The organism is Streptococcus sp. CSL10205-OR2 (assembly GCF_025660655.1).
Classification (GTDB): Bacteria; Bacillota; Bacilli; order Lactobacillales; family Streptococcaceae; genus Streptococcus.
Genome location: NZ_JAOTIN010000008.1, coordinates 1 through 57,671, shown reverse-complemented (window position 1 = coordinate 57,671; position 57,671 = coordinate 1). Strand labels below are relative to the sequence as shown.

Below are 57,671 nucleotides of genomic sequence, written 5' to 3'. Positions count from 1 at the left end.
CTAATGTCGAATTTATTCTGCGTGGTTATTCCAATATTGTTGCAAAATTAAAGTACTTAGGTGCTGATATTGTTCTTGTTGATCATTAATGAGACTATTTTAAAAAGCTATTTAGGATTTCCTAAATAGCTTTTTTTTAATTGAGTTGTATACGTTCTTTTGATTCCATATCAAAGAAATGACCTTTAGCCACGTTAAATGTAAGATTAACATTTTCACCAGGTTGATGGAAATCTCTAGCATCTACACGTGCTGCAAACTCGGTTTGTCCAAGTTTGACATAGAGCATGGTTTCACTACCTAATAATTCTGAGACTAAAACTTCAGCTGTCACATTGGCATTTGGATAAGTTTCATGAACAATTTGATTGCTTGAAATATCTTCAGGACGAATTCCAAAAATAAGTGGTTTATTAAGGTATCCTTTTGCTTCTAGGGCTTTTCTTTGTCCCTCAGGAATGGCTACTCGAACTCCTTCAGAATCAACAAGTTCTTCACCTTCAATTTTAACATTAAAGAAATTCATTGAAGGGCTACCAATAAAGCCAGCAACAAACTGATTGGCAGGGTAGCTGTAGAGTTCTTGAGGTGTACCGATTTGTTCCACACGTCCAATTGTTCCAGTCCCATCAGGATTTTTAGTGGCACTCATAATAACAATGCGATCAGCAAGTGTCATTGCTTCTGTTTGGTCATGGGTGACATAGATAGTTGTTGCGCCAATACGTCTGTGAATTTTTGCAATTTCAGCACGCATAGAAACACGTAATTTAGCATCTAGGTTAGAAAGAGGTTCATCCATTAAGAAAACTTTAGCGTCACGAACAATGGCACGCCCCATAGCAACGCGTTGACGTTGTCCCCCAGAAAGATCTGCTGGTTTACGGTCAAGAAATTCGGTTAAACCGATTGCTTCAGCTGCTTCACGCACACGTTTGTCAATATCATCTTTTTTGTATTTGCGCAGTTTAAGACCAAAAGCCATATTTTCATAGACTGTCATATGGGGGTACAAAGCATAGTTTTGAAAAACCATAGCAATATCACGATCTTTAGGAGCGGCATCATTCATGAGTTCATCATCAATATAAAGCTCGCCCTTTGTAATGTCTTCTAAACCAGCAATCATACGAAGAGTTGTTGATTTTCCACATCCTGAAGGACCGACAAAGACGATAAATTCCTTATCTTTAATATCGAGATTGAAATTCTCAACAGAATAGTGCTTACTATTGGGATATTTTTTGTAGATATTATTTAATTTTACTGTTGTCATAACAATTTTTTCCTCACTATTTTATTTAGCTTCTTACTTAACAGAACCACCAGTTATACCTTCAACATAGTATTTTTGCATAAACATGAAGAGAAGGGTTATTGGAATGGCTATAAGAACAGAACCAGCTGTAAAGGCCATGAACCATTCATTAATGGTATCTGGTTGTAACATTGAAAACAGACCAATAGCAACGGTATATTTACTTGTTGCATCGCCTAAGATAACTTGTGCAAAGATAAAGTCAATCCAAGGCCCCATAAATGCTAGTAGTGCAGTATAAACGATAATTGGTTTTGATAGGGGAAGGGTAATTTTAAAGAAAATATCCATTCTTGTTGCCCCATCAATCATAGCAGACTCATCAAGAGAATATGGGATAGTATCAAAAAATCCTTTGGCAATGTAGAATGTAAGAGCTGCTCCAGCTGAGTAAACCAGAATTAATGATGTTAAGGTTTGTGTTAAACCAAGGGCCTTTAAAATATAGTAGACAGCAATCATACTCATAAAACCTGGGAACATATTAAGAATAAGAGCCAGTTTTAAAAAGTTATTTCTAAATTTGAATTTAATTCGACTAAGTGAGTATGCCATGGCTACTGTGATAAAGGTTGAAAGAACACAGGTTGCAGAAGCAACAAACAAGGTATTTAAGAACCAACGTCCAAATGGGAAGGAACTATTTGTAAATAGTTTGATGTAATTATCTAGAGTAAAAGTTTTTGGAATGAAGTAGGTGACATAGGCAGTCCCTTCACCACGAAAACTAGTGAGAACAACCCAGATAATCGGAAACAACCAAATAATTGATAGAATAATTAGTGTGATATACACCATGGTTAGACGGAGTTGTTTTTTATTTTTCATTATTTAGCCACTCCTTCCTTGTAAGATGCTGTTCTTGTGTAAGCTAATAAGCTAAAAATAGCTGATATTGTAAAGATTAAAATCCCTACAACAGATGCTAAGTTATAATCAGCAGCTGTGACAGTTAATTTATATAGCCAGGTTACCAAGAGATCTGTACTTCCTGCTTGATAGAACTGTGAATTAGTTGGACCACCACCTGTAAGTAGGTAGATAACATTAAAGTTATTAATATTACCAACAAATTGTTGAATGAGCGTTGGTGTCATAATTAACAAAATTTGTGGGAAAGTAATTGATTTAAAGACTTGAAACTTACTTGCGCCATCAATCTCTGCTGCTTCAATTTGTTCACTAGGCAGATTCATGATGATTCCAGTTGCAATTAACATGGTAAAGGGAATCCCTACCCACATATTAACAAAGATAATTGAAAACTTAGCCCAAAGTGGATCTGATAAGAAAGGAAGTCCTTCACGAATCAATCCCAAATTTTTCAATAAAGAATTTAGAGGACCAACATCGTTTAGTAAGTTTCTCATGATTAAAAGAGAGATAAATTGTGGGACAGCAATTGTTATAACAAAAATAGTCCGCCACATCTTCTTTAATTTTAATCCTTTAGTACTGATTAATAATGCTAAAACCACTCCAAAGAAAAAGTTAGTAGCAGTGGCAAAAACAGCCCAAATCAGTGTCCAAGAAAGAACAGGGAAGAAAGTACCAGCCATTCGACCACTAAAGACATTACCGAAGTTGGTAAAACCTACCCAGTCAAAGAGTGATTTTGGTGGTAAATGGTTGTGATCGAAATTGGTAAAAGCAATCGTAATCATATAAATAAGTGGTAAGATTGTAAAAAGTAAAACACCTATTAATGGTACCGCCATCAAAGTCATGTGGAAACGACCATTAGCTAGTGTTGCAAAATCTTCTTTAAAAGAAGGAATCTTTTGACCATTCTTTTTCAAAAGATAGATATTTCTGGCACTTTTTAGATTTGACCAATAAATATAGGCAAAAAAGAGACAAAAGATAAGTGATGCTAAACCAAAAATTAGCATTAACATGGAATTATCACCGTCAACGGCTACTTGCAGAGTAATACCATCGACTTCTTGAGTCGTCATGCCTTGTGTCTGTGTTCCCAGTGTGATTAAACCACTTAAAGCAGGAATAACTTGAACAAAAAAAGCAATGAAAAATAAAATTTCACTCAGTAAAAATAGCAATCCTTTGATAAACTGTTTATTAGCAAGGTTGGCAAATCCCATAATCAAAAAAGAGAGTTTAATGTCAATGCCGCCTTCTTTAAATGCTTGAGGGACAGAAACGTTCTCATATGTGATAGCTTTAGCCATAGAAAGACTCCTTTATAATAATAATCAGAAACTCTGCTAGTTAAACTTGCCTATTGAAAAGCTTAATTAGCAGAGGTTCTTTCTAAACAAAAGAAGTGAGGAGAAGTTTTCTCCTCACTTGTTACGTGTCATGAATTATTCTGTAGCAGCAAGATCTTTATCAAATTGTTGAAGTTTTGATAAGTAGTCACTTTCTGGGATTTTACCATTATATGTATCACTAAGAATAGCAGCACTTTCAGTCCAGAAGGTACCCATTTGGCTCAACTTAGGCATAACAACTGTGTAATCAGTTGATGAGCCCATTGTGATAACAGCTTGTGCTAGATCATGATTTTGAACAACATCAGAAGCTTGAACTTCTTTATTTGCTGGGATAATAGTACGAGTTTCAAATTGATTTGCTTGGCTTTCGGCATTAGTTAAGTATGAAGCTAATTGGTAGCTTGCAGCAATACGTTTAGCATCACCTTTAGCTGGTGCTTGGTTTACAGCATAAAGCTTAACACCCAAGAATGCTTTTTGTTGAACTTCTTGTCCACCAATATTAATTTTTGGATAAACAGCAATACCTAGATTATCAGCACCAATAGCATCTTGTGCTGCTTGGTAGTTCCAAGGACCAGTTTCAATAGCTGCAACAGTACCTTCACCAAATGATGACATGACGTTACTTGCATCTAAGTTTACAAATCCAGAATTATTGTTTTGATCAGCAATCCATTTAAGAACAGAAACACCAGCTTCATTTCCCCAGTTAGTTCCGGCAACATCCTCACCATTTTCACCGAATAAAGTATCACCGACTGACATAAACAATGGAGCGGTTGCATAAGCATTCATTTGTTTAAAGGTTTCACCAAATGTTGCTTTTGAAGTAATGGTTTCATATGACTTAACATCTTCTTCAGATAATTTTTCTTTGTTGTAGAAAAGTACTTGAGATTCAATACCAAATGGGAAGGCATATGTTTTACCATTATATTGTGCACCAGCAATGGCTTGATCAGTTGCAGTAGCTGCAATTTCATCAGCGTACTCTGAAGGAATTTCTTGGATAACACCAGATTCAACTAATTGACCTAGTTGGTCATGAGGAAGTGAGAAGACATCAGCAGCAGTACTTGCATCTTTTTTGATTTTTTCTTGTGCTTTAGGATCTTCTGATTCGATGACTTGAACTTTATAGCCTGAATCTTTTTCAAACTGAGCAACAATATCTTTATAAGAGTCTTTTGAGTCAGTTGGTACCCATAGTTTAATCGTTTTGTCATCTGATGATGAAGCCGCTTCTTCTTTTTTATCATTAGATCCGCAAGCGACTAATAAAGTACTAGCAAGTGTTAAACTTGCACCACTAATTAATAATTTTTGCCATTTTTTCATAGCGTGTTTCCTCCCTGGAACATGAAATAAATTTAATTACAACCTTATTATGCAACCGTTTGCAGAAATTGTCAAGTGTTTTTGCTCATTTTTTTAAAAATTTTTTTCTTATATAATTTTTATTAGAAAAAGTTAATATTATTATTAAAAATTTAATAATCTAAATCTTTTTTCATAACAAGTGTTAGCTTGTTTTAAATAGAAATGTGTTGTAGAATAGAAAATATTATTAATATATTATTTGCAAGGGAGGTGGCAACAGATGGTTACTATAAAAGATGTTGCCAAAAAAGCGGGTGTCAATCCATCGACAGTGAGTCGTGTTTTAAAAAATAGTCAATCGATATCACTAAAAACCAAAGAAAAAGTTAAAAAAGCAATGGATGACTTAGGCTATGTTCCTAATTTTGCTGCCCAAATGTTAGCAAGTGGTCTTACACAGTGTGTTGGTGTTATTTTACCACCTTTAACGAGCTCTGATCGCATTAGTCAACCTTTTTTCATGGAAATTTTAACAACTATCAATGATGAAGCAAAAAAGAAAGATTTTACAGTTTCAATTGCAACAGGTGACTCATTTGAAAGTTTAAGAGATCAAGCCACATTAATGTATCGTCAAAAAAGAGTAGACGGTTTTATTGTTTTGTATTCCGAAAAGAATGATCCGGTCACACTTTATCTCAATCAAAATAATATTCCCTTTGTTATTATTGGCTCACAAGAATCAACAGAAAACGCAGTGACTTATATTGATAATGATAATCAATTAATGGCAAAAACGGCAGTTGATTATCTTTATGAAAAAGGTCATAAAAATATTTTGTTTATTACGGATGATGAAAAAGCAAAGGTTAATTCTGAGCGCTATCTTGGCTATACTTTAAGAACAAAATCTTTAAAAATAAAAAATTATGGCAGTATTTTATTCGATCGCCACAATCCCTTGTCACTAGATAATGTTATTGCCAAAATAAAAGATGAAAATATTACAGCCTTAATTGTTATAGATGATATGTTGTCAGTACGTGTTATTCAATTTTTATCTTTTTACAATATTAAAGTACCAGATCAAATCTCCATTATTTCTTTTAACAATTCTGCTTACTCTAAAATTATCCATCCTTATTTAACCACCTTTGATATCAATATTAAACAACTTGGGAAATCAAGTCTATTAGGACTTTTAGATAAATTGCATCATCATAAAACTAGTTATCAAAAAGAGACAGTTCCTTTTTACTTAAAAGAAAGAGAAAGTGTGCGAAATCTCTATAAATTGTAAGAAAGACTTATTCTTTCTTCTTTTTTTTGAAAATTTTTGAAAAAGCTTGACCTATGCAACCGTTTGCGTTATAATCTCATTAGCAATAAATAAAATCGAGGTAAAAGCTATGGATAAACGAGCAAGTGGTGTTTTAATGCACATTACATCTTTACCAGGTCAATTTGGAATTGGTACTTTTGGCAAAGAAGCGTATGACTTTGTCGATTTTTTAGTTGAAACAAAACAAACCTATTGGCAAATTTTGCCTTTGACTACAACGAGTTTTGGTGATTCTCCTTATCAATCTTTTTCTGCCATGGCTGGTAATACTCATCTTATTGACTTTGCTTTGTTGGAACAAGATGGTATTTTGCAAAAAAAAGATTATGAATCTGTTGTTTTTTCAAATAATGAAGAAGCTGTTGATTATAATCTTTTATTTGCTACAAGACGACCAATTCTTGAAAAGGCAGTTGAACAGTTTTTAACCATTTATGACTTGACACAAGACTATGCTCGTTTTGAGTCAGATAATCATTCTTGGTTAACAAATTTTGCTGAATTTATGGCTCTTAAAGAGCATTTTGATAATAAAGCTCTTCCTTTATGGGATGATCAAAAAGCCATCGAACGCGATGAAGAAACTTTAGCTCACTATCGTCAACTCCTTGCTAAAGAAATTCATTACCACAAGGTATGTCAATACTTTTTCTTTAGTCAATGGCAGAAATTAAAAGCTTATGCTAATCAAAGAAATATTTCTATTATTGGTGATATGCCAATATATGTTTCCGCTGATAGTGTTGAAGTATGGACCATGCCAGAGCTCTTTAAATTAGATGATAATAGAAATCCTCTTTTTGTTGCAGGTGTTCCAGCGGATGATTTCAGCTCAGAAGGTCAACTTTGGGGTAATCCCATTTATGCTTGGGAAAATCATGCTAAAACAGGCTATGCTTGGTGGATTGAGCGGATTAGAGAAAGTTTTAAACTATATGATTTTCTAAGAATTGACCACTTTAAAGGTTTTTCTGATTATTGGGAAATTGATGGTAAAGCAGCTATCGCAAGATATGGTAGTTGGCAACCTGGACCAGGGATTGATTTATTTAAAGCAGTTAAAGAGGCTCTAGGTGAATTACCAATTATCGCAGAAGATTTGGGTAATATAGATGAGAAGGCTAGACAATTATTACAAGAAGCTAATTTTCCAGGAATGAAGGTCTTAGAATTTGGTTTTTATGATATTGAAGGAAAAAGTATTGATAGTCCTCATCGTTGTATTCCAAATAGTGTCGCTTATACAGGAACCCATGATAATGAGGTTATCAATGGTTGGTACGATAATCTTAGCTCTGAGCAAAAAGATTATTTTGATGCCTATAGTAATCGTAAACCAATTGAGCCAGTTAGTCAGGCTATGCTTCGAGTCCTTTTTGCAACTTCAAGCAATACTGTTATAGCTACCATGCAAGATATTTTAGATAAAGATGCAGAATCTCGGATGAATATGCCGTCAACTGTTGGAGGAAATTGGCAATGGCGTATGAAAAAGGAAGATTTAACGCAAGATAAGAAAGACTTTTTAATTAAAATCACAACATTATATCAAAGAGGGAATGAAAAAAATGACTTATTTAACTAACTATGTTTTAGAAAAAACGAAAAAGCCATTAAAAGAGTTAACTAATGAAGAAATCTATGTTCAATTACTCGACTATGTCAAAGAAGAAGCAGCAAAAAAAGAGAAAAATCAATCAAAACGCAAAGTTTATTATATTTCTGCTGAGTTTCTGATTGGAAAATTATTGTCAAATAATTTAATTAACTTAGGAATTTATAAAGATATTAAAGAAGAGTTGGCACTTGCTGGTAAATCCATTAGTCAAATTGAAGATGTTGAACCAGAACCATCACTTGGAAATGGTGGCTTAGGAAGACTTGCCTCATGTTTTGTTGACTCTATGTCAACATTATCTTTAAATGGTGAGGGTGTTGGTCTAAATTACCATTGTGGTCTCTTTAGACAGGTGTTTAGAGATAACCAACAAGAAGCTGAACCTAATTTTTGGATTGAAAATGATAGTTGGTTGCAACCAACGGATATTAGTTATGAAGTTCCATTTAAAAAGTTTACCCTTAAATCAAAACTAGATCGTATTGACGTTTTAGGTTATCAAAAAGAGACCAAAAATTATCTCAATTTATTTGATATTGAATCAGTTGATTATGGTTTAATCAAAGAAGGGATTTCCTTTGATAAAAGTGATATTAAAAAGAACTTAACTCTCTTTCTTTATCCTGATGATTCAGATAAAACAGGTGAATTACTTCGTATTTATCAACAGTATTTCATGGTTTCTAATGCCGCTCAACTTTTAATTGATGAAGCCATTGAAAGAGGAAGTAATCTTCATGATTTGGCGGACTATGCTTATGTTCAAATCAATGACACACATCCATCACTTGTTATTCCTGAATTGATTCGCTTATTAACAGAAAAACATGGTCTTTCATTTGAAGAGTCGGTTGCTATCGTTAAAAACATGATGGGTTATACCAACCACACCATCTTAGCAGAAGCCTTGGAAAAATGGCCGCTTGATTATCTAGAAGAAGTGGTACCACATCTTGTTACTATCATTCGTCAGTTGGATGAGCTTGTTAAAAGAGACTACTCAAACCCTTCTGTTCACATTATTGATGACTCAGGACGTGTTCATATGGCACATATGGATATTCACTACTCAAACAGTGTTAATGGGGTTGCAGCACTCCACACAGAAATCTTGAAAAACAGTGAATTAAAAGATTTCTATGAGTTATATCCTGAGAAATTCAACAATAAAACTAATGGAATTACCTTTAGACGCTGGTTAGAATTTGCTAACCAAGATTTAGCTGATTATCTTAAAGAATTAATTGGCGATGGCTATCTAGAGGATGCTACTCAACTTGAAAAATTATTGGATTTTGCTGATGATATCAACGTTCATCAAAAATTAGCTGAGATTAAATTTAATAATAAATTGGCTTTGAAAAACTATCTTAAAGATAATAAGGGCATTGATTTAGACGAAAACTCCATTATTGATACTCAAATCAAACGATTCCATGAATACAAACGTCAACAAATGAATGCTTTATATGTTATTCATAAATATCTAGATATTAAAAAAGGTAACCTACCAAAACGTAAGATTACAATTATTTTTGGAGGTAAAGCTGCTCCAGCTTACACCATAGCACAAGACATTATTCACTTAATTCTCAGTTTGTCTGAACTAATCAATAATGATCCAGAAGTAAATCTATACCTTAATATTCATTTAGTAGAAAACTATAATGTGACGGTTGCTGAAAAATTAATTCCAGCTTCGGATATTTCTGAACAAATTTCACTAGCTTCTAAGGAGGCTTCAGGTACTGGTAACATGAAATTCATGCTAAACGGTGCCTTAACCCTTGGAACAATGGATGGCGCTAATGTTGAAATTGCTGAATTAGCTGGAATGGATAATATTTATACCTTTGGTAAAGATAGCGACACTATTATCGACCTTTATGCTACTTCTGGCTATCATGCTCATGAGTACTATCAAGATGATGTCATTAAAGAAGCTGTTGATTTTATTGTTAGTGAAGCGTTACTTTCTTTTGGTAATAAAGAGCGCTTAGAAAGACTTCATCATGAACTTATCACTAAAGATTGGTTTATGACCTTAATTGATTTAAAAGAATATATTGCTATCAAAGAAAAAGTTTTCTTAGACTATGAAAATCAAGATAGCTGGCTTAAAAAAGTGATTCACAACATTGCTAAAGCTGGATTCTTCTCTTCAGATAGAACGATTCAACAATATAATGATGAGATTTGGCATAGCTAATCCTAATTAAGTTCATTTCATTTTCTTAATTCCCATCGCTTCTCAGTGGTGGGAATTTTCTATTATGATGTTTTTATTTTGTTGAAAGGTGTCATAAAAACAAGGAATTCCTTACAGTGCCTATATTTCATCGTTGACTAGTATGTAAAAAAACTGTATGATAACCTTATGGATATTTGGACAAATTTGGGACGATATTCTTATATTGACACTAGTCAATTACTGCTTAGACCTTTTCGTTTTAGTGATAGTCAGGCATTTTTTGCTATTGCTAGAGTTAGTGGTAATCTCTCTTTTGATTCACCTAGTATTAAAACGAAAGAGGAAAGCGATTATCTAATGGTTCACTCCTTTATGAAAGCTCCTCTTGGCAACTGGGCAATTGAAGAAAAAAAGAGTCAAACTTTAATTGGTGCTATTCGTTTTGAAAAAATTGATTTTTATAATAAAGAGGTTGAAATTTCTTATTTTATTCATAAAGACTTTTGGTCACAAGGATATGCAACAAACGCCTTAAAATCTATTGTCGCTCTTGCGATTAATGATCTTCGCTTCAAACGTTTAGTGATTATAACACACTTAGAAAACACGGCTAGTCAAAAAGTCGCTCAAAAAGCTGGCTTTAAAAAGGTCAAACAGTATCGAGGAAGTGATCGCTATACACATCAAACTAGAGAGTATCTCCTTTTTGCATTAAGAAAAAGTGGTTATTATTATGAGTAAACATCTAGACATTTTAAAGTATTTAGAGAATTTGCCAGTTGGAAAAAAAGTTAGTGTTAGAAGTATCTCTAACCGGTTAAAAGTCAGTGACGGAACCGCTTATCGGGCTATTAAAGAAGCTGAAAATAGAGGTTTGGTAGAAACTAAACCAAGAAGCGGCACTGTTAGAATTGGCTCTAAGCCCAACCAACTACTAAATAAATTAACCTATGCTGAAATTGCAAGAATCAGTGATTCTGAAATCCTAGCTGGTCATTCTGGCTTGGGTCACGAATTTAGCAAGTTTTCTATTGGGGCAATGACGCGGGAAAATATTACAAAATATCTGGTTAAAGGGGGCCTACTAATTGTTGGTGATCGTAAGGATATCCAATTATTAGCGCTTGAAAACAACAATGCTATTTTGGTTACGGGAGGTTTTCCTGTTGCTGAAGAGGTTATTGACACCTCAAATCAGTTGGGCATCCCAGTTATGGTAACGCCTTTTGATACCTTTAGTGTTGCAACGATGATTAATAAAGCTCTAGCCAATGCTCGCATCAAGACAGATGTAAAAACAGTTGATCAAATCTATCACTTCAAGAGTGATTATGGTTTTTTGAAACTGAGTGACACTATCAAAGACTACATTAATTTAGTCAAAAAGCACAATTATCTACGTTTTCCAGTCATTGATGATAAAGGATTGGTTGTAGGAGTTGTTAGCATGCGTGACATCACTGGTAAAAAAGGCAGTATTGGTGTTGAAAAAGTCATGACTAAAAATCCGGTACTTACAAAACCTAATGTCAGTTTGGCACATATCAGTCAGCAAATGATATTTGAAGATTATGATATGTTACCAGTTGTCTCAGATGATAGGAGCTTACTTGGGGTTGTGACGAGACGAAAGGTAATGGAGAGTATTCAAGATGACAAACAAGGTCAACTCTACACTTATAGTGAACAAATACTTTCCAACCTAAAAAAAGATGGTAATTTTTTTAGTTTCATGGTTGAACCTGTCATGATAGATGTAACAGGCAATTTATCACATGGTGTGTTAGTCGAGATCATTAAAGAGATTACACTACGAATCCTAAAAGAAAGAAAAAGTAGGAATATTATCATTGAACAAATAATGATTTATTTTCTTCAAGCTGTTCAAGTGGAAGACAAATTAAAAATTGTTCCAAGAATTATTACAGAAGGTCGTCGTGGTAGTGTTCTAGATTTTGAAGTTCAACTACAAAATCGGAGTGTTGCCAAAGCTATTGTTAGTACAAAAATGATTTAGAAAAGAGAAAAACAAAGAATGATTACATTAAAATCACAAAGAGAAATAGATGCTATGGATCGTGCTGGTGACTTTTTAGCCAGTATTCACATTGGTTTAAGAGATATTATTAAACCAGGTGTTGATATGTGGGAAGTAGAAGAATATGTGAGAAGACGTTGCAAAGAAAGTAACGTTCTTCCACTTCAAATTGGTGTTGATGGTCAAGTCATGGACTATCCTTATGCCACTTGTTGTGCTTTAAATGATGAAGTAGCCCATTCCTTCCCAAGACACTATATCTTAAAAGAAGGTGACTTATTAAATGTTGATATGGTACTGAGTGAACCACTTGATAAAGCTGTTCTTGATGTGTCTAAGTTAGATTTTGATAATGTTTCTGAAATGAAAAAACACACCGATTCTTATCGTGGTGGTTTGGCTGATTCTTGTTGGGGTTATGCAGTTGGTAAGGTTTCAAAAGAAGTTGAACAACTGATGGCAGTGACTAAAGAAGCTATGTATCGAGGCATTGAAAAAGCTGTTATCGGCAACCGTATCGGTGATATTGGTGCAGCTGTTCAAGAATATGCTGAAAGCTTTGGTTATGGTGTTGTGAGAGATTTGGTGGGTCATGGCGTTGGACCAACTATGCATGAAGAACCTATGGTTCCTAATTATGGTGTTGCTGGTCGTGGGCTTCGTCTCAAAGAAGGGATGGTTCTAACAGTTGAACCTATGATTAATACTGGTACTTGGGAAATTGATACAGATCTCAAAACCGGTTGGGCCCATAAAACGATTGATGGAGGTCTTTCTTGTCAATATGAGCACCAATTTGTCATCACTAAGGATGGTCCACGTATTTTAACTAGTCAAGGAGAAGAGAGAACCTACTAAGCAAATGGGAGAAAAAGTGAAAAAATTAATCAGCAAATGGCAAAATAATGAGATTATTCAATCATTTTTAGTCCATTATAAAAATTCAGATATGGATTTATCAAGTATTGCTGTTGCCTATTATATGATGTTAACAGTTTTTCCATTTCTTGTTTTATTGGCTAATATTTTTCCTTATTTTAATATTGATACCTCATCGTTATTAGAATTTTTAAAGGATTATTTGCCAACACAGTTGTATGATAGTGTTGCAACCATCATAAAAAGTATTTTTGAGCGACCTTCATCAGGTCTTGTTTGGTTATCCTTATTAGCTGCTTTTTGGACGATTTCAAAAAGTTTAGTCTTTCTTCAAAAAGCCATGAACAAAGCTTATGATATGCAAGACCATCGTGATTTTATTGTTAGCCGACTTGTTGGTATATTTTCTAGCCTTGTTTTAATTATCTTTTTAATTATGGCGATCATTATTTCGACTTTTGGCAGTAGTTTATTGGCATTGTTATACCAACAACTACAATTTGGTCAAAATTTATACCAACTGTTAGATAGTTTAATCCAACCAATAACAGGACTTTTGTCTTTTATTACTTTAGCTTTTTTATATTATATTTTGCCTAATGTCAGAATTCAAAAAATTCGCTACGTGATTCCAGGAACAGTCTTTACCAGTCTTGTTTTTGTATTTTTTACTAATCTCATTGGAAATTATATTGGAAATACTATTCAAAACATGGAAAATCTTCGGATTTTAGGTTCAGTGGCTCTTTTTGCTATCATGTTTTGGTTCATCTTTTTTTCCAAAATTCTTATTATTGGTGGCATTATCAATGCTATTTATCAAAAACAGCAGGTCAAAACCTTTGAGGCAAGACGAGGAACCATTCTCTCTTTCATTCAATCACATTTTTCAAAAAATAAAAAATGACTCTAAGGAGTCTTTTTTTTATGACAAATGTCATATCAAGTCATGCTTTTTAGAACTTATTAAAATCATTATCAATTGATAAGATAGACTTATAGAAAGGATGATAATTATGAATAAAAAACCTGTATTAACCGTTAATCATCTGAAAAAACAATTCAAGGAAAAAGTCGTTTTAAATGATCTTTCTTTCGAGATATTTGAAGGTGATTGTCTAGCTTTAATTGGCCCAAATGGTGCTGGAAAAACAGTTTTAATGACTTGTCTTTTAGGGGACTATAAAGCAAGTGCAGGGGACATAGACGTTTTAGGTTACTCACCAAGTGATCATCGTCTTAAAAAGAGAGTTGGCATCTTATTTCAAGACAATCTTATCCAAGATAAGATGACCGTTCAAGAATTAATTGATTTTCAAAGAGCTCTCTATCCTAACCCTTTAAACGAAAAAGAAATAGACGATTTACTGGCTTTTAAACCAAAACAAAAACAGCAGTTTGCAAATAAACTATCTGGTGGACAAAGACGACTCTTAGATTTTGTCTTAACCTTGATTGGTCAACCTGATATTATTTTTCTTGATGAACCAACTACCGCAATGGACACATCAACTAGAAAACGTTTTTGGGAAATTATCAATCACTTAAAAACTTCAGGAAAAACAATTATTTACTCTTCTCATTATATTGAAGAAGTAGAACACACAGCAGATCGCATCTTGGTTTTGCATGAAGGCAAATTACTTAAAGACACAACACCTTATTTGTTAAGAAGCGAAGAAAAAAGCAAGCACTTTGTTCTTCCTAAAAAATATCTTGATAGCATTGATCAGACCATTATTAGTGAATTGTTGATCAAAACGGATACCATTTCATTTATGACTAAAAAACCATCTGTCATTTGGCAATTACTAGAAGAGACTAATTGTCCGATTGAAGATATTGAAATGACTAATAGAACCTTACTAGACAGCATTTTTGATAGTAGAAAGGATGCTTATCATGACCATATTTAAGGCACTTTTAAAAAAAGAATATTTGCAAGCAAAAAGAACGATTTCTAGTTTTATTTTAGGCATTGGCATGCCCATAGCTTTCTTTCTCATCTTCTCATCAATTTGGATGGGAGAATTACCAAAAGACATTCAACCTTTGGTCATTCGACAATACATGATGTCTATGACAGCTTTTTCAAGCATTAGCTTTGCTCTTTTTACCTTCCCTTTTTCGATTCAAGAAGATCGTAATAGTCACTACGTCAAACATTTGAGTCACTCTCCAGTTTCCATCTGGCAATATTTTTTGGCCAAAATCATACGGATTCTTGTCAGCTTTTTACTTGCTATTATTTTCGTTTTTCTTAGTGGGCGTTTTGTGCAAGATGTCTCAATGCCAATTAATGATTGGTTAAATTCAGGCTTATTATTATTTTTTGGTGCCATTTGCTTTATGCCTTTAGGTATTTTGTTGAGTTTTATCAAATCATCAGAAACTCTAAGTGTTTTAGGTAATATCTTATACATGGGATTAGCTATTTTGGGTGGCTTATGGATGCCAGTAGAAACTTTCCCAAGCTGGTTACAAACTATTGCTAAGTTTACACCAACATATCACTATAACAATTTGCTGATTAGCTATTTCGAAAAGAATTTTTCAACGGAATCTCTTATCATTTTACTTTTTTATGCTATAGTAATAATAGTTATTAGTATCTTTGTTAAGAAAAAAGTTGAGGTTAATTAATTGAATTCTATCAAAAATAGTTATCATTTGTTCTATTATGTTTCTTTGATTTTTCTTATTTATCCAATCATTGCAATTGTTAGTGGCTACTTGCCAATTTGGCACTTGGGTTTAATGATATTATTTGTTTTATCCTACCTATATCTAGTTATTAAAGGCTCAGAAAGATATCATGTTTTGACTTGGTTTTACATGCTAGGTTATACCGTTTTTATGTGTTATGCTTTTAACATTGGCATCATTTGGTATTTTTTCTATTCAAGTAATTTATTGATTTATCGTTTTCGAGATCCTATCAAACACTATCGTCCGATTAGTTTTATACTAGCCATTGGTTTTTTAGTAATCTATCAATTACTGTTTGGTAGCACGTCTGATGAAACTATATTCACCATTTTTGTTAGTCTCTTTATTCTCAGTTTTTACTTTATTAGTTTAAGAATTCAAAATGAAGAAAAGCAAAAGGCAGTGATTGAACAAAAAAATGCTTATATTAATGTCTTGATGGCTGAAAATGAACGAAATCGTATTGGGCGTGATTTGCATGACACTTTGGGTCATGTCTTTGCCATGATGACCATTAAATCTGAATTAGCACTCAAACAATTAGAAAAAGGTGAGACGGTGCTTGTTGAAAAAGAACTAAAAGAACTTCACCAAATGAGTAAAGAGTCAATGAGTGAGGTGAGAAGCATTATCAATAATCTCAAATTTAGAACAGTTATAGAGGAACTTGAAACGATTGAAAATCTCTTTGAGTTAGCCAATATCAAGTTAACTATTGACAATCAAATTAACCTAGACAATTTATCACCTGTTATCCAATCAACTCTAACAATGCTTATAAGAGAATTGGCAAACAATATCATTAAACACAGTAAAGCAAAGTCTAGCTGTATCCATTTGTATAGAAAAGATAGCATTATCTTAGTTGTTGAAGATGATGGTGTTGGCTTTTCAAGCTTGAAAGGTAACGAATTAGCTTCTGTTAAAGACCGTTTAAAATTAGTTAACGGTAGTCTTGATATTGTTTCATTACGCCAGCCTACACGCATTCAAATTGCTCTTAAAGAAGGAATCAAATCATGAAATTATTAGTTGCAGAAGACCAAGCCATGTTAAGAGATGCCCTTTGCCAATTACTATTAATGGAAGATGATGTCGATCTTATTTTGCAAGCTTCAAATGGTCAAGAAGCCATTGATATCTTATCAAAAGAAAGTGTAGACGTCGCTATTTTAGATATAGAAATGCCTTATAAAACAGGACTTGATGTTTTAGAGTGGGTGAGAAGTCATATTGATTTAAAAGTGATTATTCTGACAACTTTTAAACGAACAGGCTACTTTAAAAGAGCATTAGAAGCTCAGGTTGATGCCTTCGTTTTAAAAGACCGCTCTGCTAGTGAATTAATGGTAACGATTTATACGGTTTTAGCCGGAAAAAAAGAATACTCTCCAGAATTAGTGGAAGGTATGGCTTTTACCTCAAATCCCCTAAGTCAAAGAGAAATAGCTATTTTAGAATTAGTCGCTAAGGGCTGCTCGAACGAGGAAATTGCTCAATCCTTATTTCTTTCAAATGGTACTGTCAGAAATTATTTGACGTGTATTTTCAACAAATTATCTGCCAATAACCGCACCCAAGCTGTCCAAATAGCGCGTGAAAATGGCTGGCTATAATTCTTCATAAATGAGAGGAGTATTAATGACAAGCTATCATTTAAAAAAAGCTCAAAAAGAGTGGGCCTATCACAAATATTGGGTAATGGGACATTCTCAATATCACTATAATCAGATACGTCTCTTGTTTAAAGGTAATGACTGGTCAACTGAAAAAGAAAAGTCTTTTTTGACTTATCTTGATGAAGCAAAAAAAATAGCACCAACGAAAGAGACGCTAACAACTGCTTATCAACATATGTGGGGCTATTTTAAAAAGGAAGCGACAGTGACTGAAAAGACATCCTACAAAACCTACATTGAAAATGCTTTTTATTATCAAAAAGAATTAGAACAATTGATTAAAACTTTAGCCGAAAAATATGATAAACATTACATTTCCAAGTCAAAATTCTTTGACGAGGGTTTCTAAAAAACTAAACCAAAAGTAGTTTAGTTTTTTTTGTCTTTAAAAATGAAAAATTTACTTAAAAGGTAGTTTAATACTAAAATAGCAACTTGTGAAAAAATGGTCTCAATCAGATTAACCATTTTCAAGTCATTCTTAACAAATTGTCCGATGAGATTGGGATAGTTATCAACAAAAAGTAAGGCTAAAAAGCCATCCAATACTAGTGTTGAAATTCTAGCAAAAAAGAATTGGATTAAGCGTTTCAATCGTCCTTTTTGTACTTGCAAAAAAACATAGCGATCATTAACAAAAAAAGCAAATAAAATAGCGATAATGTTGGCTATGACGGCTGAGATAAGAGCTTGATTTATTTGTAGAAATAAAAGGGTTCGACTGACAAAATAAACAAGTGTTGTTAGGACGCCAAAAAAGAGATATTTGATTAGCTCTGTTGCCCAGAGTTTTTTTATAAAAGTAACTAGTTGTGATATCATACTATTATTTTACCAAAAGATTAGAAAATTAAATATCGTTTTAGTCTTATATTTAAAAAGAAAAGAAAGAGTTATCAAAAAATCATTTGTCATTGTCTTTATTTTTCCTAATAAACATGTTACAATGGTGAAGTTGTTTATCAACCCTTGGTGCTTATTTCCCTTTCACCAAGCATATTACACGTGGTTTAGCCACTAAAGGAGAAAAAATGAAATCATTAACAACTAAAGATTACCTACACATTTCAGTAGTCGCTGCTATTTACATTGTTCTAACCATTTTACCACCTCTAAATGCTATTAGTTTTGGCGCTTATCAGTTTAGAGTTTCAGAAATGCTAAACTTTCTAGGCTTCTACAATAAAAAATACATTATCGCAGTAACGATTGGTTGTATGATTTCAAATCTATACAGTTTTGGTGTGATAGATGTCTTTGTAGGTGGTTTATCAACCTTAATCTTTGTCACACTTGGCATCAAACTATTTAAAAAATATCAAAATGACTACTTGCTAAATGGCATAATATCGAAGGGTTTTCTTTATTTTTCTGTCTTTTTTGCAACTAGTATGATAACTATTGCTTTGGAGCTTCACTATTTATTTGGGGCACCATTTTGGCTCACATGGTTCACAACTGGTGTTGGAGAATTATTGTCTTTACTAGTTGGCGCTGTTATTATTGAAAAAATATCTAAAACTATTGACTTTACCAAATAAACGCTCTCACCGAGAGCGTTTTTAATCTGAATATGATAAAATAATATTATGAAAAATCAAATGAAACAATTAGTTGAGCAACTAAATCACTATGCAAAAGAATACTATACTAATGACTCACCAAGTGTTTCTGATGCCGAGTATGATAAGCTTTATCGTCAGTTAGTTGACCTAGAAAAGAAACATCCGGAATTCGTTTTACCAGATAGCCCTACCCATAGAGTCGGTGGGGTCTTATTAGAGGCTTTTGAAAAATACGAACATCGCTATCCTTTATTTTCTTTACAGGATGCTTTTTCGCGTGAAGAATTAGACGCTTTTGATGAGCGGATTAAAGAAAAATTTCCAAAAGCAAGCTATGTTGCTGAATTAAAGATTGATGGCTTATCGATTTCTCTTACCTACACCAATGGTGTCTTAGAAGTTGGAGCAACAAGAGGAGATGGTCAGATTGGCGAAAACATCACCGAGAATTTAAAACGTATTAAAGATATCCCTTTAACGATTGCAAGTAAAGAAAGTGTGACAGTGCGTGGGGAAGCTTATTTACCAAAAGCTTCTTTTAATCAGATTAACCAAGAACGTCAAGAAAGTGGTTTGCAAGAATTTGCCAATCCAAGAAATGCAGCAGCAGGAACACTTCGTCAATTAGATACCAGTGTTGTAGCAAAAAGAAAATTAGCCACTTTTTTATATCAAGAAGCTGGTCCTTCCACAAAAGGAAGTCAAGAAGAAATCTTATCTCATTTATCACAGTTAGGTTTTTCAGTTAACAAAAAATATCTCAAGAGTTCTTCAATGACAACTATTTGGAATTTTATTAGTGAGATTGCTGGTAAAAGAAATGATTTACCCTATGATATTGATGGTATTGTGATTAAGGTCAATGAATTAGATATTCAAGAAGCACTTGGTTATACTGTGAAAGCTCCTCGCTGGGCGATTGCTTATAAATTCCCAGCTGAAGAAAAAGAAGCCAAAATTCTCTCTGTTGACTGGACTGTTGGTAGAACAGGTGTGGTCACACCGACTGCTAATCTAACCCCTGTTCAGCTAGCAGGAACAACAGTCAGTCGAGCCACACTTCACAATGTCGATTATATCGCTGAAAAAGATATTAGAATTGGTGATACGGTTATAGTTTATAAGGCAGGAGACATCATTCCTGCCGTTTTGAGAGTTGTTCTTGACAAACGTCAACAAGAAGAAAAAATGCCAATTCCTAGCCAATGTCCGTCTTGTTCAAGTGCTTTGATTCATTTTGATGAAGAAGTAGCCCTTCGTTGTATCAATCCAATGTGTCAAAGTCAATTGAAGGCAAGGCTTGAACATTTTGCCAGTCGTGATGCCATGAATATCAAAGGCTTAGGACCATCTATTGTTGAAAAATTATTCCAAGCCAATCTAGTCACTGACGTGTTAGATATTTACCGCTTATCTGTTGAGCAGTTGATGACACTTGAAGGCATTAAAGAAAAATCAGCACAAAAACTATATGATGCCATCAAAGCCTCTAAAAGGAATGCTGCTGATAAATTGTTGTTTGGTTTAGGCATTCGTCATGTAGGAAGCAAGGCCAGTCGATTATTACTGGAAAAATTTAACAGTTTAGACGATTTAGCTAAAGCAAGTGTGGATGCTATTGCAAGTATTGATGGTCTTGGTGAAACTATTGCTATCTCAGTGAAAACATTTTTTGATACATCAGGCAGTCAAACTCTGTTAGAGGAATTAAAGACATATCAAGTCAATACTGTCTACTCTTCTTCAAACAATCTAGAACAAACCCTTTCTGGAAAAACAGTTGTTTTAACTGGAAAATTACAACACATGACTAGAAATGAAGCCAAAGAAAAACTTATCCTATTGGGAGCCAATGTCACAGGTAGTGTTTCTAAAAAAACAGATATTGTTTTAGCAGGTGAAGATGCAGGGAGTAAGTTAACCAAGGCGCAAGCTTTAGGAATTTCTATTAAGGATGAGTCTTGGTTACAATCACTATAAATGAGGTTATTATGAAAAAACAAAAAAGAGCACGTCTGATCTATAATCCCATTTCAGGTCAAGAGATTATCAAAAAAAATGTGGCAGATATTTTAACTATTTTAGAAGGTTTTGGTTATGAAACAAGTGCCTTTCAAACGACACCAGAACCTAATTCTGCTAAAAAAGAAGCAAAGAGAGCAGCTATTTCTGGATTTGATTTGATAGTTGCTGCAGGTGGTGATGGAACGATTAACGAAGTTGTTAATGGGATAGCACCGCTTGATAAAAGACCAAAAATGGCCATCATTCCAACAGGAACAACTAATGATTTTGCTAGGGCTTTGAGAATTCCGAGGGGAAATCCTTTGAAAGCAGCAGAATTAATTGGTAAAAATCGTACATTAAACATGGATATCGGTAAGGCATTTGGTGATACTTATTTTATTAATATAGCTGCGGCAGGTAGTTTAACAGAATTAACTTATAGTGTTCCCAGTCAATTAAAGACCATGTTTGGTTATCTGGCTTATCTAGCAAAAGGAGTTGAACTCTTACCAAGACTTAGCGATATTCCAGTTAAAGTTTTTCATGATCATGGTATTTTTGAAGGAAATGTCTCGATGATTTTTGCTGCTCTAACTAATTCAGTTGGTGGTTTTGAACAAATTGCTCCCGATGCTAAATTAGATGATGGGAATTTTACATTAATTTTAGTAAAAACTGCCAATCTTTTTGAAATTGTTCACCTTCTACGTTTAATGTTAATGGGCGGAAAACACATTGACCATAAACACATTGAGTACATTAAAACTAGTCAAATGATTATCGAACCACAAACCAATCAAAAAGTCATGATTAATTTAGATGGAGAATATGGTGGAGATGCCCCTCTTAAATTAAAAAATTTAAAAAATCATATCACTTTTTATACCAATATTGATGACTTGGATGATGAAGCAATTAGATTTGATCAAGATGAATTGGTATTAGAAGCAATTGCTCAAAAATTTGCACATGAGGTTGATGATTTAAATCAACTAATGGATAAGGATAAAGGAGAAAATGACTAATACAGATAATATAGTGATTGTTCATTATCACAGCAAATGTGGTAATTACTATGATCGAAATATTTGGCAATGGAGTGAAAATGAACTAGGAAAAGAAGTTAATTTTTTGCGCTTTGATAGTTTTGGAGCTGTGGCGCATTTGAATTACCAAGCACCAGCATTTGTGCCACAAGCTTATCTTTTATTTAAAAGCCATGGCTGGAGTCAAAAAACACCTGATTATCAAATTAATCGAAACTTTGGTGAGAAAAAAACAGAAGTCTGGATTGTTGATGGCGATGATACGGTTTATTATTCTAGACAAGCCGCTGTTGCCAGTCATTTTTATGGTAGACGCTCACCACGTAGCTTTGATATGGCAGTTAATAGTTTTTCTTTTGACAAGAAATGGGGCTTTGATGGTTGGTTAGGTTTTCATTACACAAAAGAAGAAACAAAATTTCGCTTGTGGGCACCAACCGCTGAAAAGGTGGAGTTAATCCTTTATGCCACTTCTGATAATAAGGCAAGTGTCTCAAAAGTAATTTCAATGGCGCGTGGAAAAGTAGAGAACCATGATAACCACAAAGAAAACTCACATGGTGTCTGGTTTTTAACAGTTGCAGGTGATTTAAATTTTCAAGCTTATCGTTACCGCATCTACTATCGCAAAAGAACTTTTAAAGAAACGAGAGACCCTTATTCGATTGCAACAACAGCTAACGGTAGACGTTCAGTGGTTGTCTCAAAAGAAGTAAGAACACCAGAAAATTTTACTGTTAAGCATCTTAATGAAGCAACTTGGCGACTTGATAATCCTAATAAAGCCGTTATCTATGAAATGCATATTCGCGATTTTTCCAAATCACCAACGTCAGGTGTTCGCTATGAAAATAGAGGAAAGTTTCGTGGTGCTTTTGAAGAGGGAACAAAAAATAGCTATGGTGATATGACAACCTTTGATTATATAAAAAACTTAGGGGTTACACATATTCAGCTTCAGCCTATTTTTGACCATCATCAACAATTTGATTCTGATGGCGAATATGCTTATAATTGGGGTTACGATCCTGAAAATTATAATGTGCCTGAGGCTAGTTTTTCGTCAAATCCTCATAATCCAGTGAGTCGTATTTTGGAGTTGAAAGAACTCATTCAAGCTTATCATGATGCAGGTATTGCTGTTATTATGGATGTGGTTTATAACCATACTTATTCTTCAAAAGATTCAGCCCTCCAAATGGCTGTCCCTGATTATTACTATCGAATGAATACCAATGGGACTTTTCAAAATGGCTCTGGTTGTGGTAATGAAACAGCCAGTGAAAAAGAAATGTTTCGAAAATATATGGTAGACTCCATTCTTTACTGGGTAAAGGAATATAATATTGATGGTTTTCGCTTTGATTTGATGGGATTACATGATATAGCAACAATGAATCATATCAGAAATAGACTCAATGACATCGATCCAAGAATCATGATGTATGGTGAGGGTTGGGACATGGGAGTTGGTCTTTTACCAGAACACAAGGCAAGAAAACAAAATGCAGCTCAAATGCCTGGTATTGGATTTTTCAACGATGATCAAAGAAATGCCATCAAAGGTGCTGAAGTTTATGGTCATATTAAAAAAGGATTTGTTTCTGGAGAGCCAACTGAGGATATTGTGGCTAAAAGTATATTAGGAAGTGATGAGCTTGTTCAATACCTAGCACCACAGCAAGTTTTAAATTATGTTGAAGCTCATGATAACTACAACTTAAATGACCTACTTCTTGAACTTCATCCAGAAGATGATCAAAACACACATATCAAACGTGTTGAATTAGCGACTGCAATGAATCTTTTGATGCAAGGCATGAGTTTTATGCAATTGGGGCAAGAATTCCTAAGAACAAAGCTTGTTCCTACTGGTGAAAATAACACTCTTACTTTTGAAGATAAAGAACGAGCGATGAACTCTTACAATGCCCCTGATAATGTTAATCAAGTCAATTGGCAAAACGTGACTCTTTATAAACCAACCGTTGAATTTGTTAAAGCTTTGATTGAACTGAAAACAAAAACTAATCATTTTAGCTATTCAAGTTTTAAAGAAATACGTGAACATGTTTTTGTGGAAGAAGCCAACTACCAATCTGGTGTGATTAGTTTTATTGTCAAGGATGAAAAAAATTATAAAATTGTTTTCAATCTCAGTGGAAATGATTTGCAAATTGATATGACAAAGTATAATAAATATGATATAATGATATCAAATAGTAAGCGTTATCAAAACCCTAAAAACAGGGTTGATAATTTAACAGCTACGGTCTTTGATATCACCGATTAACCTGATATTTATCAGGTTATTTTTGTTTTAAAAAGGATTTAAAACATGGAGAATTTCATGATTATATTAGAGGGAAGAAAATATGACAAAAAAAGATAGTATCTGGTTTTTTGGAAAAGGAGAGAATTTCCACTCGCAAGAATTGCTTGGTGTTCATCCTGAATCACGACACAATGAAGATGGTTATGTTTTTCGTGTGTGGGCACCTAACGCTGAAAGAGTAGCTCTTATTGGAGACTTTACTAACTGGCATGATAATCCTCTTGCCATGCAAAAAAATGAGTCAGGTATTTGGGAAATTCATACCACACAAGCAAAAGAAGGTCATATTTACAAGTATCTTGTGACAAGACAAGGTGGTGAAATTGTTGAGAAAACAGATCCTTATGCTTTCCAAATGGAAAAAAGACCAGCCACAGGTGCTATTGTTAAAACACTCTCTAATAAAAAATGGAAAGATGGTCTTTGGTTAGGACGGCGAAAAAGATTTGGTTTTAAGAACCGCCCAATCAATATTTATGAAGTTCATGCTGGATCATGGAAAAAAGATGACACTGGTAAACCTAACGGTTTTTCTAAACTTAAAAAAGAGTTAATCCCTTATCTTGTTGAGATGAACTATACACATGTTGAGTTTCTTCCTTTGATGTCTCATCCTTTAGATATGAGCTGGGGCTATCAATTAATGGGTTACTTTGCATTTGAACAAACCTACGGCACTCCCGAAGAATTTCAAGATTTTGTTGAAGCGTGTCATCTTAACAATATCGGTGTCATTCTTGACTGGGTTCCAGGGCATTTCATCGTCAATGATGATGCTCTTGCTTATTTTGATGGTACACCAACCTACGAATACCATGATTATGACAGGGCACATAATTATCGTTGGGGTGCCCTTAATTTTGATTTAGGGAAAAATCAAGTGCAGTCCTTTCTGATTTCAAGTGCTTTGTTTTGGATAGAGCACTACCATGTTGATGGCATTCGTGTTGATGCTGTGAGCAATATGCTTTATCTCGATTATGACGAAGGGCCTTGGTCACCTAATAAAGATGGTGGTAACCGAAATCTAGAAGGCTATGCTTTTTTACAAAAACTAAATAACGTTGTTAAACACTATCATCCGGATGTGATGATGATAGCGGAGGAATCAACAGCTTTTACCCCAATAACGCTTCCCATCTCAGAAGGTGGCTTAGGCTTTGATTATAAGTGGAATATGGGCTGGATGAACGATATTCTAAGATTTTATGAAAAAGATCCCATTTATCGTCAGTTTGAATTTAATCTCGTTACTTTTAGTTTCATGTACGTTTTTAGTGAGAATTTTATCCTTCCATTTTCTCATGATGAAGTAGTTCATGGTAAAAAAAGTATGATGCATAAGATGTGGGGCGATCGCTACCATCAGTTCTCTGGTCTTAGAAATCTCTATACCTATCAAATTTGTCATCCTGGAAAGAAATTACTTTTTATGGGTAGTGAATTTGGTCAATTTCTAGAATGGAAATACAATGAACAGCTAGAATGGTCAAATTTAGAAGATCCTTTAAATAAAAAAATGCAAGATTTTACGCGTTTTCTCAATCAATTCTACAAGGACAATAAAGTCTTATGGCAAGTTGATGATAGTTATGATGGATTAGACATTATAGATGCAGATAATAGCTCAGAGACTGTCTTATCATTTATCAGAAAAAACAGTAAGGGTGACTTACTAGTTTGTGTCTTTAACATGACACCTGTTGAAAGAAAATATTTTACTATTGGTGTCCCTATTTCAGGCATTTATGCAGAAGTTTTCAACACGGAATTAGAAGCGTTTGGAGGTGTTTGGCAAACAACAAATCCAGATACAAAATCACAAAGAAAATTATGGAAACACTATGATCATACCATCAGTTTTACGCTTCCAGCACTTGGTGCTAGTATTTGGAAGATTAAAAGACGCCTATAAATAATAAGTGAAAGGAAGAAATAGATGAAAAATGAAATGTTGGCCTTAATACTTGCTGGTGGGCAAGGAACTCGTTTAGGAAAATTAACTCAAACCATCGCAAAACCCGCTGTTCAATTTGGAGGAAGATATCGCATTATTGATTTTGCTCTCTCAAATTGTGCCAACTCAGGTATCCATAATGTTGGTGTTATCACACAATACCAACCATTAGCTCTAAATAGCCATATTGGTAATGGTTCATCTTGGGGACTGGATGGCATTGATTCAGGAGCTACTATTTTACAACCTTATTCGGCAACAGAAGGTAATCGTTGGTTCCAAGGAACTAGCCATGCTATTTATCAAAATATTGACTATATTGATAGTATCAATCCAGACTATGTCTTGATTTTATCTGGTGACCACATTTATAAGATGGATTATGATGCTATGCTTCAAACCCATAAAGATAATTTAGCCAGTTTAACAGTAGCTGTTATTGATGTGCCTTTAAAAGAGGCCCATCGTTTTGGTATCATGAACACCGACTCTAATAATCGCATTGTCGAATTTGAAGAAAAGCCTGAACATCCTAAGTCTACAAAAGCATCAATGGGGATTTATATTTTTGATTGGCCACGACTTCGCGAAATGCTGATTAATGCAGAAAAAAATAATGTTGATATGTCAGATTTTGGTCACCATGTTATTCCAGCTTATTTGGAATCTGGCGAGCGTGTTTATACCCACAATTTTAATGGCTATTGGAAAGATGTTGGGACTATAGAATCACTATGGGAAGCTAATATGGAATATATTGCAATTGATAATCAACTCAATAGCCGTGATAGAAATTGGAAAATTTATTCTAAAAGTCATATTGCACCGCCTAATTTTATAACGGATAAAGCGCGTGTTAAAGATTCCTTAGTCGTTGATGGTTGCTTTGTTGCTGGTCATGTTGAAAATTCAATCTTGTCAACAAATGTTCAAGTTAAAGAAAATGCCTTTATTAAAGATAGTTTTATCATGAGTGGTGCCAAAATTGGGAAAAATACTATAATTGTGAGAGCAATCATTGGTGAGGGTGCCATCATTAGTGATAATGTTGTCATAGATGGGACAAATGAAGTACAAGTTGTTGGCTATAATGAAAAAGTGGGGGTTCCAAATGAAGATTGATAAATATTCTGCTATATTAGGAAATGCAGTCGGCTATCATGACATGGCTGAATTAACAGCAAACCGTCCCTTGGCAAACTTGCCATTTGATGGGAAATACCGTTTGATTGATTTTCAACTATCAAGTTTAGCAAATGCAGGTATTAGGAGTGTCTACGGTATCTTTAGAGGTCAAAATATTAGATCTGTCTTTGACCATATTAGAAGTGGTCGTGAATGGGGATTAAGCACACTTCTTAGCCATTATTTCCTTGGATTCTATAACACTCAAAGTACCGATGAGTATACTGACGAAGATTATTACAATCAAATTTTGACTTATTTAAAACGTTCAGGGAGTGATCAAACGATTTATATGACTTGTGATATCTTGTGTAATATCAATCTTGAACAAGTCATTCATTTGCATAATGTCAATAAACGTCAGATAACGGTAGTTTATAAAAAATTACCTCAAAAAATGGTATCCCCCGTTAATGACATTTTAGAAATTGATGAATTAGATAATGTCATTGGCAAAAAAGAAAAAGCTGATAGTGAATTAGTTTCTATGTCAGCAGATATCTATGTGGTTAATACGCCTTGGCTTATTGAAAAAATGGAAGAAGAATTAAAAACTGGCAAACTTCGCAAAATAAGATATTTACTCAGAGATTTGATTGTTACAGAAAAAGCTCTTGCTTTTGAATATACAGGTTATTTATCCAATATTAATTCTGTGAAATCATATTTTGAAGCTAACATGGATATGTTAGACTCACAAAAATTTTACTCTCTTCTTTATAGTAATCAGAAAGTTTATACCAAAATTAAAAACGAAGAGGCAACCTTCTTTGATAAAAAATCAACAGTTCTCAATTCACAATTTGCCTCAGGAAGTATCATTAAAGGGCATGTTGAGCATTCTATTATTTCAAGAAATTGTTATATTAAAGAGGATGCTAAAATAACAAATGCTATCATTTTTCCTAAAGTGACGATTGAAGAAGGTGCAGTTGTTGAGTATGCTATTATTGATAAAGGCAATACTATCCCAAAAGGTGTGACCATTAAAGGAACAAAAGAAGAGCCTCTAGTCATTGCTAAAGGTCAAAAAGTAGATGGAGATATTATCAAATGAAGATTATGTTTGTTGCTGCAGAAGCTAGCCCCTTTGTCAAAACAGGAGGTTTGGGTGATGTGATTGGAGCGCTCCCAAAGTCTTTGGTTAAAAAAGGTCATGATGTTAGTGTTGTCTTACCTTATTATGATTCTGTTGATTATCACTTTGCTGATCAGGTTGAAGATGTTTTATATTATTTCACCAATGTTGGTTGGCGTCATCAGTATGTTGGTGTCAAAAAATTGATTCAAAATAATGTCACCTTCTATTTTCTTGATAATCGTGATTATTTCTTTAGAGGGACAGTTTATGGAGAATGGGATGATGGCGAAAGATTTGCCTTTTTCCAACTGGCCGCTATTGAGCTAATGGAAAAAATTGATTTTATTCCAGACATTCTTCATGTCCACGATTATCACACTGCCATGATTCCTTATCTTCTAAAAGAAAAATACCAATGGATTGAAGCCTACAATGATATTAAAACAGTTTTCACCATTCACAATATTGAATTTCAAGGACAGTTTGAGCCAGGGATGCTTTGGGATTTATTTGGTGTTGGTCTAGAAAGATATGAAGATGGCACATTAAGATGGAATGATTGTTTAAACTGGATGAAAGCAGGAGTCCTTTATGCCAATTCGGTGACGACAGTTTCACCAACTTATGCTGAAGAAATCATGACCTCTGCCTTTGGTAAGGGTTTAGAAACAGTCATGCGTATGGAAGCCAATAAGTTAACAGGAATTGTCAATGGTATTGATACCGATCTCTTTAATCCAGAAACAGATACTCATTTAATTGCTAATTTTTCAAATGAAAACATGGCAAATAAAGCTCTTAACAAAAAAGACCTCCAAGAACATGCTGGTTTACCTGTTCGAGAAGATGTGCCACTTATTGGTATTGTGTCTCGTTTAACTGATCAAAAAGGATTTGATTTGGTGGTTAGAGAACTCCACAACATTCTCCAGTATGATCTTCAAATCGTGCTTTTAGGAACAGGTTATAATGGTTTTGAGAATGCTTTTAGCTGGTTTGCTTCAAAATACCCAGATAAACTTTCTGCTAATATCACCTTTGATTTAGAATTTGCCCAAAAAATTTATGCTGGAAGCGATCTCTTTTTAATGCCTAGTGCCTTTGAACCTTGTGGTCTCTCTCAAATGATGGCGATGAGATATGGAACGCTTCCAATTGTTCATGAAGTTGGTGGTCTAAAAGATACTGTTATACCATACAATGCTTATGATAAGACTGGTACAGGCTTTTCCTTTAATCACTTTTCAGGTTACTGGTTAACAAAAGCAGTTGAAGGAGCTATTGAGCTGTATTATAATAATAAAGAAGAGTTTAGTCATCTTCAAAAAAGTGCTATGAAACAAGATTTTTCTTGGGAAACAGCTAGTAAAGCCTATGATGAGCTATACCGAAAGCTTTAATAAAAGCAAAGAAAGGACTATCATGTCACTAACAAAAGAACAATTTATCAGGGATTTTAAGGATGCCCTACATGAAGAACATCTGATTAAAATTCCCGTAGCAACTCCTACAGAGCTTTTCACTTCTTTGGCTAAGGTGATTAGAAAATACTATACTCCCAAGTGGCTAGAAAGAAACAAAAGACTCTCAGACGATCAAGAAAAGATTGCCTTCTATTTTTCTATTGAATTTTTACCAGGACGGATGCTTGAAACCAATCTCCTTAATTTAGGAATTCTTGATTTGGTAAAAGATGGTTTCTCAGATTTGGGGATTGATTTTGAAGCTGTCAAAAATGCTGAGCATGATATGGCTCTTGGTAATGGTGGATTAGGACGCTTGGCAGCAGCCTTTATGGACTCACTAGCAACGACTGGTTACCCAGGTTTTGGTAATGGTCTTCGCTATCAGTATGGATTATTCAAGCAAAAAATTGTTAATGGTCACCAAGTAGAATTACCAGATGCTTGGTTTGGTTCAGTCGGAAATGTTTGGGAAGTCCGTAAAGATCACGATATTGTTGATGTTAAATTATATGGTAATGTTCATCTTGAGATGAATGAAGACGGAAAACTCATTCCCATTTATGAAAATTCTCAAATCCTTAGAGCTGTTCCTTATGATGTCCCTCAATTAGGTTACCAAAATGATATTGTCAATAATTTAAGACTCTGGGATGTTGAAATTCCAGAGGAATACGAATTGCATTACCCAACCTTAGAAGCTCGTCGCAAAGTACAAGATATCACAGCTGTTTTATATCCAGATGACACTAGTTATGAAGGAAAAGAATTACGACTCACACAAGAATACTTTATGACGAGTGCTGGTCTTCAAACGATTATTAAGTATTATTTAAAACAAGGAAGACCACTTGAGAAAATTCATGAAAAAGTATCTGTCCATATCAATGATACTCACCCAGCAGTAGCGCCGGCTGAATTTATGCGTCTACTCATTGATGAGTATGGTTTAGAATGGCAAGAAGCTTGGGAGACTACCATTAAAACCATGAGTTACACCAACCATACGATTTTATCTGAGGCTCTAGAAAAATGGGATGAAGGACTCTTTAAAAAGCTTTTACCAAGGGTTTATCAAATCATCCTAGAAATTGATAATCGTTATGTTGTCAAAATGGCTACTGATGGGGTGGATCCAAATATTATTGAAAAAACAAGAATTGTAAAAGATGGACAAATCCATATGGCTCACTTAGCTATCATTGGGGGTTATTCTGTAAATGGAGTGGCAAAACTCCACACAAAACTACTGAAAGAAGATACACTTAGTGATTTTTATGCCATTTATCCAGAAAAATTTAACAATAAAACAAATGGTATTGTTCAAAGACGTTGGACACAAATTGCCGCACCAGAATTATCTGAACAAATTGACAAAGTCATTGGCTGTGACTGGCGTAAAGATATTCATCAGCTTGAAGAATTAAAACATCATATTAATGACGATACTGTTTTAAATGATTTTTACTGTGTGAAACAAAAAGCCAAAGAACGACTAGCGACTTATATCTATGAAACAACAGGAATTACAGTTTCGACGCAAGCCATTTTTGATGTGCAAGTCAAAAGACTTCATGCTTATAAACGTCAACTTCTCAATTTGATGCACATTATTAAACTTTATTGGGATTTAAAAGATAATCCTGATAAAGATATGGTGCCAAGAGTCTTTATTTTTGGAGCAAAAGCTGCTCCGGGCTACCATTTTGCTAAGTCTGTTATCAAGTTAATCAATGAAGTGGCAAATCTTGTCAATAATGATGTTGACTTAAAGGATAAATTAAAAGTTGTTTTCTTAGAAAACTATAACGTTAGTTTAGCGGAGTTAATTATTCCAGCTGCAGATGTTTCTGAACAAATTTCGTTAGCATCAAAAGAAGCATCAGGAACATCAAATATGAAATTTATGATGACAGGTTCAGTGACTCTAGCAACTTTAGATGGTGCTAACATCGAAATCAAAGATGAAGTGGGCGATGATAACATTGTTATTTTTGGGATGACTAAAGACGACGTCTACGATCACTATCGAAAACACGATTATTATTCTCGTGGTATTTATGAAAATCAACCAGTTATTAAGCGTGTGGTTGATACTTTTGTTGATGGTTCTATTTCAGATGTTGTTAGTGAAGGAATGGAAATTTTTGAATCACTGATTACTCACAATGATGAGTATTTCTTGCTAGAAGATTTCATGAGTTATGTTGAAGCACAAGAAAAAATTGACCACTTATATCGTGACAAGAAAGTTTGGTCTCAAATGAGATTGATGAATATCGCTAAGTCACATAAATTCTCATCAGATGATACCATCTCACAATACGCTGAAGAATTGTGGCAAATTAAAAAATAGTAAAATAAAGGTTTTTGTCACATCTTTTTTGAAACGGCAAAAAACCTTTGTTTTTTTAACTATTCTTTTAAAGTTATATTTGACAAACTTAAAAAATAGGACTACACTAGATTGGTAAAAAATTTTTAAACATAAGGAGTATTTACAAATGACATTAGGTATTTTAGCTTTAGGAATAGCCTGTTTTGGAGTAAGTCTTGCAGAAGGTTACTTGGTTTCAAACTTTATGAAGGCTGTTTCACGTCAACCAGAATTATTTGATAAATTAAGACCTATCATTTTCCTTGGTATTGGCTTTATTGAAGGAACATTCTTTGTTACTTTAGGGATGTCATTATTCCTTAAATAATAGATGACTATGCAATTTGTAGAAAGAAGGTGGACTTAGTTGGAATCAGAAATGCCGATAGTACATATAGGGCCAGTTGCTTTTGATTTGACCATACTTATCATGTCTGCTTTAATTGTTGTTCTTGTCTTTGCTTTAGTGTTTTGGGCTAGTCGTAACATGACCCTAAAACCTAAAGGAAAACAAAATGTTCTTGAGTATGTTTATGATTTTGTTTTTGGTGTTATTAAAGGAGAACTTGGTGAGAAACTTGGAAAACAATTCACACCATTTTTCTTTGTGGTGTTTACTTTTTTGCTGTTTGCCAATAATTTAGGCTTAATGACAAAAATTCAAACCCCAGATGGTTTTAACTGGTGGGGATCGCCCACCTCTAACATGGCTTTTGACTTTGCCTTGTCTATTTTAATGTCAATTGTTATTCAATATCAGGCGATAAAGATAAGAGGGATTAAGCATTACATTAAAGGTTTCATTACACCAATAGCTATGACACCAATGAACTTACTTGAAGAAGTCACCAACATTGTGTCGTTATCACTACGTCTTTATGGTAATATTTTCTCGGGAGAGATTTTACTGTCATTACTGTTGCAAATGGCTAATCAAAGTATTTTTCTTGCCCCATTTGCTTTAGGGATGAATATTGTATGGGTAGGTTTTTCGGCCTTCATTTCATGTTTGCAGGCTTATGTCTTTATACTACTTACTTCTATTTATCTCGGAAAAAAAGTAAATAGTTAGTAAGAAAGGAAAGTAGATTATGTATATTTTATCAACAGTAGGACTTAATATTTTAATTGGAAACTTTATCATTGTGACAGGTAGTTTTCTGATTTTATTAGTCCTTATCAAAAAGTTTGCTTGGGGAAAACTCCTTGCCATCTTTGAAGAACGTGAAAAAAGAATTTCTAATGATATCGATAGTGCTGAGCACGCTAAAGTGAGAGCAGAAAAATTAGCCAACAAGCGTGAAGTTGCTTTAAATGAAGCTAAGAGTGAAGCCAATAAAATCATTGATAATGCTAAAGAAATTAGTCATGAACAAGGCAACAAGATTATCACTGAAGCAAAAGAAACAGCTGATTCAATAAAAGATAAGGCTCAACAAGATATTGCAAGAGAAAAAGAAGAAGCTTTGTCAAGTATCAAAGGAGAAGTCAGTCACTTAACCATTTTGTTAGCTGAAAAGATTCTCAACGAACAACTTGATGCATCATCTAAAACTCAATTAGTGGATGATTATCTTGATAAATTAGGAGAAGCTTAATGGACAAAAGAACTTATCGTCTCATTGAGCAATATGCTAAAAGTCTTGTTGAGGTAGCGATTGAAAAAAATGTTATTGACGTGATTGAAGAAGACATTTCAGATATATTAACGATTTGCCATGAAAATCATTTAGAAAAGTATTTTGCAGATCTTAGTATTTCTGTTTCTGATAAGATAAAGTTAGTCAGACTATTTCAGGAATCTCAATCTGAGTATTTAAACAACTTTCTTGAAGTTGTCATTCAAAATGACAGAATGGCTCTACTTGTCCCGATTTTTGAAACAGTCCTAGAACAGCTATCACGTCAAACCAACACCTTTGATATCAAAGTAACCTCTGCTGTTTCTTTAACAGAAACTCAAAGAGAGCGTCTTTTAGCAATTGTTGCTCAAAAGTTTGATTTAACGCCTCGTCGTTTAATCGAAGAAATCGATGAAGATTTAATTGGTGGCTTTATTATTTCAGCGAATAATAAGGTTATTGATACAAGTATTCGTCGTCAATTACAAACATTAAAAATGAAATTAAAATAGAAAGTGGTGTGGCTTTTGGCAATTAATGCACAAGAGATTAGCGCTTTAATTAAAAAGCAAATAGAAAATTTTCAGCCAGATTTTGACGTCAGTGAAACAGGTATAGTTACCTACATTGGTGATGGTATCGCAAGAGCAAGAGGCCTTGATAATGCCATGAGTGGTGAACTCCTTGAATTTGAAAATGGTGTTTATGGCATGGCTCAAAATTTGGAGTCAAATGATATAGGTATCATCATTCTTGGAGATTTTAGTTCTATTCGTGAAGGTAATCTCGTTAAACGAACTGGAAAAATTATGGAAGTTCCGGTGGGAGAAGAACTCATAGGTAGAGTTGTTAACCCTTTGGGACTACCTGTTGATGGGTTGGGAGATATTAAGACTGATAAAACACGCCCAGTAGAAGCGCCTGCACCAGGTGTTATGGAGCGTAAATCAGTATCAGAACCATTACAAACTGGACTAAAAGCCATTGATGCCTTAGTCCCTATTGGTCGTGGTCAAAGAGAACTTATCATTGGTGATAGACAAACAGGTAAAACAGCAGTGGCAATCGATACGATTCTAAATCAAAAAGGTCAAGATATGATTTGTATTTATGTTGCGATTGGTCAAAAAGAATCTACTGTTAGAACACAAGTAGAAACATTAAGACGCTACGGTGCTCTTGATTACACTATTGTTGTTACTGCATCTGCTTCACAACCTTCGCCACTTTTATTTATTGCACCTTATGCTGGTGTCGCTATGGCTGAAGAGTTTATGTATAATGGCAAACACGTTCTTGTTGTTTATGATGATTTGTCAAAACAAGCTGTTGCTTATCGTGAGTTATCACTCTTGCTAAGACGTCCGCCAGGGCGTGAAGCTTATCCAGGTGATGTTTTCTATCTTCACAGCCGTTTATTAGAGAGATCTGCAAAAGTTTCTGATGAATTAGGTGGTGGTTCTATTACAGCTCTTCCATTTATTGAAACACAAGCCGGCGATATCTCAGCTTATATTGCAACCAATGTGATTTCGATTACGGATGGTCAAATTTTCCTTCAAGAAAGTTTATTTAATTCAGGTATTCGTCCAGCTATTGATGCAGGGTCATCTGTATCTCGTGTTGGTGGTAGTGCTCAAATTAAAGCCATGAAAAAAGTAGCGGGAACTTTGCGCTTAGACTTAGCATCTTATAGAGAATTAGAAGCCTTTACCCAATTTGGCTCTGATTTGGATGCTGCGACACAAGCTAAGTTAAATCGTGGTCGTCGTACAGTAGAAGTTTTAAAACAACCTTTACATAAACCATTACCTGTAGAAAAACAAGTTGTTATTCTTTATGCTTTGACCCATGGCTTCTTAGATGATGTTCCAGTCAATAATATTCTTAATTTTGAACAAGGTCTTTATGACTACTTTGATTCTAATTATGAAACTATTTTTGAGATGATTAGAACAACCAAAGATCTTCCAGAAGAAGCCGTTTTGGATGAAGCCATTCAAGCATATAAAGATCAATCACAGTATAAATAAAGGAGGGTTCTTAAATGGTAGGCTCTCTCAGTGAAATAAAATCAAAAATTATTTCAACAGAAAAAACAAGTAAAATTACAAGTGCGATGAGAATGGTATCATCAGCAAAATTAGTTCAATCAGAACAAGCTGCCAAACATTTTCAAATTTATGCTTCAAAAATTCGTCAAATCACAACTGATTTACTAAAATCAGAATTATCAGGTGAAAGTATTAATCCAATGTTGGTTGCAAGAGAAGTTAAAAAAACAGCCTACGTTGTTATTACTTCTGATAAAGGCCTTGTCGGTGGCTACAATTCTAAAATATTAAAAGCCATGATGGACATTATTGAAGAATATCATTCAAACAGTGATGATTATGCCATTATCTCAATAGGTGGTGTTGGTTCAGATTTTTTCAAAGCTAGAAAAATGAATGTTTTGTTTGAACTGAGAGGTTTACAAGACCAACCAAGCTTTGAACAAGTTGGACAAATTCTTTCAAAAACTGTTGAAATGTATAAAAACGAATTATTTGATGAAGTTTATGTTTGTTACAATCACCATGTTAATAGTCTAACTAGTCAAGTTCGTGTTGAACAAATGCTTCCTATTGCTGATTTAGATGCTAAAGAGGCAACAGAAGAAGATATTAGCAGTTTTGAATTGGAACCAAATCGTGAAGTTATTTTAGAACAGTTGTTGCCTCAATACACTGAAAGTCTGATTTATGGTGCTATTGTTGATGCTAAAACAGCTGAGCATGCCGCTGGTATGACAGCAATGCAAACAGCAACTGATAATGCTAAAAATGTTATTAATGATTTAACCATTCAATACAATCGTGCAAGACAAGCAGCGATAACGCAAGAAATTACAGAGATTGTAGCTGGTGCTAATGCACTTGAATAATATGAAAAAGGAGAAATACATGAGCTTAGGCAAAATTGCTCAAGTTATTGGTCCAGTAGTTGATGTTGTGTTTGCAACAGGAGATCAATTACCTGAGATAAATAATGCGCTAGTTGTATATAAAGACGGCGACAAAAAACAAAAAATCGTTTTAGAAGTAGCTCTTGAACTTGGTGATGGTATGATTCGTACTATTGCTATGGAATCAACAGATGGTTTAAAACGAGGATTAGAAGTGTTTGATACTGGTCGTCCGATTAGTGTCCCTGTTGGTAAAGAAACACTTGGTCGTGTATTTAATGTTTTAGGAGAAACAATTGACCTAGAACAACCATTTTCAGATCAAGCGCTACGTCAACCAATTCATAAAAAGGCACCTTCTTTTGATGAATTAGCAACCTCTACTGAAATACTTGAAACTGGGATTAAAGTGATTGACTTACTAGCACCTTATCTTAAGGGAGGAAAAGTTGGTCTCTTTGGTGGTGCCGGAGTTGGAAAAACCGTTCTTATTCAAGAATTAATTCATAACATTGCTCAAGAACACGGTGGTATTTCTGTTTTTACAGGTGTTGGTGAAAGAACGCGTGAAGGAAATGACCTTTATTGGGAAATGAAGGAATCTGGTGTTATTGAAAAAACTGCCATGGTATTTGGGCAGATGAATGAGCCACCAGGAGCAAGAATGCGTGTTGCCTTAACAGGTTTAACCATTGCTGAGTACTTCCGTGATGTTGAAGGTCAAGATGTACTTTTATTCATTGATAATATTTTCCGTTTCACTCAAGCTGGTTCTGAAGTTTCTGCGCTTTTAGGACGTATGCCTTCAGCCGTTGGTTATCAACCAACGCTTGCTACTGAGATGGGACAATTACAAGAGCGTATCACTTCAACTAAAAAAGGTTCTGTAACATCAATCCAAGCTATTTATGTCCCAGCTGATGACTATACAGACCCAGCTCCTGCAACGGCATTTGCACATTTGGACTCAACAACAAACCTTGAACGTAAGTTAACACAAATGGGTATCTATCCTGCTGTTGACCCTTTGGCATCAAGTTCTCGCGCTTTATCCCCTGAAATTGTAGGACGTGAGCACTATGAAGTAGCTACTGAAGTTCAAAGAGTTCTTCAGCGTTATCGTGAATTGCAAGATATTATTGCTATTCTTGGTATGGATGAATTATCTGATAAAGAAAAAACATTGGTTGGTAGAGCTCGTCGTATCCAATTTTTCCTTTCTCAAAACTTTAATGTGGCTGAACAATTTACTGGTCAACCAGGTTCTTATGTACCAGTTTCAGAAACAGTTCGTGGCTTTAAAGAAATTCTGGCAGGTAAGTATGATGATCTTCCTGAAGATGCTTTTAGAAGTGTCGGAAGAATTGAAGATGTGATTGAAAAAGCTAAGAAAATGGGCTTTTAGTGAGGTAATCAAATGCAACATATGACGGTACAAATTGTGACACCGGACGGTCTCAAGTATAATCACCATGCAGCTTTTGTTTTAGCACATACTAAAGCGGGTGAAATTGGGATTTTACCAAAACATATCAACATGATTGCACCGTTAGAGGTTCATGAAGTCAAAATTAGACGTGTTGATGATGTTTCTCATGTTGATTGGGTTGCTGTTAATGGTGGTATATTAGAAATCAAGAATAATCTGATTACGATTGTTGCTGACTCTGCAGAACGCAAACGTGATATCGATGTTAGTCGCGCTGAACGTGCTAAAATGCGTGCTGAACAAGCTCTTGAAGAAGCACAAAAAGATCATAAGATTGATGAGATGAAACGTGCTAAAGTTGCTCTACAAAGAGCTATCAATCGTATTTCAGTTGGTAATAAATAAAATCCAACAAGACTTGGGAGTACCAAGTCTTTTTATTTTAAAAAAGGAAAACGAGTCTTAGAGCAAGGCGGGTAAACAATTTACTGTCATCTCTGTTTTTTTTTGTTATAATAGAAAGATGGAAATGATTGATTTAATGGTTCGTTTTATTACTCACCTAGTATTGATAGGAATGACTTACCAATTGCTTGTCACCTTATTTGACTGGGGAAAAATCGTAAAACAACCAACCTTGAATGTCGGCAAAATTAAGTTACTTATCTTGTTTATCAGTATTAGCATTGGTTTTATGGTGAGTAACTTTATCATTACAATAATTGAAATATCACAAAGGCTATTTTTGTTCTTTTAATATCAAAAAATAATTAATTTTTAGCATTATCTTAGCTATAGAATGGAGACGTATTATGGATAAAATTATTATTGAAGGTGGTAACACCCGCCTAAAAGGAGAAGTGGTTATTGAAGGCGCAAAAAATGCTGTTCTTCCACTTTTGGCGGCTACTATTTTACCTTCAAAAGGAAAAACGTTATTAAAAAATGTTCCGATTTTATCTGATGTCTATACAATGAATCACGTGGTTCGTGGCTTAAATATTTCTGTTGATTTTGATGAAGAGAAAAAAGAAATATTAGTCGATGCAACCGGTGATATATTAGCAACTGCACCGTATGAATTTATCAATAAAATGAGAGCTTCAATTGTTGTTTTAGGACCTATATTGGCTCGTAACGGTTATGCCAAGGTTTCTATGCCCGGAGGCTGTACAATAGGAAGTCGTCCAATTGATTTACACTTAAAAGGTTTAGAAGCGATGGGGGCTGAAATTCATCAGGAAAATGGTGATATTACGGCAACTGCTAAACGTTTAAAAGGTGCTCATTTTTATATGGACTTCCCAAGTGTTGGTGCTACTCAAAATCTAATGATGGCAGCAACATTAGCAGAAGGTAAAACAGTTATTGAAAACGCTGCGAGAGAGCCTGAAATTGTTGATTTGTCTCTTTTGTTAAATAAAATGGGAGCAAATATTAAAGGAGCTGGTACAGAAACGATTACGATTATTGGTGTAGATAGCTTACATGGTGCTGAACATGGTGTTGTTCAAGACCGAATTGAAGCAGGTACTTTTATGGTAGCGGCTGCCATAACTAGTGGTGATGTTCTCGTAAAAGATGCGATTTGGGAACATAATCGCCCTTTAATCTCAAAATTAAGAGAGATGGGAGTTGAGGTGACCGAAGAAGAAGGTGGCATTCGTGTTAAATCTGATCTTGAAAAATTAAAACCTGTTACAGTTAAAACGATGCCTCACCCGGGTTTTCCAACAGATATGCAAGCTCAGTTTACGGCCCTAATGGCCATGGTTAAAGGTGAATCAACGATGATTGAAACGGTATTTGAGAATCGTTTTCAACACTTAGAAGAGATGCGCCGTATGGGATTAACTATTGAGATTTTACGTGATACTGCCATCATCCATGGTGGTAGAAAACTGCAGGGTGCCCCTGTGATGTCAACCGATTTAAGAGCTAGTGCAGCCCTTATTTTAGCTGGAATGGCAGTAGAAGGGACAACAACAGTTGGTAAATTAATCCATCTTGATCGTGGTTATTATCAATTCCATGAAAAATTATCCAAACTTGGTGCTCACATTAAAAGAGTTAGTGGAGAATAAGAATGAAAGAAAGATTTCTCGATGTTGCTAAGAAATTTGGTCTAGTAGCATTGGTAGCTGTTTTAAGTCTTTGTTTTTTAGCAATAGGCTTAATGATAGGTTATAGTTTTTTTGGTGGTGGAAAAGACCCTTTGTCTATTTTATCAATAGATCATTGGCAAGCAATCATTAGTAAGTTCACTGGAAACTAGTTGCTATTGCCTAAATGAAAGGATTTTATGGCTAGAAAAACAAAAAAACAACAAAAAGCAATTATCTCTTTACTATCTGTTATTATCGTTTTGGGGCTATCTTATATTGTCTCAAATGATGCCATTTCAAATAGTCATCCGATCAAGCAGTTAGCACAATTATTTGTAGAGGATAATTCCAAACAAAATTCAGAAAATATTTCCTTTCAAGATAGTACACCTGATGAAGCTTTAGCTAGATCGGTTTTAACAAGTTCTGTTATCAAACAAATCGGTCAAGAGATAGAATGGAATAATGCTGGGGCCTTTATCGTTAATCATAATCAAACCGATTTAAACGCTAAGGTCACAAGTGCTCCTTATATTGATATTAAAACCAAAAAAATAAAAGGAGAAGTCATCCCAACGGTGGCTAATACTTTATTGACTAAGAATACTCGTCAATATAAAAACCGAGAAGAAACAGGCAATGGTTCAACATCTTGGACACCACCTGGTTGGCATCAAGTTTATGATTTAACAGGTGATTTTGATCATGCTGTTGATCGTGGTCATCTTGTTGCTTATTCTTTAATTGGTAATTTAAGAGGATTTGATCCTTCAGCTAGTAATCCACAAAATATTGCCACACAAACTGCGTGGTCCAACCAAGCAAATAGTCAGTTTTCTACCGGCCAAAATTATTATGAAACAATTGTACGTAAAGGATTAGATAATAATAAAATTATCCGTTACCGAGTGACCTTAATTTATGATGATAATGACATTGTAGCTAGAGGTCGACAAATTGAAGCCAAATCTTCTGATGGATCAATAGAGTTTAATGTCTTTATTCCAAATGTTCAAAAAGGACTGAGAATTGATTATGACACTGGTCAAATCACTTTAACAGATTAATGCTTTCTCTTAAATGAGAAAGTTTTTTGTTATCTTTTAGTTTTTTATTAGTGTTTAGTGATTGAAAGTTTCTATTTTTTTGTAAATTTGGTATAATTTAGGAAATAATTGTAACTACTTACTCATAAGGAGTAATAGTATAAAATGGATATTAAAAGAATCCGTGATAAAACGAGAGAGAGGCCATTATGAAAAAAATACTTGTTGTCGATGATGAAAAGCCAATTTCGGATATCATTAAATTTAACTTAACCAAAGAAGGATATGACGTTATTACTGCTTTTGATGGCAGAGAAGCTTTAGAAAAATTCAACGATGAAAAGCCTGATTTACTTATTTTGGATTTAATGTTGCCTGAGTTAGATGGTTTAGAAGTGGCAAAAGAAGTTAGAAAAACAAGCCATCTTCCAATCATTATGCTTTCTGCAAAAGATAGTGAGTTTGATAAAGTTATCGGGTTAGAAATTGGTGCTGATGATTATGTTACAAAACCATTTTCAAACAGAGAATTACTGGCACGTATTAAAGCTCATTTACGTCGTACTGAAAATATTGAAACAGCCGCTTCAGAAGATAATAAAAAAGGATTGAAACCAACGATTGTTGTTGGAGATTTAGAAATTCTTCCAGATGCTTTTGTGGCTCAAAAACATGGTTCTGAAATTGACTTAACCCATCGTGAATTTGAATTACTTCATCACTTAGCAACTCATATGGGTCAAGTGATGACACGTGAACACTTGTTGGAAACTGTTTGGGGTTATGACTACTTTGGTGATGTTAGAACGGTTGATGTTACTATTCGTAGACTCCGTGAAAAAATTGAAGACCAACCAAGTCGACCAGAATATATTCTGACACGTCGCGGTGTTGGTTATTATATGAAAAATTATGAATAATGTATCGGATGATTTAACACTTTTTGAGCTGTCTCTATTAATTTTACTAACAGTAGCAGCAATTTATTTTGTTTATTCAGCCTTAAAAGATTATCGTCAGGCTAAAACGATTAAACAAATGAATGAAAAAATCTATTCATTGATGGCTGGTGATTATTCAGAAATTCTTGATGTCAAATCAAGTCAAGATTTGGTTGAATTAGCTGAAAACATCAATGATTTATCTCGAGTTTTTCATTTAACGCATGATAAGTTATCACAAGAAACCAATAGATTATCAAGCATTCTTGCTTATATGAGTGATGGTGTTCTTGCAACTGATCGAGGTGGTAAAATTATCATGATTAATGATACTGCTCAAAAACAACTCAATTTAACAAGAGAAGAGGCTCTTGAATTAAACATTTTAGACATTTTTGATGCTGATAATGAGTATACCTATCATGATTTGGTGTCAAAAACACCTGAAGTTGTTCTTAACCGTCGTAATGATATCGGAGAATTTGTTACGCTTAGAATAAGATTTGCTTTGAATAGACGAGAGAGTGGCTTTATTTCTGGTTTGGTTGCCGTATTACATGATACAACCGAGCAAGAAAAAGAAGAACGTGAGCGTCGTTTGTTTGTATCGAATGTTAGTCATGAATTGAGAACACCATTAACATCTGTTAAGTCCTATCTTGAAGCTCTTGATGATGGAGCGTTAAGAGATGAGATTGCGCCTAATTTTATTAGAGTTTCCCTTGATGAAACTAACCGCATGATGCGAATGATTAATGATCTTTTAAATTTATCTAGGATTGATAATCAGGCAACCCAACTCAATGTGGAATTAACAAATTTTACTTCTTTTATGACTTTTATCTTGAATCGTTTTGATCAAATCAGATTAAATCGAGAAACGTCAGAAAAAAAATACACGATTGTAAGAGATTATCCCCTTCAATCTATCTGGATTGAAATTGATAATGACAAAATGACACAAGTGATTGATAATATTATCAATAATGCTATTAAATACTCTCCAGATGGTGGTAAAATCAAGATTAACATGAGAACAACAGATACACAATTGATTATTTCGATATCTGATGAAGGTTTAGGTATTCCTAAAAAAGATCTGCCTCTTATTTTTGACCGTTTTTACCGTGTTGATAAAGCAAGAAGTAGACAACAAGGTGGGACAGGATTAGGTTTATCTATTGCAAAAGAAATTATTAAACAGCATCATGGTTTTATCTGGGCTAAAAGTGATTATGGGCATGGCTCAACCTTTACCATTGTATTACCATATGAAAAAGACGCTATTTCTGTTGATGAATGGGAGGATACAGTCGGATAAATGGAAGAACGATTAGGATTTAAGTACAGTGTTTTAGCCTCTGGTTCAACAGGGAATTCGTTTTATATTGAAACACCTAAAAAAAAGTTGCTTATTGATGCTGGTTTATCAGGGAAAAAAATTATTCAACTACTATCTGAAATAGATCGAAAAGCTGAGGATTTGGATGCTATTTTAGTCACGCATGAACATAGTGATCACATTCAGGGTGTCGGTGTTTTAGCAAGAAAATTTAACTTAGATGTTTACGCCAATGAAAAGACATGGTCTGTTATGGATAAATTAATTGGTAAATTAGATGTGGCTCAAAAACACATTTTTGAACGTGGTACCACTAAAATATTTGGTGATTTAGACATCGAAAGCTTTGGTGTTAGTCATGATGCTATCGATCCCCAATTTTACCGTATCATGAAAGATAATAAAAGTTTTGTCTTACTAACTGATACAGGCTATGTTAGTGATCGCTTATCTGGTCTTATTGAAAATGCTGATGGTTATTTGATTGAATCTAATCATGATGTTGATATTTTACGTTCAGGAAAATATCCTTGGCGTCTTAAACAACGTATTTTATCAGATGAGGGACATCTTTCTAATGATGACAGTGCTGAAACAATGATAAGAACTTTGGGAAGTAAAACTAAGAGAATTCATTTAGGGCATCTTAGTCAAGAAAATAATTTAAAAGAGCTCGCTCGTCTAACAATGGAAACAGAATTGATGAGAGCAGATTTTGGTGTGGACCAAGATTTCAAAATATATGATACGTCACCAGATTCAGCCTCACCACTGTTAAAATTATGATAAGCTAACTTTAAATGATATCTTATCAGGATGTTACAACTCAGAATAGTTATTCTGAGTTTTTTTTGTTATAATAATAACAAGAATTAAGCTGAAAGGAGAGAAAATGAGAGGATTAGATAAAAAATTAAAGAATGATTTTGGAATTGTTTTTCACAACAAAAAAATATTAAAGACAGCCTTCACTCATACTAGTTATGCTAACGAACATCGCCTCCTAAAGATTTCACATAATGAGCGTTTGGAATTTTTAGGAGACGCCGTTCTTCAAATGATTATTTCCCATTATCTGTTTAGAAAATACCCTAAAAAAGCAGAAGGTGACCTTTCAAAAATGCGATCTATGATTGTTCGTGAAGAAAGTTTAGCAGGCTTTTCTAGATTTTGTGAATTTGATAAATATATTAGACTAGGTAAGGGCGAAGAAAAGTCTGGGGGTCGTAATCGTGACACTATTTTAGGTGATTTATTTGAAGCCTTTTTAGGTGCTTTATTACTTGATTCTGGTGTTGAAGCTGTAGAAGCCTTTCTTGATCAGGTGATGATTCCCTTAGTAGAAGAAGGAAAATTTGAACGTGTTTTAGATTATAAGACAAATTTTCAAGAATTACTCCAATCTCAAGGAGATGTTTTAATTGATTACCAGGTCGTTAAAGAATCTGGTCCAGCTCATGCAAAAACCTTTGAAGTCGTTGTTTTAGTTGATAATAAAGAGGTTAGCTCTGGTGTTGGGAAATCTAAAAAACTAGCAGAACAAGAAGCAGCAAAAAATGCTCTTGAAGCTTTTAAAAAGAGGTCATAAATGTACTTAAAGCAAATTGAAATGTATGGTTTTAAGTCTTTTGCAGATAAAACAAAAATTGATTTTAATCAAGGGATTACGGCAGTTGTTGGTCCAAATGGTTCAGGAAAAAGTAATATCACAGAAAGTTTAAGATGGGCTTTGGGGGAATCGAGTGCTAAAAATCTTCGTGGTGGTAAAATGCCCGATGTTATTTTTGCAGGTACTGAAAGTCGTAAAGCACTTAATTATGCTCAAGTAACCGTAACACTAGATAATAGCGATGGTTTTATTGCAAATGCTAATAAAGAAATAAAAGTAGAACGTCATGTCTATCGTAATGGTGACAGTGATTATTTAATTGATGGTAAAAAAGTTCGTTTGAAAGATATTCATAGCTTGTTTATGGATACTGGACTTGGAAGAGACTCTTTCTCGATTATTTCCCAAGGTCGTGTTGAATCGATTTTTAACAGTAAGCCAGAAGAAAGACGAGCTATTTTTGAAGAGGTTGCTGGTGTTTTAAAATATAAAACCAAGAAAAAAGAAACCGAAACAAAACTCAATCAAACACAAAATAATTTAGATCGATTAGATGATATTATTTATGAATTAGATAATCAAATTAAACCCTTGTTAAAACAAGCAAAAGCCGCTAAAGAATATCTGTCATTAGAGGATAAAAGAAAAGCTCTATATCTTGATATTTTGGTAGCTGATATCATTACTTATAAAGAAAATTTATCAGACAAAAATGCTAAGTTAAAAGAAGTTTCTGACAATTTAAAACACTTTTATGCTAAAAAGGATGCTTTAGAAAAAGAAAACCAATCTTTAAAATTAAAACGTCATCAATTATCTGAACAAAAAGATAAGCTTCAAAATGATTTGATAGAATTGACTCGACTGATCAGTGAGCTTGATAGAAAAATTGCAATTATCACATTAGAGTCAAATCAAAAAGAGGAAAAACAAGCTCTTACAAAAGAAACATTAGACAAAATTAACCAAGAGCAAGTGCAATTAAAACAGGCATTACAAACTAAAAAAGAGCATTTGATATCTTTAGAAGAAAAAAGCCATCAGGTTAAACAAAAGATCACTACTCTTGAAAAAGAATTGGAGCGCTTTTCAACGCATCCTGATGATATTATTGAACGTTTTCGAGAAGATTTTGTGGCTTTAATGCATCAAGAAGCAGATTTTTCTAATCAACTGACTTCTATTTCTGTTGCTATTGACAATCAAGAGGAATCTTTGAAAGATAAGGCAAAAGAAAAAGAGCAACTAACAATTGAATTAGAAGCCTTAAAAACTGAACTTCAAAATGCGCAAAAAGCTCATGACGATGCTAAACAAGAAGTTGAAAAACTTTTAAAAGAGTATCACTCACAAGTTTCTGACTTAGCGACGTTAGAGCATTTGTATCAAAAAAGTCAAACAGATTTATTTGATCGATTAGATCAACTAAAAGGTAAAGAAGCGCGCAAAAATAGTTTAGAGGCTATTGTTAAAAATCATAGCCAGTTTTATAGTGGGGTCAAGTTCGTTCTTCAGCATGCCAATGAGATAAAAAATATTATTGGTGCTGTTAGTGAGAAAATTTCCTTTGATAAAAAATATCAAACCGCTATTGAAATTGCTCTTGGTGCTAGTAGTCAACACATTATTGTTGCTGATGAAAAGGCGGCCAAACGCTCCATTGACTTTCTTAAAAAATCACGTCAAGGACGTGCTACATTTTTACCACTAACGACAATTAAACAAAGACAGTTATCGTCTCATTATCAAAAACAATTGGAAAAAGCAACAGGCTACCTTGGTCTTGCCAGTGAGTTAGTGTCATTTGATTCAAGCCTAGCAACTATTTTTAATTACTTGCTTGGAACGACTGTTATTTTTGAGGATACCAATCAAGCCAATGAAGCTGCCCGGTTGGTGAATTATCAGGTGCGTATAGTCACTCTTGATGGGACAGAAATTCGTCCAGGAGGCTCTTTTTCAGGTGGTGCAAATCGTCAAAATAATACCTTATTCATTAAACCTGAACTAGAAAGTCTAACTGGTGATATTAACCAATTAAAAGCAAAAGTATTGACTGATGAAAAGCGTGTAGAAACGTTGAAAAAAGAGACAAGCATGCTTTCTGAAAGTATTGAGCAAACAAAGAGTGATGGTGAAAAAGCACGATTAGAAGAACAAAAACTATCAATTGAGTTGTCACGTTTAACAAAACAGTTAGCTGATAAAGAAACACTCTTTCAACATCTTGAAAATAATCAAAAAAATACTAGCCTTGATGCGTTAACACAAGAAAAAGCAGCTATTACAACTAAGATAGAGAAAATAGCTAAGGAAAAATTATCTGTTACTAGCGAAATCGAAAAAATCAAGAAAGATAAAGATAGTATTATTGAAAAAGTTGACTCATTAAACGAATCCCTGTCTAAAGAGCGTTTAATTGAGCGTGATTTGTTGAATGAATTGAAATTTGAAGAAGCTAACTTGATGAGAATAAAAGGGGAACTCAGTCAGTTAGAGATTGATTTTGAAAAAAATAAGGATCTTTTAAATCAACACCTTAATGCTATTAATGAAGATCAATTACCGACTCTTAACATTCAGCTAGATAAGGCAAAAAAAGAAAAAGAAGACTACCAGTCGCAATCAGTTCGTTTACAATATGAGTGGGATGATTGTGAAGGGGCTTTAGATGATATTTCAGAACAAATTCAAAAAATGAGTCAACAAAATGAGGGACTGATTAGAACACAAACACAGTTAGAGTCACAAATTGAACAGATTAGTGGCAAACTACACCAATTTGCAACACTGTTATCAGAAGATTATCAGTTGAGTTTCACAAAAGCTCAAGAAAAAGCAAAAGAAATTGAAAATATGCTTGAAGCAAAAGAGCAGTTAAAACAATACCTTAATGCTATTAAAAAACTAGGACCAGTGAATTTAGATGCTGTTGAGCAATATGATGAGGTGAAAGAAAGATTAGATTTCTTAAATGAACAAAAATCTGACTTAACCAGTGCCAAGGAATTGTTGCTATCAACCATTCATGATATGGATGATGAAGTAAAAGGAAGATTTAAAACAACTTTTGAAGCTGTTAGAGAAAGTTTCAAGCAAACCTTTAAGCAAATGTTTGGCGGTGGTACAGCAGATTTACAGTTGACAGAAGGTGACTTACTAACATCTGGTGTTGAAATATCTGTTCAACCTCCTGGTAAAAAAATTCAATCACTCAACTTAATGAGTGGTGGTGAAAAGGCTCTTTCTGCCTTAGCTCTCTTATTTGCGATTATCCGTGTGAAGACAATTCCCTTTGTTATCCTAGATGAGGTTGAAGCTGCACTCGATGAGGCTAATGTTAAACGCTTTGGAGACTATTTGAATCGCTTTGATAAATCCAGTCAATTTATTGTCGTTACCCACAGAAAAGGGACAATGGCTGCTGCTGATAGCATTTATGGTGTGACTATGCAAGAATCAGGCGTTTCAAAAATAGTCTCAGTCAAATTAAAAGATGCCGAACAATTGGTTCAGTAAATAATGTATTGATTTTGTATCTCTTATTTTTTGTTAGGTAACATCTTGCTAACTGATAGGAAATTTGTTACAATAACGGTAATTGAATACTTATCTGTGAGACTAGTAACTAAAGGAAAGCTTAACAGGGAATGTGGACCGTGACTGGAAGTTCACAAAGTGTTAATTTAGCGAATTCACTCAATAGGACAGATAGTCAAATTAAGATCTAGTCTAACTAGATGAAAACGGATGGTACCGCGTGTCAACGCTCCGAATAATTGGAGCATTGGCACTTTTTTTGATTAAGAAAGGATTATAATGACACTACAAGAAGAATTACAATCATTAAAAACTGAGACTCTAGAAACCATTGACACAATGTCCTTGGATGGAGCTAAAGAACTTCAAGATCTCCGAGTTTCTGTTCTTGGGAAAAAAGGTAAGCTCACTGAAATTTTAAAAGGTTTAAAAGATTTATCTAATGAGATGCGTCCCATTATTGGTAAAGAAGCTAATGAGGTTAGAGACGCTCTAACCAAGGCTTTTGAAGAAAAAGCAGTAGCTATCTCAAATGAGAAAATAGCAAAACAGCTAGAGTCAGAGAAAATAGATGTGACACTTCCTGGAAAACAGCTTAAACATGGGAATCGTCATATTTTAACTCAAATCAATGAAGAAATTGAAGATATCTTCTTAGGGATGGGATTTCAAGTTGTTGATGGTTTTGAAGTGGAGACAGACTATTATAATTTTGAAAGAATGAATCTACCAAAAAACCACCCGGCTCGTGATATGCAAGACACTTTTTATATTACTGAAGAAGTCTTATTAAGAACGCATACGAGTCCTGTTCAAGCAAGAACCCTGGACAAGCACGACTTTTCTAAGGGTGCTCTCAAGATGATTTCACCAGGTCGTGTCTTTAGACGTGATACAGATGATGCCACACATAGTCACCAATTTCATCAAATTGAAGGTTTAGTTGTAGGTGAGAATATCTCAATGAGTGATTTAAAAGGAACTCTTCAAGTGATTAGTCAAAAAATGTTTGGAGATGACCGAAAAATTCGTTTACGTCCATCATACTTTCCTTTCACAGAACCATCAGTTGAAGTCGATGTTTCTTGTTTCAAGTGTGGGGGAACTGGTTGTAACGTTTGCAAATACACTGGCTGGATTGAAATTTTAGGTGCAGGAATGGTGCACCCAAATGTTCTGGAAATGAGTGGTGTTGATGCTCAAAAATATTCAGGCTTTGCCTTTGGACTAGGTCAAGAACGTATTGCGATGTTACGTTATGGTATTAACGATATCAGAGGTTTCTATCAAGGTGACGAACGTTTTAATGAGCAATTCAACTAAGAACACCATCTTTATAACCTTGTATTCATCTCAATGAAACAGTAAGATATAAAAGTGAAAGGAAAAATATGTTAGTTAGTTATAAATGGTTAAAAAAATTAGTTGCTATTGATGTGCCAAGTTCAGAATTAGCAGAAAAAATGTCAACTACAGGAATCGAAGTAGAAGGTGTTTCACGCTTAGATAAAGGTCTGTCTAAATTAATCGTTGGTCAAATTGTTGAAAAAGAAAAAATTCCAGAAACACACTTGACCGTCTGCCAAGTTGATATTGGTGAAGAAGAACCAATACAAGTCGTTTGTGGTGGCAAGGTAGTTGATTTAGAAATGAAAACGATTGTTGCCATTCCAGGTGCAAGAATTGTTGGTAATCGTAAAATTAAAAAAGGAAAAATTAGAGGAGTAGAATCCTACGGTATGCTTTGTTCCTTGAGTGAAATTGGTGTCCCCGATGCTGTTATTCCTAAAGACTACCAAGATAATATTTACCGTCTTCCCGATGATGCACTTGTTGGTGATTCAATTTTTAAATACCTTGATCTTGACGATGAGATTATCGAATTAGCCATCACACCAAACAGAGCTGATGCTTTATCAATGAGAGGAGTAGCACACGAAGTTGCTGCCATCTATGATAAACCTGTTCAATTTGAAGAAAAAACGTTTGTAGAAACAGATAAAAAAGTTTCAGATTTACTATCTGTACAAGTTGCCAATCAAGAAATTTCTTTTTATGCTGCGCGTGTGGTTGAAAATGTCGTGATTAAACCAAGCCCACAGTGGCTACAAAATATTTTAATGAATCAAGGCATTAGACCAATTAACAATGTGGTTGATGTCACTAATTTTGTATTACTTTATTTCGGTCAACCAATGCACGCTTTTGATTATGATAAGTTTGAAGAAAAAGCTATTGTCGCAAGACTTGCCAAAGAAAACGAGAAAATCATCACTTTAGATGAAGAAGAAAGAAGCTTAACGTCAGAGGATATGGTGATTACTGTTGCCGATAAACCTGTTGCTCTTGCTGGGGTTATGGGAGGTCAATCAACTGAGATTGATGACAATACTCAGACAGTTGTCCTTGAAGCTGCTGTTTTTGATGGGCAACATGTTAGAAAAACAAGTAGTCGTCTAAACCTTAGATCGGAATCATCATCACGTTTTGAAAAAGGGATCAATCGAGCTACAGTCCTTGAAGCGCTTGATTATGCTGCTGCCATGCTATCAGAATTGGCAGATGGTGCTGTTTTATCTGGTATTGTCTCTTCTGGAGAATTACACTTAGAGGATAAAGTGGTCTCTTCCAATCTTGATTATGTCAATACTCGTCTTGGGACTGAACTTGTCTATGCTGATATTGAAAAAATAATGGCTCAATTAGGATTTGGTCTAAGTGGTAATGCTACTGAGTTCTCTGTTTCAGTACCGCCACGTCGTTGGGATATTTCTATTGAAGCTGACCTTGTTGAAGAAATTGCTCGAATCTATGGTTACGATAAGTTGCCAATAACTCTACCAAGTACAGGAGGAACGGTTGGTGAGTTAACCAAAACTCAAAAATTACGTCGAAAAGTAAGAAATATTATAGAAGCACAAGGCTTATCAGAAGTGATTTCTTATGCTTTAACAACACCAGAAAAAGCTGTTGCCTTTACTCAAAATCCACAAGAATTAACGGAATTGATGTGGCCAATGACGAGTGATCGCTCTACTCTAAGACAAAACATGATAGCAGGAATGCTTGATATTGTTGCCTATAATAAGGCTCGTAATCTTAAAAATATTGCTATTTATGAAATTGGTAAAATTTTTGAACCAAAAACAGAGCAGACAGCACCACTACCTAATGAAACCAGCAAATTAGCTTTTGCTGTGACTGGTTTAGTAACAGATAACGATTTCCAAACCAAAGCAACACCGGTTGATTTCTTTTATGCCAAAGGTATCTTAGAAACCTTATTTAATCAGTTAAATATCTCTGTTAGTTATCAAGCGACAACGATTGAAAATATGCATCCAGGAAGAACAGCTCTAATCTTGAAAGATGATGTTGTTCTTGGTTTTGTTGGGCAAATTCATCCTCAAATGGCTAAAGATTATGATCTTTCAGAAACTTATGTTGCAGAAATTGATTTGCAAAAAGTAGAAGACCTATGGCAATCTCAAATCATCTTTAAAGAGATTACTAAATACCCAGCTGTTTCAAGAGATTTAGCTGTACTTGTTAATATTAATGTGACACATGATGACATTATTTCTGTTATTAAAAAAGCTAAAGTTAAGAATCTCAAAGATATTAAATTATTTGATATCTATAGTGGTACTAATATTGAAGCTGACAAGAAATCAATGGCTTACAGTTTCACTTTCCAAAAAGAAACGGATAGTTTAACTGACGAAGAAGTGACTAATTATATTGAGAAAATTATCACAGCTCTTGCTATAGAGTTAGATGCAGAAATTAGATAAAAGAGAGGATAAAATCCTCTCTTTTTTGTTTATAAATATTTTTATAAAAACAATTTTTTGGAAGCACTAAAAACATCGAATACATTGACAAATGTAGTAATAAAGCCTATACTAAAAGGTAAACACAACTTTTTGTCTGATAAAAAAAGGAGATGACATGTTAAAAAGAAAAAATAATTTGGAGAGTAAACAGCGTTTTACCATTAAGAAATTTAAAATAGGTGCGGCCTCTGTTTTAATTGGGACCGTTTTTGCTGTCTTTGCTGGAACCGTACAAGCAGATGATACGATAGCATCAACAGATACTATTTTAGCAGAAACAACTAATGAAAATGAAATTGCTAGCTTACTTATTGAATCTGAGGGAAGTAATGATGTTGTGAGTGAAACAGCTCTTTCTGAAACCTTTTCAGAAACTGTTCCTGATCAAGTTGAAGAAACAATAGCAACTGTCAATAGTTCAAGTGATTCAAATCCGATTGCAACAGAAAATGATACAGTTGATTTAACTGTGTCAGAGGAAATGACAAAAAGTGATGACGATATTAATGCTGATTCAGAGGATTTAGTTTTATCTGAAAGTAAGGATAAAACCTCTGAAGAAAATAAAGAAATAATAGCATCTGATATTTCAAATGAAACGGAAAAATCAACGAATGCTTTAGACGACACATCAGAAGATATTGAAGATTTTTCAGAAATTGTAGAGACTGATAAATCTACGGCTTTTGTTGCGCCTAAAACCGATAATTTAGATAAAACAGAACTAAATACTAGTAAACTATCTGATAACGCTTCTGAAGACAGTAATTCTTATTCTGATAAACCAACTGATGATTCAAAGGACAATGCACTACCTCGTCCTTCAAATGAAGGGCAGCAAATTCCTTCAGGAACAGGTTTTAGGAATGGTAACAATGATACTCCAAGAGAAAAAAATCTCGATTTAGTTAAATTAAGCAAACAAATTGTTTGGGTTGATTTCACTGATGATAATGATTTAACCAATGTTAAAGTTTTAAATAATGGAACAAAGGCTCTTCAAATAGGAACGGTATTCCAAAAAGAAATTTCTCCAGGGTTTACCGTTAGAGCAGAGGTTATAGAATTAAAACCTTTTGAGGCAACTGATTTTTATAAAGAACGTACTGGTGGAGATCCAAACAAAGGATACAATCCTAACGCTGTTAACAGATACCGTAGTGATAAAAGTGGTTGGTGGAGTGGAAGACCAACCGACATTATTTTAAAACGACAAGACCCAGTTTGGTCTCATGTCAGATTGTCAGGTTTGAGCACAGAAGATCGTCTGACCAATTTTGGTGTTGAACAAGGCGGGTTTAATGTCGGAATGCGCTTAAAAGTTACAGCTATTTATAAAAACCAAGAAGTACCGGTTACTATTTTAATGGCTGATGGTGAAGAAGCTAAGGCACATGAAACCAATATCTTTACAACGAATGGTTCAAACTGGGAAGAAATTGCTACTATTAAGCAAAATGAAAGTAATCTCAGATATACAGTTAACTCAGCCTCAGACTTAGCAAGCATTGCAAACGCAGGCTTTAAACCAGAATATTGGGCAAACCCAGATCAGACAACAGGTGGATTAGGATCAAAAGTTTTTGGTGGCGTTAGAACCAGTAAGGATCAATATAGTGTTCCTGTTGTTGCAACATCGGGAGCGACAGAAGTTGGTATCTACATGAATACCATTGGTGGTCAAACTGCTCAAATGGGTTTTTTACTAACTGATATTGGTGATGCTCCCGGCTCTTATGGTTCTGCTGCTCATGCTATTAGAGACATAAATGGAGACCCAGCACCATTTCTTGGAACCGTGAAACCAGATTATGATATTGATCAATCAGATTCAACAGGATCTGGTAGTGAGTGGTTTAGAGATGATAACAATGATGATGCTGACGAGGGAGATATACAATTATCAGCAAATGGACAACCATTTGTTATCCATCAAGCAGAAAATCATGAGTACACTCTTTCAATAAAGGCAAATAGAAATGGTAATGCTAGGGCTTTTGTCAAAGGCTGGATTGATTTTAACAATAATGGTCAATTTGATGATAACGAATCTTCTGCAATGACTGAAGTGACTTCTGATGGTCCTGTTAATCTTGTTTTTCAAAATGCTCCTCAAATTATAAATACCTCAATTGCTGCTCTAGGGGCTCGTGTCAGAATTGCTCTCAAATCAGAAGAGATTGAATATCCAGTAGATTTAGCCACTTCTGGTGAAGTAGAAGATTTTCTTATTAAAACTATCCACCCACCAAAGGGTGAATTAAAAGAAACATCTGCTAATCAAGGTGAACAACAAAGTGCGAAAATTAATTTCACAGCTTTTGGTAAATTAAAAACTGATTTTAATACGGATAATACAATTGATACAGCTATTGCTATAAAAATTGTAAAACCTGATGGTACTTTAGTAGACAGTTATACAAAACAAGGAGAAGGAACCTATACTGTTACTTCTGATGGCACAGTCACATTCACTCCTGTTGCAAGTTTTGTAGGCAAAGCTGATGGTGTTGTTTTAAGAGCAACTGACAAAAATGGACAAACAACTGGTTGGACTTCAAACACAACATTGAATGGTTTGGAAAATATTAACCAAAATATTAATGGCTTCACAACTATGGATGGTGTTTATATACCAACAGTTATAGCTGTTATACCATCATCTAGGTCCTCTGAAACTACTGGAATTCAAGGACAACAACAAACATCACCAATTATTTTGACGATTGATGAAAATGATGCTAATCCTGGACAAACAATTAATTTTATTCCAGGTGCAGACACACCTAAGGCACAAATTGAAATTTCTTCAATCACTTTATTAGATGCTTCCGGTCAAGTTTCTGATCAACCTGTTGATGTTATAAATGCAACAGGTAAAAAAATAGGAACATATACTTTAGATAAAGTAGCAAATGCTGTTATATTTACCCCAGAAAAAGATTTTATAGGAACAGCTCCAAGCATTTCTATACGAGCTAATGACAAAAATGGTAGAGTAGTGACAGCCACTTATACGCCAACAGTTACCGCAGTTGTTCCAACGGGCGCGGACGTTACTTCAACTGGTCTTCAAGGTCAAGTTCAAACAGGTCAGCCAATCTTTACACCAGGTAATGATCTTGTTCCAATGGATAATACAGTTCCAGCCACTTTTGATGATGGTGAAACCACTAAGGCAGTAGATGGTGTTGGTACTTATGAAGTCTCAGCAGATGGTACTGTCACTTTCACCCCAGTTCCTACTTACACAGGCACAGCAGAAGGTGTGACAGTTAAACGTGTTGATAAGAACGGTACAAGTGTGACCGCTAAGTATACCCCAACAGTTACAGCTGTGACACCAACAGCACATTCATCAGAAACAACAGGTCTTCAAGGGCAAGAACAAAGTTCAATTATTGTTTTTGAGAATGATGAAAATGCTTCAAATAATGGAAATACACTTAACTTTATGCCAGGTGCCAATATTCCTGAGGGTGTTATTACAATTGACAATATTAGATTGAAAAACACGAGTGATCAATACACTGATCAACCTGTCGAAGTGTTCACTTCAGCAGGTAAAAAGGTTGGTACTTATAGCATAGATAAGGCTAATAATAGAATTGTCTTCACGCCAGAAAAAGACTTTGTTGGTGTTGCACCAGCTATTACCGTTCAAGCTAGTGATAAGAATGGTACGACAGTTGAAGCGACTTACACCCCAACAGTTACCGCAGTTGTTCCAACGGGTACAGACGTTACCTCAACTGGTCTTCAAGGTCAAGTCCAAACAGGTCAGCCAATCTTTACACCAGGTGACTTATCTGTTCCAATGGATAACTCAAGAGTAGCGACTTTTGATGATGGTGAAACGACCAAGACGGTTGCTGGTGTAGGAACTTACGAAGTCTCAGCAGATGGTATTGTCACTTTCACTCCGGTTTCAACTTACATAGGAACAACAGAAGGTGTAACAGTTAAACGTTATGATGAGAATGGTACAGCAGTGACTGCTAAGTATACTCCAACAGTTACCGCAGTTGTGCCAAAAGGTACTGATGTGACTTCTACTGGTAAACAGGGTGAAATCCAAACAGGTCAACCAGTCTTCACACCAGGTGATCCGTCTGTTCCAATGGATAGTACGAAAAGAGCTACGTTTGACGATGGTGAAACGACTAAGACGGTTACTGGTGTAGGAACTTATGAAGTTGCCTTTGATGGTACAGTGACCTTTACGCCCGTTTCAAGCTTTACAGGTACAGCAGAAGCTGTAACGGTTAAACGCGTTGACAAGAACGGTACAGCAGCGACTGCTAAGTACACACCTACAGTAGAAAAAGTTACTCCAACCTCTCATTCATCAGAAACAACAGGTCTTCAAGGTCAAGAGCAAAAATCTACTATTGTTTTTGTAGATGATGAAAATGCTTCAAATAGTGGAAATACGCTTAACTTTATACCAGGCGCAGATACACCAAAAGCACAAATTGATTCTGTTTCTATTACATTATTAGATGCAACAGGACAGACTACAGAACAACCTGTAGAAGTATTCACTTCCAATGGTAAGAAGATTGGTACTTATAGTTTAGATAAGACTAATAATAGAATTGTCTTCACGCCAGAGAAAGACTTTGTTGGTGTAGCCCCAGCCATCACTGTTCAAGCTAGTGATAAGAACGGTACGACAGTGACAGCCACTTATACCCCAACAGTAGAAAAAGTGACTCCAACGGGAGTAGACACTACATCAACAGGTAAACAGGGTCAAGTCCAAAGTGGTCAACCAACCTTCACGGCAGGTGACCCACTTGTACCGATGGATGATAATGTTGCAGCCACCTTTGACGATGGTAGCACAACTAAGACTATTGACGGTGAGGGTACCTACACTGTTGCACAAGACGGTACTGTCACTT

Annotated in this window: 47 protein-coding genes and 1 riboswitch (1 of these 48 running past the window's edge); of the genes, 42 read left to right on the top strand and 5 right to left on the bottom strand. The window is 34.6% G+C overall.

Going from position 1 to position 57,671, the window contains the following annotated elements; translation table 11 throughout:
* A protein-coding gene (locus N7659_RS05180; RefSeq protein WP_263276150.1) for a UDP-N-acetylglucosamine 1-carboxyvinyltransferase crosses the window boundary here: on the top strand, positions 1–89 show its 3' end. It extends 1,171 nt beyond the left edge of the window; the window shows 89 of its 1,260 coding nt (coding positions 1,172–1,260); its start codon lies beyond the left edge, outside the window; it ends in the stop codon at positions 87–89.
* 47 nt (positions 90–136) lie between these two features.
* On the opposite strand, the gene N7659_RS05175 is transcribed toward N7659_RS05180, so the two are convergent.
* The 4 genes from N7659_RS05175 to N7659_RS05160 form a co-directional block, all read right to left on the bottom strand.
* Entirely contained in the window at positions 137–1,276 is a 1,140-nt protein-coding gene (locus tag N7659_RS05175) for an ABC transporter ATP-binding protein (RefSeq protein WP_263276149.1), read from the bottom strand.
* A 33-nt stretch (positions 1,277–1,309) separates the two neighbouring features.
* A complete protein-coding gene (locus N7659_RS05170; RefSeq protein WP_263276148.1) occupies positions 1,310–2,146 on the bottom strand; it encodes a sugar ABC transporter permease in 837 nt (278 codons plus the stop codon).
* A complete protein-coding gene (locus N7659_RS05165) occupies positions 2,146–3,507 on the bottom strand; it encodes a carbohydrate ABC transporter permease (RefSeq protein WP_263276147.1) in 1,362 nt (453 codons plus the stop codon). Before N7659_RS05165 ends, N7659_RS05170 begins: the two co-directional genes overlap by 1 nt.
* 135 nt (positions 3,508–3,642) lie before the next feature.
* Positions 3,643–4,893: an extracellular solute-binding protein gene (locus N7659_RS05160; RefSeq protein WP_263276146.1), complete on the bottom strand. Its 1,251-nt coding sequence runs from the start codon at positions 4,891–4,893 to the stop codon at positions 3,643–3,645.
* 262 nt (positions 4,894–5,155) lie between these two features.
* On the opposite strand from N7659_RS05160, the gene N7659_RS05155 reads away from it, so the two are divergent.
* The 12 genes from N7659_RS05155 (at position 5,156) to N7659_RS05100 (ending at position 17,680) form a co-directional block, all read left to right on the top strand.
* Positions 5,156–6,175, top strand: coding sequence for a LacI family DNA-binding transcriptional regulator (locus tag N7659_RS05155; protein ID WP_263276145.1), 1,020 nt, complete (start codon positions 5,156–5,158; stop codon positions 6,173–6,175).
* A 109-nt stretch (positions 6,176–6,284) separates the two neighbouring features.
* Positions 6,285–7,802: a 4-alpha-glucanotransferase gene (malQ, locus tag N7659_RS05150; protein ID WP_263276144.1), complete on the top strand. Its 1,518-nt coding sequence runs from the start codon at positions 6,285–6,287 to the stop codon at positions 7,800–7,802.
* The gene (gene glgP, locus N7659_RS05145) at positions 7,786–10,044 is read left to right on the top strand and encodes a glycogen/starch/alpha-glucan family phosphorylase (protein WP_263276143.1); all 2,259 of its coding nucleotides are present in this window, start codon (positions 7,786–7,788) and stop codon (positions 10,042–10,044) included. The genes malQ and glgP overlap by 17 nt, the downstream gene beginning before the upstream one ends.
* 168 nt (positions 10,045–10,212) lie before the next feature.
* Positions 10,213–10,767: a GNAT family N-acetyltransferase gene (locus N7659_RS05140; protein WP_263276142.1), complete on the top strand. Its 555-nt coding sequence runs from the start codon at positions 10,213–10,215 to the stop codon at positions 10,765–10,767.
* Complete coding sequence (gene spxR / locus N7659_RS05135; RefSeq protein WP_263276141.1) at positions 10,760–12,043, top strand: CBS-HotDog domain-containing transcription factor SpxR; 1,284 nt, start codon at positions 10,760–10,762, stop codon at positions 12,041–12,043. The genes N7659_RS05140 and spxR overlap by 8 nt, the downstream gene beginning before the upstream one ends.
* An 18-nt stretch (positions 12,044–12,061) precedes the next feature.
* On the top strand, positions 12,062–12,922 hold the full coding sequence (locus N7659_RS05130; protein ID WP_263276140.1) for a methionyl aminopeptidase: 861 nt from the start codon (positions 12,062–12,064) through the stop codon (positions 12,920–12,922).
* Between the two features lie 16 nt (positions 12,923–12,938).
* Positions 12,939–13,850, top strand: coding sequence for a YihY/virulence factor BrkB family protein (locus N7659_RS05125; RefSeq protein WP_263276139.1), 912 nt, complete (start codon positions 12,939–12,941; stop codon positions 13,848–13,850).
* A gap of 109 nt (positions 13,851–13,959) precedes the next feature.
* Positions 13,960–14,859, top strand: a complete 900-nt coding sequence (locus N7659_RS05120) for an ABC transporter ATP-binding protein (RefSeq protein WP_263276138.1) — start codon at positions 13,960–13,962, stop codon at positions 14,857–14,859.
* Entirely contained in the window at positions 14,846–15,586 is a 741-nt protein-coding gene (locus tag N7659_RS05115; protein ID WP_263276137.1) for an ABC transporter permease, read from the top strand. Before N7659_RS05120 ends, N7659_RS05115 begins: the two co-directional genes overlap by 14 nt.
* Positions 15,587–16,675, top strand: coding sequence for a sensor histidine kinase (locus N7659_RS05110; RefSeq protein WP_263276136.1), 1,089 nt, complete (start codon positions 15,587–15,589; stop codon positions 16,673–16,675).
* Entirely contained in the window at positions 16,672–17,268 is a 597-nt protein-coding gene (locus tag N7659_RS05105; protein ID WP_263276135.1) for a response regulator transcription factor, read from the top strand. Before N7659_RS05110 ends, N7659_RS05105 begins: the two co-directional genes overlap by 4 nt.
* A gap of 25 nt (positions 17,269–17,293) precedes the next feature.
* A complete protein-coding gene (locus tag N7659_RS05100; RefSeq protein ID WP_263276134.1) occupies positions 17,294–17,680 on the top strand; it encodes a YbgA family protein in 387 nt (128 codons plus the stop codon).
* 20 nt (positions 17,681–17,700) lie between these two features.
* Here N7659_RS05100 and N7659_RS05095 read toward each other — a convergent pair whose 3' ends face one another.
* On the bottom strand, positions 17,701–18,153 hold the full coding sequence (locus N7659_RS05095) for a GtrA family protein (RefSeq protein ID WP_263276133.1): 453 nt from the start codon (positions 18,151–18,153) through the stop codon (positions 17,701–17,703).
* Between the two features lie 115 nt (positions 18,154–18,268).
* Positions 18,269–18,365: riboswitch (PreQ1 riboswitch) on the top strand.
* On the opposite strand from N7659_RS05095, the gene N7659_RS05090 reads away from it, so the two are divergent.
* The 29 genes from N7659_RS05090 to N7659_RS04950 form a co-directional block, all read left to right on the top strand.
* The gene (locus N7659_RS05090; protein ID WP_263276132.1) at positions 18,363–18,872 is read left to right on the top strand and encodes a QueT transporter family protein; all 510 of its coding nucleotides are present in this window, start codon (positions 18,363–18,365) and stop codon (positions 18,870–18,872) included. It overlaps the preceding riboswitch by 3 nt.
* A 48-nt stretch (positions 18,873–18,920) precedes the next feature.
* Positions 18,921–20,876, top strand: a complete 1,956-nt coding sequence (gene ligA / locus N7659_RS05085; protein WP_263276131.1) for an NAD-dependent DNA ligase LigA — start codon at positions 18,921–18,923, stop codon at positions 20,874–20,876.
* Between the two features lie 11 nt (positions 20,877–20,887).
* Positions 20,888–21,928, top strand: a complete 1,041-nt coding sequence (locus N7659_RS05080) for a diacylglycerol kinase family lipid kinase (protein ID WP_263276130.1) — start codon at positions 20,888–20,890, stop codon at positions 21,926–21,928.
* The gene (gene pulA, locus N7659_RS05075; RefSeq protein WP_263276129.1) at positions 21,921–24,242 is read left to right on the top strand and encodes a type I pullulanase; all 2,322 of its coding nucleotides are present in this window, start codon (positions 21,921–21,923) and stop codon (positions 24,240–24,242) included. Before N7659_RS05080 ends, pulA begins: the two co-directional genes overlap by 8 nt.
* 82 nt (positions 24,243–24,324) lie before the next feature.
* Positions 24,325–26,199, top strand: a complete 1,875-nt coding sequence (gene glgB / locus N7659_RS05070) for a 1,4-alpha-glucan branching protein GlgB (RefSeq protein ID WP_263276128.1) — start codon at positions 24,325–24,327, stop codon at positions 26,197–26,199.
* A gap of 24 nt (positions 26,200–26,223) precedes the next feature.
* Positions 26,224–27,363, top strand: a complete 1,140-nt coding sequence (locus N7659_RS05065; RefSeq protein WP_263276127.1) for a glucose-1-phosphate adenylyltransferase — start codon at positions 26,224–26,226, stop codon at positions 27,361–27,363.
* Positions 27,353–28,483 (top strand): glucose-1-phosphate adenylyltransferase subunit GlgD, encoded by a 1,131-nt coding sequence (gene glgD / locus N7659_RS05060; RefSeq protein WP_263276126.1) that lies wholly within the window; start codon positions 27,353–27,355, stop codon positions 28,481–28,483. The genes N7659_RS05065 and glgD overlap by 11 nt, the downstream gene beginning before the upstream one ends.
* Positions 28,480–29,907, top strand: coding sequence for a glycogen synthase GlgA (gene glgA, locus N7659_RS05055; protein ID WP_263276125.1), 1,428 nt, complete (start codon positions 28,480–28,482; stop codon positions 29,905–29,907). Before glgD ends, glgA begins: the two co-directional genes overlap by 4 nt.
* A gap of 22 nt (positions 29,908–29,929) precedes the next feature.
* Positions 29,930–32,326, top strand: coding sequence for a glycogen/starch/alpha-glucan phosphorylase (locus N7659_RS05050; RefSeq protein WP_263276124.1), 2,397 nt, complete (start codon positions 29,930–29,932; stop codon positions 32,324–32,326).
* A 148-nt stretch (positions 32,327–32,474) separates the two neighbouring features.
* The gene (locus N7659_RS05045) at positions 32,475–32,675 is read left to right on the top strand and encodes a F0F1 ATP synthase subunit C (RefSeq protein WP_018370083.1); all 201 of its coding nucleotides are present in this window, start codon (positions 32,475–32,477) and stop codon (positions 32,673–32,675) included.
* 51 nt (positions 32,676–32,726) lie between these two features.
* On the top strand, positions 32,727–33,419 hold the full coding sequence (gene atpB, locus N7659_RS05040; RefSeq protein ID WP_263276123.1) for a F0F1 ATP synthase subunit A: 693 nt from the start codon (positions 32,727–32,729) through the stop codon (positions 33,417–33,419).
* Between the two features lie 19 nt (positions 33,420–33,438).
* Entirely contained in the window at positions 33,439–33,945 is a 507-nt protein-coding gene (gene atpF, locus N7659_RS05035) for a F0F1 ATP synthase subunit B (protein ID WP_263276122.1), read from the top strand.
* Positions 33,945–34,481, top strand: a complete 537-nt coding sequence (locus N7659_RS05030) for a F0F1 ATP synthase subunit delta (protein ID WP_263276121.1) — start codon at positions 33,945–33,947, stop codon at positions 34,479–34,481. The genes atpF and N7659_RS05030 overlap by 1 nt, the downstream gene beginning before the upstream one ends.
* A 15-nt stretch (positions 34,482–34,496) precedes the next feature.
* Entirely contained in the window at positions 34,497–36,002 is a 1,506-nt protein-coding gene (atpA, locus tag N7659_RS05025) for a F0F1 ATP synthase subunit alpha (protein ID WP_263276120.1), read from the top strand.
* Between the two features lie 14 nt (positions 36,003–36,016).
* Entirely contained in the window at positions 36,017–36,895 is an 879-nt protein-coding gene (locus tag N7659_RS05020) for a F0F1 ATP synthase subunit gamma (RefSeq protein ID WP_263276119.1), read from the top strand.
* 19 nt (positions 36,896–36,914) lie between these two features.
* On the top strand, positions 36,915–38,321 hold the full coding sequence (atpD, locus tag N7659_RS05015; protein ID WP_263276118.1) for a F0F1 ATP synthase subunit beta: 1,407 nt from the start codon (positions 36,915–36,917) through the stop codon (positions 38,319–38,321).
* 12 nt (positions 38,322–38,333) lie between these two features.
* On the top strand, positions 38,334–38,750 hold the full coding sequence (locus N7659_RS05010) for a F0F1 ATP synthase subunit epsilon (RefSeq protein WP_263276117.1): 417 nt from the start codon (positions 38,334–38,336) through the stop codon (positions 38,748–38,750).
* A gap of 124 nt (positions 38,751–38,874) precedes the next feature.
* Positions 38,875–39,102, top strand: a complete 228-nt coding sequence (locus N7659_RS05005; RefSeq protein ID WP_263276116.1) for a DUF1146 family protein — start codon at positions 38,875–38,877, stop codon at positions 39,100–39,102.
* A gap of 55 nt (positions 39,103–39,157) precedes the next feature.
* Positions 39,158–40,429 (top strand): UDP-N-acetylglucosamine 1-carboxyvinyltransferase, encoded by a 1,272-nt coding sequence (gene murA, locus N7659_RS05000; protein WP_263276115.1) that lies wholly within the window; start codon positions 39,158–39,160, stop codon positions 40,427–40,429.
* Positions 40,430–40,431: 2 nt separating this feature from the next.
* Entirely contained in the window at positions 40,432–40,620 is a 189-nt protein-coding gene (locus N7659_RS04995; protein ID WP_263276114.1) for a DNA-directed RNA polymerase subunit beta, read from the top strand.
* 27 nt (positions 40,621–40,647) lie between these two features.
* Complete coding sequence (locus N7659_RS04990; RefSeq protein WP_263276113.1) at positions 40,648–41,517, top strand: DNA/RNA non-specific endonuclease; 870 nt, start codon at positions 40,648–40,650, stop codon at positions 41,515–41,517.
* A gap of 188 nt (positions 41,518–41,705) precedes the next feature.
* Positions 41,706–42,416, top strand: a complete 711-nt coding sequence (yycF, locus tag N7659_RS04985) for a response regulator YycF (RefSeq protein WP_263276112.1) — start codon at positions 41,706–41,708, stop codon at positions 42,414–42,416.
* The gene (vicK, locus tag N7659_RS04980) at positions 42,409–43,758 is read left to right on the top strand and encodes a cell wall metabolism sensor histidine kinase VicK (protein ID WP_263276111.1); all 1,350 of its coding nucleotides are present in this window, start codon (positions 42,409–42,411) and stop codon (positions 43,756–43,758) included. The genes yycF and vicK overlap by 8 nt, the downstream gene beginning before the upstream one ends.
* Positions 43,759–44,565 carry an MBL fold metallo-hydrolase gene (locus tag N7659_RS04975; protein ID WP_263276110.1) on the top strand — a complete coding sequence of 269 codons (807 nt, stop codon included), beginning with the start codon at positions 43,759–43,761 and terminating at the stop codon, positions 44,563–44,565. It begins immediately after the preceding gene.
* A 106-nt stretch (positions 44,566–44,671) separates the two neighbouring features.
* Positions 44,672–45,367, top strand: coding sequence for a ribonuclease III (gene rnc, locus N7659_RS04970; protein ID WP_263276109.1), 696 nt, complete (start codon positions 44,672–44,674; stop codon positions 45,365–45,367).
* Complete coding sequence (smc, locus tag N7659_RS04965; protein WP_263276108.1) at positions 45,368–48,907, top strand: chromosome segregation protein SMC; 3,540 nt, start codon at positions 45,368–45,370, stop codon at positions 48,905–48,907.
* A 300-nt stretch (positions 48,908–49,207) separates the two neighbouring features.
* Positions 49,208–50,251: a phenylalanine--tRNA ligase subunit alpha gene (gene pheS, locus N7659_RS04960; RefSeq protein WP_263276107.1), complete on the top strand. Its 1,044-nt coding sequence runs from the start codon at positions 49,208–49,210 to the stop codon at positions 50,249–50,251.
* A gap of 68 nt (positions 50,252–50,319) precedes the next feature.
* Positions 50,320–52,722 carry a phenylalanine--tRNA ligase subunit beta gene (gene pheT, locus N7659_RS04955; protein WP_263276106.1) on the top strand — a complete coding sequence of 801 codons (2,403 nt, stop codon included), beginning with the start codon at positions 50,320–50,322 and terminating at the stop codon, positions 52,720–52,722.
* Between the two features lie 157 nt (positions 52,723–52,879).
* Positions 52,880–57,671 (top strand): GEVED domain-containing protein (locus N7659_RS04950; protein ID WP_263276105.1); only part of this gene is annotated, 4,792 nt, incomplete at its 3' end.

Excerpts from the sequence above, each read along its gene's own strand:
- smc (WP_263276108.1), top strand. The coding sequence starts at position 45,368 with ATGTACTTAAAGCAAATTGAAATGTATGGTTTTAAGTCTTTTGCAGAT.
- N7659_RS05130 (WP_263276140.1), top strand. The coding sequence starts at position 12,062 with ATGATTACATTAAAATCACAAAGAGAAATAGATGCTATGGATCGTGCT.
- N7659_RS05005 (WP_263276116.1), top strand. The coding sequence starts at position 38,875 with ATGATTGATTTAATGGTTCGTTTTATTACTCACCTAGTATTGATAGGA.
- N7659_RS05050 (WP_263276124.1), top strand. The coding sequence starts at position 29,930 with ATGTCACTAACAAAAGAACAATTTATCAGGGATTTTAAGGATGCCCTA.
- N7659_RS05095 (WP_263276133.1), bottom strand. The coding sequence starts at position 18,153 with ATGATATCACAACTAGTTACTTTTATAAAAAAACTCTGGGCAACAGAG.
- N7659_RS05170 (WP_263276148.1), bottom strand. The coding sequence starts at position 2,146 with ATGAAAAATAAAAAACAACTCCGTCTAACCATGGTGTATATCACACTA.
- N7659_RS05080 (WP_263276130.1), top strand. The coding sequence starts at position 20,888 with ATGAAAAAACAAAAAAGAGCACGTCTGATCTATAATCCCATTTCAGGT.
- ligA (WP_263276131.1), top strand. The coding sequence starts at position 18,921 with ATGAAAAATCAAATGAAACAATTAGTTGAGCAACTAAATCACTATGCA.
- pulA (WP_263276129.1), top strand. The coding sequence starts at position 21,921 with ATGACTAATACAGATAATATAGTGATTGTTCATTATCACAGCAAATGT.
- N7659_RS04990 (WP_263276113.1), top strand. The coding sequence starts at position 40,648 with ATGGCTAGAAAAACAAAAAAACAACAAAAAGCAATTATCTCTTTACTA.
- N7659_RS05065 (WP_263276127.1), top strand. The coding sequence starts at position 26,224 with ATGAAAAATGAAATGTTGGCCTTAATACTTGCTGGTGGGCAAGGAACT.
- atpD (WP_263276118.1), top strand. The coding sequence starts at position 36,915 with ATGAGCTTAGGCAAAATTGCTCAAGTTATTGGTCCAGTAGTTGATGTT.
- vicK (WP_263276111.1), top strand. The coding sequence starts at position 42,409 with ATGAATAATGTATCGGATGATTTAACACTTTTTGAGCTGTCTCTATTA.
- N7659_RS05155 (WP_263276145.1), top strand. The coding sequence starts at position 5,156 with ATGGTTACTATAAAAGATGTTGCCAAAAAAGCGGGTGTCAATCCATCG.
- glgP (WP_263276143.1), top strand. The coding sequence starts at position 7,786 with ATGACTTATTTAACTAACTATGTTTTAGAAAAAACGAAAAAGCCATTA.
- yycF (WP_263276112.1), top strand. The coding sequence starts at position 41,706 with ATGAAAAAAATACTTGTTGTCGATGATGAAAAGCCAATTTCGGATATC.
- N7659_RS05010 (WP_263276117.1), top strand. The coding sequence starts at position 38,334 with ATGCAACATATGACGGTACAAATTGTGACACCGGACGGTCTCAAGTAT.
- N7659_RS05115 (WP_263276137.1), top strand. The coding sequence starts at position 14,846 with ATGACCATATTTAAGGCACTTTTAAAAAAAGAATATTTGCAAGCAAAA.
- N7659_RS05120 (WP_263276138.1), top strand. The coding sequence starts at position 13,960 with ATGAATAAAAAACCTGTATTAACCGTTAATCATCTGAAAAAACAATTC.
- spxR (WP_263276141.1), top strand. The coding sequence starts at position 10,760 with ATGAGTAAACATCTAGACATTTTAAAGTATTTAGAGAATTTGCCAGTT.
- N7659_RS05175 (WP_263276149.1), bottom strand. The coding sequence starts at position 1,276 with ATGACAACAGTAAAATTAAATAATATCTACAAAAAATATCCCAATAGT.
- N7659_RS05045 (WP_018370083.1), top strand. The coding sequence starts at position 32,475 with ATGACATTAGGTATTTTAGCTTTAGGAATAGCCTGTTTTGGAGTAAGT.
- N7659_RS05160 (WP_263276146.1), bottom strand. The coding sequence starts at position 4,893 with ATGAAAAAATGGCAAAAATTATTAATTAGTGGTGCAAGTTTAACACTT.
- murA (WP_263276115.1), top strand. The coding sequence starts at position 39,158 with ATGGATAAAATTATTATTGAAGGTGGTAACACCCGCCTAAAAGGAGAA.
- atpB (WP_263276123.1), top strand. The coding sequence starts at position 32,727 with ATGCCGATAGTACATATAGGGCCAGTTGCTTTTGATTTGACCATACTT.
- atpF (WP_263276122.1), top strand. The coding sequence starts at position 33,439 with ATGTATATTTTATCAACAGTAGGACTTAATATTTTAATTGGAAACTTT.
- N7659_RS05030 (WP_263276121.1), top strand. The coding sequence starts at position 33,945 with ATGGACAAAAGAACTTATCGTCTCATTGAGCAATATGCTAAAAGTCTT.
- N7659_RS05090 (WP_263276132.1), top strand. The coding sequence starts at position 18,363 with ATGAAATCATTAACAACTAAAGATTACCTACACATTTCAGTAGTCGCT.
- pheS (WP_263276107.1), top strand. The coding sequence starts at position 49,208 with ATGACACTACAAGAAGAATTACAATCATTAAAAACTGAGACTCTAGAA.
- glgB (WP_263276128.1), top strand. The coding sequence starts at position 24,325 with ATGACAAAAAAAGATAGTATCTGGTTTTTTGGAAAAGGAGAGAATTTC.
- N7659_RS05020 (WP_263276119.1), top strand. The coding sequence starts at position 36,017 with ATGGTAGGCTCTCTCAGTGAAATAAAATCAAAAATTATTTCAACAGAA.
- N7659_RS05105 (WP_263276135.1), top strand. The coding sequence starts at position 16,672 with ATGAAATTATTAGTTGCAGAAGACCAAGCCATGTTAAGAGATGCCCTT.
- N7659_RS04975 (WP_263276110.1), top strand. The coding sequence starts at position 43,759 with ATGGAAGAACGATTAGGATTTAAGTACAGTGTTTTAGCCTCTGGTTCA.
- glgA (WP_263276125.1), top strand. The coding sequence starts at position 28,480 with ATGAAGATTATGTTTGTTGCTGCAGAAGCTAGCCCCTTTGTCAAAACA.
- N7659_RS05165 (WP_263276147.1), bottom strand. The coding sequence starts at position 3,507 with ATGGCTAAAGCTATCACATATGAGAACGTTTCTGTCCCTCAAGCATTT.
- pheT (WP_263276106.1), top strand. The coding sequence starts at position 50,320 with ATGTTAGTTAGTTATAAATGGTTAAAAAAATTAGTTGCTATTGATGTG.
- glgD (WP_263276126.1), top strand. The coding sequence starts at position 27,353 with ATGAAGATTGATAAATATTCTGCTATATTAGGAAATGCAGTCGGCTAT.
- N7659_RS05140 (WP_263276142.1), top strand. The coding sequence starts at position 10,213 with ATGGATATTTGGACAAATTTGGGACGATATTCTTATATTGACACTAGT.
- malQ (WP_263276144.1), top strand. The coding sequence starts at position 6,285 with ATGGATAAACGAGCAAGTGGTGTTTTAATGCACATTACATCTTTACCA.
- N7659_RS04995 (WP_263276114.1), top strand. The coding sequence starts at position 40,432 with ATGAAAGAAAGATTTCTCGATGTTGCTAAGAAATTTGGTCTAGTAGCA.
- rnc (WP_263276109.1), top strand. The coding sequence starts at position 44,672 with ATGAGAGGATTAGATAAAAAATTAAAGAATGATTTTGGAATTGTTTTT.
- N7659_RS05100 (WP_263276134.1), top strand. The coding sequence starts at position 17,294 with ATGACAAGCTATCATTTAAAAAAAGCTCAAAAAGAGTGGGCCTATCAC.